The organism is Microcoleus sp. A003_D6 (assembly GCF_036702825.1).
Classification (GTDB): Bacteria; Cyanobacteriota; Cyanobacteriia; order Cyanobacteriales; family Microcoleaceae; genus Microcoleus.
In genome coordinates, this window is the sequence record NZ_JAUBWA010000061.1 from 1 (window position 1) to 43,008 (window position 43,008).

A 43,008-nucleotide genomic window follows, 5' to 3' on the forward strand; every position below is an offset into this window, starting at 1 on the left:
TTGGTCATTGGTCATTGGTCATTGGTCATTGGTCATTGGTCATTGGTCATTGGTCATTGGTCATTGGTCATTGGTCAGTAGTCAATAGTCAGTAGTCAGTAGTCAGTAGTCAGTAGTCAGTAGTCAGTAGTCAGTAGACATCTCCCATAAATAATCTCAAGCTTTATAGAGATGTATGGCTTAGGCCGAGGGGCGACAATTTATTAGGGCTAAGGCCAAAAAACCCGGTTTCTACGAAAAATCGTGCATTTCTCCCTTGAGATATTGACGCAGAAACCGGGTTTTCGATCGGATATGCGGGTTACAACCTGTGTCTTTTCGTGAAAAAACCCGCTTTCTGACCATCCTTGCGTCCAAGAATGTCAAAAAAATGTAAAATACTAACTTTGGTCGGGACTGGGGACTACAGATAGTGAAGTATGCTCAAGAGCATTAAAGACCTAGCATTACTAAGTCTGTGAGCGATCGTCTATTTTTTAACAGTTTCTACTTAAACTTATGCAGCCACCTATTGCTATTGGAACTCTCCTACAAAACCGCTACCGCTTGGTTAATATTTTAGGTCAAGGGGGATTTGGCCGGACTTATTTAGTAGAAGATTTGGGGCGGTTTCAAGAACGCTGCGCCCTGAAGGAATTGATTCCGGTGCAAAGCGGGCCTTACGTTTTGGAAAAATCGAAGGAATTGTTTCAAAGAGAGGCGGCAATACTTTACCAAATTGGGCACCCGCAAATTCCCCAGTTTCGGGCAATATTTGAAGAAAACCAGCGTTTGTTTTTGGTGCAGGATTACGTGGAAGGGATGACTTACCGCGAACTAATGCTCGATCGAACTTCAACAGGCCGCAGTTTCACCGAAGCCGAAGTCTTGGTATTTATCCGGCAAATGCTGCCGGTACTAGCTCACATCCACGCCCGCGGCATCATCCACCGCGACATCTCGCCGGAAAATATAATTCGGCGGGAAAACGACCAGTTGCCGGTGCTGATTGACTTTGGAGTGGTGAAGGAACTCGCCACCAAAGTCCAGTCTCCCGAAGGAACAGCCCACGCGACAACTGTCGGTAAAATCGGCTACGCGCCGGTGGAACAATTGCAAAGCGGGCGAGCAACTGCCAGCAGCGACCTCTACGCTTTAGCTGTAACGGCGATCGTCCTGCTGACGGGGAAAGAACCGCAGGAATTGCTCGATCGAACAACGCTTCAGTGGAATTGGCAGCAGCAAGTGCAGGTGAGCCCGGGTTTAGCTTTGGTGATCAATCGGATGTTGAGCCGGTCTCCGGGCGATCGCTATCAATCTGTCAGCGAAGTCGCCCAAGCACTCGACGGTCAAACTAATCCTTACTCTAACCCGCCAACTGTACCGCCCGCGCCAGAAGTAGTGCCGTCAAACGCTTCGCTAATCGCAACCGTGGCCGTGGGTAGAGGGCCCGAGCGAGCCGCCCAGAGTTCCCACCCGCAAAACCAGCCAGACCCGCTAATTGAGCCGGCTGGTGGCTCTATTTGGGACAATCCCGTCGCTGCGATCGGACTGCTGGCGGGCTTAGTAATCTTGACAGGCTTCGGTTCCTGGGCTTTAGTCGGCTCATTTCTCAACAACAATCAGCAGCCCAAACCCACTCCGACACCGCCAGAACTCACAAGTCCGACGCCCAGACTAACTCCGGTACCAAACCCGCAACCTTTGCCAACCCCGACTCCACAACCTTTGCCAACCCCAACCCCAGAACCTTTGCCGGAACCAACCCCAGAACCTTTGCCGGAACCAACCCCAGAACCTTTACCGGAACCAACCCCAGAACCTGTGCCGGAACCAACCCCAGAACCTGTGCCGGAACCGACCCCAGAACCGACCACAGAACCGACCCCAGCGCCAACTCCGACACCAAAACCGACTCCCGCACCGACCCCAGCGCCAACTCCGACGCCAAAACCGACTCCCGCACCGACTCCCGCGCCCAAACCGACGCCCAAACCGACTCCCGCACCGACTCCCGCGCCAACTCCCGCGCCAACTCCCGCGCCAACTCCCGCACCAACTCCCGCGCCGTCGCCGGAACCCGCACCGTCGCCGGAACCAGTGCCAACTCCCGCACCGTCGCCGGAACCCGCGCCAACTCCTGCGCCGTCGCCGGAACCAGCGCCAACTCCCGCGCCGTCGCCGGAACCCTAGACTTCTGGCAAAATTCCCCTAGACTGATGTTGAGGCCAATTATTTGTTAGCTATTTGTCAATGAACTCCTTGCTAATTGCTGGAACTGATACCGACGCGGGCAAAACTGTTTTGACCAGCGCTCTGGCTGCTTATTGGCAAAGGTATTTTCCCGATCGCAGTTTGGGAATTATGAAGCTGTTGCAAACGGGAACGGGCGATCGCGAACTCTACACCCGTTTGTTTGCCCTCGACCAATCCCCCGAAGAACTCAATCCGCTGCACTTCGGCGCGCCTCTAGCACCGCCGATTGCCGCCGAACGGGAGGGGAGACATATCGAGCTGGAAAAGGTCTGGACGGCGTGGCAAAGCCTCTCTGAGCGCAAGGATTTTGTGTTGGTGGAAGCTTTGGGAGGGCTGGGTTCGCCTGTAACCCGGGAACTGACGGTGGCCGATATTGCCAGGGATTGGCGGCTGAGGGGAGTGTTGGTGGTACCTGTGAGGTTGGGGGCGATCGGGCAAGCTGTGGCGAATGTTGCTCTCGCCAGACACACTGGTTTTAAGCTGAGAGGAATTGTGCTTAATTGCGTTCAAGCTTATTCCGAACCAGAAATTACCGATCTCGCACCGATTGATTTGATCCAATCCCTAACTCAAATGCCTGTGTTGGGTATTTTGCCGCATTTAGATGACCCGACTGACCTTGCCAAATTAGCTAAAGCAGCTTCAGAATTAGATTTAGAGCGGTTACTTCCGGGGGCTAATTTAATTCCTCAGACTGCTAAATAACCTTACTCTAAACAGCTCTTTTCCTCTGCGTACTCTGCGGCCTCTGCGGTTAAAAACTAAGATTTTATTTTAACCGCAGAGAGCGCAGAGAGCGCAGAGAAAGAAAAGAGAGAGTTTTACAAATTGCTATAAGGAGAATAAAACATGGTTTCTACTTTACCGAATTTAACTTCTGTCAATTTATCTCAATTGCGGCTTGAGATTAGAAATTTGCAGCCTCAGCTAGTCGAATGGCGCCGCCTTTTGCACCAGAAGCCGGAGTTGAGTTTTGAGGAAAATTTAACGGCGGGGTTTGTCTCGCAAAAGTTGCAGGAATGGGGAATTGAGCATCAAACTAATATTGCTAAAACTGGGATTGTCGCAACGATAGACAGCGGCAAACCGGGGCGGGTTTTGGCAATTCGGGCTGATATGGATGCTTTGCCGATTCAAGAGGAAAATGAGGTGGATTATCGATCGCAGCATAAGGGAATTATGCACGCTTGCGGCCACGACGGCCATACTGCGATCGCCCTCGGTACTGCTTGCTATCTGGCAAAGCACAAACACAGCTTTTCGGGTAAAGTAAAAATGATCTTTCAGCCCGCCGAAGAAGGGCCTGGCGGCGCAAAACCGATGATTGAAGCGGGAGTTTTGAAAAATCCTGATGTTGATGCGATCGTCGGCTTGCATTTGTGGAACAATCTACCTTTAGGCACTGTAGGCGTTCGCAGCGGCGCGCTGATGGCGGCTGTAGAAACTTTTGATTGCACGATTTTTGGCAAAGGCGGGCACGGTGCAATGCCGCATCAGACTGTGGATGCGATCGTAGTTACAGCCCAAATTGTCAGCGCTTTACAGGCAATTGTCGCCCGGAACATTGACCCGATCGACTCAGCGGTAGTAACTGTCGGTAAATTCCACGCAGGCCACACCCACAACGTCATCGCCGACACCGCTCAAATCGGCGGCACAGTGCGCTATTTCAATCCAAAATATCAAAGTTATTTTGACAAGCGCATCGAGCAAGTAATTGCCGGAATTTGTCAGAGTCACGGGGCCAATTACAAATTCGATTATTGTGCGCTTTACCCGCCAGTGATTAATGATTCCAGAATAGCTGAATTGGTGCGCAGCGTTGCCGAATCGGTTGTAGAAACTCCTGCGGGAATAGTGCCGGAATGTCAAACAATGGGCGGGGAAGATATGTCGTTCTTTTTGCAAGAAATCCCCGGTTGCTATTTCTTTTTAGGTTCGGCAAATCCCGAGAAAAACTTGGCTTACCCGCACCATCACCCGCGTTTTGATTTTGATGAAACTGCGCTGGGGATGGGTGTAGAAATGTTTGTACGGTGTGTGGAAAAGTTCTGTGCAAATCAATGATATCAATTCCGGTAACACTCCTTATGACATAGAGAACACGGCAGTGCCGTGTCCGGGCTTTGAGTAATATTAATAATTCCGATGCTACCGGAATTGATATGAAAGCAATTTCTAGGTTTGTAGGGAGGACTTCAGTCCTCTCTTTTTCTGGTAGTTGTTGTGGTACTATTAAGGCGCGATCGCCCCCCAATTCACCTGAGAAACACCGTACAAAATAAAATTATCCAAAAGTCCGTAAGCCTCCCCGCAATTGTAACTTTTAGCCTCTACACATTTGCGATCGGCATTTTGATTCACAGCCACAAAAATATCGACTCCATCCGGCAAATTACCCGAATACATCATCAACTTCCCAAAATCATCAACGATGCGACCTTTATCATCCAGCGGCGGCAATTTCCACTCTTTCGGATTGCGATTTCCCCCTAACTGAATAGCCCAAGCATGAGTGCCGTCAAGCGCTCCATTGTGCGCGGTATATCGATTCCAAACCTGATTTCGCTTCTCCCCGATGCGCGGGTTATTTTCATAACCGCCTACCCAATATTCAGACATAAATTTGAGGAAAACTCCAGCTTCCGCAGCAAGCGAACCAGTACCGGGTACCAAATCTGTGTTTCTGCTGCTAAAAGGAACTCGCCCTAAATTCCAAGACCAATTTATCGTCCCCGGCTGCGGATTTAGCCAACTATAAAAATCGCACAAGCTGCCCTTCCAGATGCAGTGCGGCCGCTTCACATCCCATCCCTGCCAATAATAAGTCTGCCCGTTCCAGTCGCGTTTATCTGGTTCGCGATCGACAATATTTTCTAATCCTTGGCTCATGAAAATTCCCCTCGCAGCCGTAGTAGAAATTCCTAACTCCGCTTTAAAAAAAACTTCTAAAGCCGAACCTTGATGAGTTTCTAATTTACCCATTTTAGCCGCATATCTGCCGGAAGCTACCAACTGCTCCAAAATAATTGTTGGAAATGCGGGACTGGTATTGGAATAGTGATATTGACCGAGCGGATACTGAAGGCATCGCCCTGCCAAAATCTGCATAGTTTCTTCTAAAGTAGGACTCGGCAAAAAATAGCCGGTGCTAGGAGAAATGCCGAGTTGATTTTTAGCTGAACTGATAGATTTGCTGCCCCATTCGCTGACAAGTAACTGTTCTTGCGATTGAAAATCTGCCGGGGTTTTCAGATTGCGAAGCACGGGCAAATTTGCAGTGATATCTTCACCGTATCTGGGCGCGCTCCGCTGAAGTCCCGATCGGTGCGATAATAAGTGTCCGAGGGTGACGTTTTGCCACTGTTTGTCTGCAAATCCCGTGTTGAGATTGGCACAGTTTTTGTCTTTCACGGGTACGGAAAATTTCACTTTTCCCGAAAATACGGCGTGCAAGTTTTGAGGAATAATCGCTACTGGATATTGTTTGTTCAAACCGGGAATTAGCGGCGGATAATGCTCTGGATCGAACAATTTCATCCCTTCAATTTGGTCGTCAGTCAGTTCTAAATTTGCGCGATCGCGCGCTGTCTGTTTCAGCGCCCAGCGCACCATTGCAAAGGTAACAGGCTTGCTGATGCTGCCCATACGCATGGGGGTATCTGCCGCTACTGGAGGAGCCAGAGGAGCCTGCATATCGTCGCCGCAAGCCGGATTTACATTATTAGTCGATCGGCCTTTCATGCGGCCCAGACCCCAAACACCCACGGGTTTACCTTTAACAGAAACACCGAGGACGGCGGCACCGACGCACCGATGCTGCATGAATTGTGTTAGGGATTGTAAAATAGGCTGGAGTTGCGCGTCGCCGCTACCGCTAACGGGGATGCCTTCTGACGCTAAAGCTATGTTGTTGGACTCGTCGTAAAGCTTTCCCAAGCCTCCTAAGAGGATAGCTGAAATTAAGGTCAAACTTGTGTATAAAAATCTGCTTGATTTTTGCCGATCGCCCGAATTATTCATCATAAAAAACTCCGGTTAAAATAATGTAGGGCGGTGCTCCGATGCCCGCCCTTTGACAGCGATCGTTGACACTATACGGGGATGGGAGGCGCCGAGAAGAATACTTGATTTGGGTTAACATTAGTTAAGTTTGTATCTTGTACAACGCCAATCAAATTATCCTTGTAGAAGATACCAGTATCTTGAGCCTTGTTGCCGTTCCAATCGCCAGCTTTGAGGGAATAGCCGTCCGCTAAATTGCCTTTTATTTGGATTTTATCTAGACCTAAAGTAAAATCAGTAATTGTCGCGTGGCCAGTTCCGAGGTAGTAAACGTTATTAATGTTACCGAGTACAAATGTGTCCGTTCCCGCGCCACCGGCGAGAGAATCGGATTCACTGCCGCCGCCTATACCGTTACCAGCACCCGAAAAATTAGCACCGTCAAGGTAATCGTTACCGTCGCCGCCGATCAGATAATCTTTGCCGCTTCCTCCGAATAGATAATCGTTGTGAAGCCCTCCCGATAGCGTATCTTTACCTGCGCCTCCGTATAATCTATCCTCGCCTGCATCGCCTGTTAAATAATCGTTGCCGTCATCGCCGTTCAATTTATCGTTGCCGAAGCCACCCTGTAATTTATCGTTGCCGGCACCGCCATTTAATTCGTCCTCTCCGAAGCTACCGTCAAGCAAGTCATCTCCAGCGCGACCGAACAATTTATCGTTGCCTTCATAGCCGTAGATTGTATCATTTGCAATCAGAATTTGACCTTGACCGTCGATCGTAAAATCGTCTCCAACTAAGGATTTGTGGAATTGACCGTCGCCGTTGACTGTGTTGTTGTCGTCGAATTGAGTACCGTTAATAACTGATGACATTTCTGTTGCTCCTGTTTGTTTTCAAATGGGTGCAAGGGTGAGGGCAACTCAACTAACTTGCTTGATATCTCCTAGTTTCTCTTCTAACAAAGCAACCGACAATGGGAATAAAATCAGGTGTTTAAATCAGTACAAAAATGGCTGGTAGCAGTAATTGACAGTAAAAACTCAGGTTAAATCAGTTAAAATAGGGAAAAGTCAGGGTAACTTTTCCATCCAGGAACAATATATCTCCTGTAAAAGTCTGCATATCTACGTATATACGTACTCACAGGCCAAGGCCATGAACTCAGAATTAGAATTCTCTTGGAACCAAACCAAAGAAGCTGCCGATCGCATTTTTGCCCAAAATACCGGCAAACATCTCAGCGACATCGAAATGAAAGTCCTTCAAGGTTCCTGGGAAGGCAAAAGTTACGACGAAATCGCCCAAACTTACGGCTACAGTGCTGAATACCTCAACAAAGATGTCGGCAATAAATTGTGGCACAAGCTTTCAGACGCATTAGGAGAAAAAATCACTAAGAAAAATTTTAAAGAAGCTTTGAGGAGAGCTGCGTCACCAGAATCAAGTCAATCTATTAACACAAATTTCCCCTCACCCACTCTACCTATAGTAGCAAACTTGCAGTTTCCCGAAGGGTCGGTAGCATTAGATTCTCCTTTTTATGTAGAGCGTTCCAGCGTCGAATCTCTCTGCTGCGAAACTGTTGTGAAACCCGGTTCGCTGATTCGGATCAAAGCACCGGAAATGATGGGCAAAACTTCATTGATGAACCGAATTTTAGCTCGCGCCCAGGGGGAGAAATATCACGCAGTTTACCTGGATTTGAGCGCCGCAGACCGAGGGATATTAACAAATTTGGATAAATTTCTGCGCTGGCTGTGTTTGATGGTAAGCCGGCAGTTAAAGTTAGAAAACAAGTTAAACGAATATTGGGATACGGATATTTTGGGCAGCAACGATAACTGTACGGTTTACTTTGAAGAGTATTTGCTAGCAGAAACAGCAGCGCCTCTGGTTTTGGGGTTGGATGAAGTCGATCGCCTATTTCCCTACACAGAAGTAGTTGAAGACTTTCTGGGGATGCTGCGAAGCTGGCACGAAAAAGCCAAGATTTCGGATGTCTGGAAAAAACTGCGGTTGGTAATGGCGCATTCTACGGAAGTTTATATTCCCTTGGACATGAATCAATCTCCGTTTAATGCCGGGGTTCCCATTGAATTGCAGGAGTTTGAAAGCCAGCAAATTTACGATTTAGCTCGTTTGCACGGCTTGGATTGGGATGAGGGGCAATTGCGAGAGTTAATAAGTGCGATCGGCGGACATCCTTACTTAGTCAGATTGGCAATGTATGAGATTAGCTGTGGAAACATTGCCTTAAATCAGCTATTAGAAAATGCTGCCTCAGAATCGGGAATCTACAGCAATCATTTGCGCAAGCATTTGGAAATACTTCAACACAATCCCGAATTAGCTGTAGCTTTGAAAAAAGTTGTTAATTCGGCCCAACCAGTGGAATTAGATTCGATGCAAATTTACAAATTGCACAGCATGGGAATTGTGCGGCGGCAAAACAACTATGTTATGCCGCGTTGCAATTTGTACCGCGAGTATTTCTGCCGTGTTTTAGATTAAAAAATAGTTAAAAAGTCGGGTGCGCAATGCGGTTGACTTCGTAGGGCGTGCACTGCGCACCGGTTGACTTCGTAGGGTGCGCACTGCGCACCTTACAGATAGAATTAGACGAATGACAGGGTTAAATCCGCAGCCATGTTATCTGAAACCACGGCAATCATGTCACCTTGATAAAATATTCTAGTGTCTTTCAAAGAGTCATTGCCGTAATCGTAGTAGCCCGATACAAATTCGTAATCTTGCTTTTTACCCAGCATCAAGATTGCATCCCCATCTGCTTTCTTAAAGTCCCAAATAATCGCATAGGCGTGCTCGCCCAGACCATCTAAGTAAGGAAGTTTAGGGTCTGGCCCCCCGTTCATAACTAGCGAGAATTGATCTGCTCCCGAACCTCCAATTAAGGTATCGACTTCATAAGAATCGTATTTTCCTTCATCGTTGGTGTGACCGATGAGAATGTCATTGCCGCTATTACCTTCCAACCAGTCGGAACCACCACCGCCATATAAACTATCTTTACCACTACCGCCAAACAGGAAGTCGTCACCGTTAAGACCTTTGAGTTTATCTGCACCACCACCACCAAAGATTGCATCATTAACCTGATTGTCATCATTCCCGATTAGGTAGTCATCTCCTGGCGTTCCCGTTATGTTGTCATTGGGTAAGCCACCGATTTTATCGATACTGCCGAACAAGCGGTTAGTAGAGTTACTGTCAGAACCGATTACTTCGCGTGTTTTTACCATTGGATCGCCATCGGGGTCTGTCCGAGGAACATCGGTAAAGTCTTCAATAAAACGGGGTTCATTGGGATTGGGATCGCCATCGGGGTCTTCTGTCCGAGGAACATCGGTCAAGTCTTCAATTAAACCGAATGTAGAAATGTTAGCATCGGCGATAGTTCTAAGTTTTGTCATGGGAGTAGTTCCTATTTGTAACTATTTTTTGAGTTTGCGGAAGCGATCGGTGTTTATATTTGTTTGCTGCACCTTTCGCTTTCTGTTATCAGTTTCTTGCTAAAACTCCTGAACCGCAATGGTGATAAAATCAGGTATTATAGAAACTGATAAATAGCTTCAGGTTTTGAATTTATAGGAAAAAATCAGGTGCATCCCGATCGAAATCCGAAAAAGTCAGGTTTTTTGCTAAATCTCTACAGAGTCAGATTTGCGATCGTACAATCAAATCTAAATATGGGTGCAAGCAATGATGAAAGAATCTCCAGTTAGCGATGAATATCAGATTGGCGGAAGTCTCGCAGGAGATGCGTCGAGTTACGTGACGCGCCAAGCAGACTTGGACTTTTACGAATGTTTGAAAGCCGGTGAGTTTTGTTATGTTTTAAATTCGCGCCAAATGGGCAAATCTAGTTTGCGGGTGCGGGCGATGCGCAAGCTGCAAGCTGAAGGTACTGTTTGTGCTTTTATCGATCTAACTGGTATTGGCAAAGAAGATGTAACTCCCGAAAAGTGGTATGCGGGAATTATCAATTCTTTAGTCAGTAGCTGTCAGCTAAGTAATAAAATTAATTGGCGGAATTGGTGGCGCGATCGCCGGGATTTGCTATCGCCTCTCCAGCGGTTTAGTTTGTTTATTGAAGAAGTGGTTTTAGTTGAAATCCCACAAAATACAGTTATTTTCATTGACGAGATCGATCGAGTGTTGAGCATGAATTTTTCTGCGGATGAGTTTTTTGCTCTGATCCGCTGGTTTTACAATCAAAGAGTTGACAATCCTCTCTACCGCAGGCTGACTTTTGCGCTGTTGGGAGTGGCAACTCCTTCGGATTTGATTGCGGATAAAACTCAAACTCCTTTTAATATTGGTAGGGCGATTAATTTAGGCGGTTTTGTGATTGGTGAAGTGCAGCCTTTGATGGATGGTTGGCAGGGGCTGGTTGACAATCCAGAAAGTGTCATGGCCCAGATATTGGATTGGACGGGGGGACAACCTTTTTTGACGCAAAAGCTGTGCAAGTTGGTGTTGGAAAATGAGTTGCAGAGAGTTAACCGCAGCGGCACGGAGGGCGCCCAGAAAGACAGGCGGGATGTCTGTTCCACAAAGGAAGAGGAGGAGGGAATTGAGGGGTTGGTGAAGTTGCGGATTGTTGAGAATTGGGAGTCTCAAGACGAGCCGGAACATTTGAAAACTATTCGCGATCGACTTTTGAGAAATCAGCAAAAAGCCGGACAGCTATTGGGGCTTTACCAGCAAATCTTGGAATCCATGAACCCCCCCCAACCCCCCCTTAGCAAGGGGGGGCTAAGTGCTGCTCTATTTCCCTTGAGCAAAGGTGAGCTAAATTCTGTTCTTGCTCCCCCCCTTAGCAAGGGGGGGCTGGGGGGGGTTCTTGCTGATGGCAGTCCCGAACAAACCGAACTGCGGCTGTCAGGTTTAGTGGTGCAACAGCAGGGAAGATTAAAAGTTTACAACCGAATTTATGCCGAAGTTTTCAATCTGGAATGGGTGGAAAAACAGCTAGGAAAGCTGCGGCCTTATTCAGAAACTTTTAATGCTTGGGCTGCTGCTAATTTTGAGGATAATTCGCGTCTGCTGCGGGGAAAAGCGCTGCAAGACGCTCTGGAATGGTCGATAGATAAAAATTTAAGCCATCTGGATTACCGCTTTTTAGGAGCATCTCAAGATTGGGAAAAGCGAGAAGTTCAACAGGCTTTAGCTGTTAAAGAAGAAGAAGGTCAGATATTAGCAAAAGCCAATGATACTTTAGTCTCGGCTCAACAACAAGCAAAATTAAAATTAACTCAAGCCAAGCGCAGGGCTACCCGCATCATTGCGATCGGTTCTGTAGTTTTGGGGATTTCTATAATCACAGCAATCTCGATTCAATTACAAGTAAAAAAAGCCCAACAGGAACTAGCCGAACAACAAGTAGTCCTGCAAACTTCATTTTCTAAAGCAGCTTTGGTTTCAGATCCTTTTGCAGCGCTGCTGAAAGCATTACAAGCAGCACAAAAGATGAAAAAGTTAGAACAATCAGCCACCAACGAGACACAGATGCAGGTAATGAGGGGACTGCAACAAGCAATATATCATGTTAGAGAAAGCGATCGCGCGATCGGTCATCGCGGCGCTATCAAAAGTGTGACTTTCAGTCCCGATGGCAAAATTTTTGCTTCTGCTAGCGAGGATGGTACGGTAAAACTGTGGAATGCTAGACCAGCGACATTGATATCAACTCTGACAGGACATACTGGTAGAGTTACGAGTGTGAGTTTTCATCCTAATGGCAAAATTTTGGCTTCGGGAAGTGAAGATGGTACCGTCAAGTTGTGGGATGTAACGCACAGCACTTTAATTAAAACTATTAAGGCTCATCGTAGCTGGGTGAGAGGTGTCAGTTTTAGTCCTGACGGTCAAATTCTCGCTTCCTGTAGTTCCGCTGGTTTTATCAATTTGTGGAAAACAGCAGATGCTACGTTATTAAAAACTCTGAAAGGGCATACCCATAGCATTAACCATATTAGTTTTAGTCCCGATGGTAAAACTCTCGCTTCTGCAAGTTTTGATACAACCGTGAAGCTGTGGAATATTCACGATGGAACCCTCGTAAATACTCTCGAAGGTCATAAAAGTCATACCAGAAGTGTCAGTTTTAGTCCCGATGGTAAAACCTTAGCTTCTACCGATGAAGAAGGCATAGTGAAACTGTGGAATGTAGCAGATGGAACTTTGTTGCAAAACCTCCCAACCCATCGCAGGGCTGTCTGGAGTGCAATTTTTAGTCCCGATGGCAAAACTCTAGCCACTATCAGTTCCGATAGTACCGTAAAGTTGTGGAATTTAGAGGATATAAACGACAACAGAACCGAACCGCAACTTCTCAAAGGACATCGCGGGAGAATTATGAGTATCGGTTTTAGTCCAGATGGCAAAACTCTTGTTTCTGGAAGTTTTGATAGTGCAATCAAGCTCTGGAATTTAGAGGTTAGGGAACCGCAAACCATTAAAGGAAATAGCGCTAATGTTCAAGCTGTAAGTTTTAGTCCCGACGGTAATATGTTAGCTTCCGGTAGCGACGACTTTAAAATAAAGCTGTGGAATAGCAAGAATGGTACTTTACTCCAAACTCTTAACGGTCATCAAGAGGGGGTGCTAAGTGTTAGTTTTAGTCCCGATGGTAAGATGTTAGCTTCCGCCAGTGTTGACAAAACAGTGAAGTTGTGGAATGTGCAAGATGGTAGATTGCTAAAAACTCTCAACGGTCATCGTGCTTGGGTTAGGATAATTCGCTTTAGTCCAGATGGGAATACCTTAGCTTCTGGCAGTTCTGATAGTACGGTAAAACTTTGGAATGTAGCAGATGGTAGTTTGCTGCAAACCTTTAAAGAACCTCGCAGTATTGTTACCGATTTAAGTTTTAGTTTAGATGGCAAATCTCTAGCTGTGGCTTGTTCTGACGGTGATATAATGGTATTAAATTTAAAAACTGCTACTTTGACGCAGGCTTTTCCCGCCCATAGCGGTTGGGTAAATACCATTAGTTTTAGTCCAAATGGTAAAATCTTAGCTTCTGCTGGTTCGGACAGTATTGTCAAACTGTGGAATGCAGAAAATAGCAGTTTGTTGTTCACCCTAGAAGGACATTTATCTGATGTAAGTAATATCAGTTTCAGTCTAGATGGCAAGATTTTAGCTTCCTCTAGTGATGACGGTACTGTGAGAGTGTGGAATGCAGAAAATGGTCGAGAAATTTCAACGCTAGAAGGGCATCTCGGTAGAGTTACTAGCGTTATGTTTAGTCCAGATGGTAAAACACTAGCTTCTGCTGGGATTGATAATACTATCAAGTTGTGGAATTTAGAAGTCGATCTAGATATTTTAATCGGGCGGGGTTGTTTGTGGCTAAAAGATTACCTTGTCACTCATCCTGAAACAGAAATCAGGGAAATTTGCCGAAATAGTTATCCCCTCGATCATTCGGCGGTTGAAACCGCTCCTTGTCAAACAAAGTCTGCCTCCGCAGACTAAGAAATAAAGGGGGCGTTTAACTCGGATTTGGTATTATTACTTAGTTTGAAAAATATTTTGCACCATTTTTTTATCTGCACTCGCCGCCGCTTTATCCAATTCTTCAATCTCGCCGCCATCTAATTTCCACCCCAAAGCACCAATATTATCCCTCGCCTGTGCCGCAGATTTTGCCCCTGGAATGGGAATAGTTTCTTTGCAGATGCACCAATTAATAGCTACCTGCGAAACAGTCTTGTTTCTGGATGTCGCTATTTCTCGCAAACAGTCTAAAAGCGATCGCATTCCCGGAAGTAGCTGCTTGCACGCTAAACCTCGAATACCTTTAGGAAACGCGCCGTTTTCCGAATATTTACCCGTCAGCAATCCCAAGGCTAGAGGACTGTAAGCAATCAATTTTATCCCCAATTCATCGCAAACATCTTTCAACCCGAGTTCAGTCACCGGATAGGTAGAAAGTAGCGAATATTGCACTTGTAAAGTAACAATTGGAATTTGGCGATCGCTAAATTTCTGATGCACCCATTTCAGCCGTTTCGGCCCGTAATTAGACAAGCCCACACCCTTGACCAATCCTTGCTCGTAAAGGTCAGCCAAACCGTCCAAAAGAGCGCTTTCTTGCCAAGGAGCGTAATTGGCTGTAGACCAGTGCATTTGCACCAAATCTACATTTTTTCCGAGGCGCGAAGCAGAGGCTTTACCCGCCGATATCATTGATTGTCGCGTCAGTCTCCAAGGATAGGCAGCCAGTTTTGTCGCAATACAAATACTGTCTTTATTTGCACCTGAATATTGTTGAGAAAACTGACCCAAAAGCTGTTCGCTGCGTCCGTTTAATTTGCCAGTTCCGTAAGAGTCACCGGTATCGAATAAAGTCACACCGTTGCTGACACAAAGATTGAAAGCGGCCTGCAATTCGCCGTCCATACTTTCATCATAGCCCCACAGCAATCTGTTGCCCCATGCCCAAGTCCCACAGCCCATTTTTGGCAGTAAAAGTTTTTGGTTAGTTTGCATTTTTATTAATGATTAATGATTGAGATCGCGGTAAGGTGCGCAATGCGCACCCTACTTTTTAAATTTTTTACGAATTTTTTTACGTGGTTGGCGAGGGGGAAGGTGCGCTGTTTTTGGTAGGTCGATCCGGCTTAGCTTTCGGGTCTGGTTTGGGTGGCGCAGGCGGAGGGAAAGTAGCCGCGCGTCTCGGTATTTGTAGCGCTGTTCGGAATGCAGAAGACGGGAAGAAAGCACTAAATTGAGAAAGCCGATCGGCAATTGGTTCTGGCGCATATTCCCACAAGCTTTCGTAGTAGAAGAAAGCGACGCCTAAGCCGTATTCTTGGACTGCTTGCACCTGAGATTTAATTTGCTGAATCGGTACTGGGCTATTTCTCAAACCTGTCATAATCCCAACTGCGGTGGGAATCTTTTGCTGTGCTTCTTGCATTTCTGGACGGTTAATCTTGCCGACAAACGATTCTAGATTGGGACGGTACACTTGCACGATTAGCTCGTCGGCAATATCCAAACGCACCCAAGTCAGCCAATCTTGGAGGTGATGTTTGTAAGCAAATTCGTAGTAATTGGGAGAAATAGAGAAAATTGCATTCGGTTTTACTGCTTTGACGGCTTGATTTAGCTGCGACATAAAAGCGGTAATTTTATTGGCTCGCCACTGCACCCATGCTGGATTTTGAAAATCTTTGGGCGGCGCTTTTTTGGTTTCTTTGGTATACAAAGCAACTGTGTAGTCATCGTAGCCAAATTCCGACGGCAAACTCATGTGATCGTCAAATTGAATGCCGTCTGCGTTGTATTGAGTGGTGATTTCGAGTACGAGTTCGGTAATGAATTGCTGCACTTCGGGATGAAAGGGATTGAGCCAAACTACTTCCCCACCTGCGCCGTTTGATGTTTGGCTGCCGTCTTGTTTTTGTGTCAGCCACTCTGGATTATTTAAGGCTAATTCTGATGTGGGAGGAGCCATGAAGCCAAACTCAAACCAAGGAATTACTAGCAGGCCTTGGCGGTGAGCTTTATCGATTAAATCTGCGAGCATATCTTGTCCGTCTAACCCTCTGTAAACAAAGGGTTGAATGTCTCTTTGCTGCGCTACATAGCTGGGATACATTGCATAGCCAGAATTCCAGGCTACAGGATAAATAGTGTTGAAATTTAACCGCTTTAGTTGGCTGACAGCATCTCCTAGTTTGCGACGATCTCTGAGGATGTCTTTGTCGTTTGTAGTCATCCAAACGCCGCGAATTTCCTGGCGGGGTTGCTCGGCGATCGCCGGAATCAAGTTGTTCGCCAGCAATACTATAATGAATGAGAGGGCAAACAGAAGCGGTAAAAGAGTTTTAATCGATCGCTGCCAACTGCGCGGAATGATGCGTAATGTCATAGTTTTGAATGGTGAGTTAGCTATCCAAACACACCCCGGCATAATTTGGTGGTAAAATTTGCTCGCTAACCAGTCTACAGCTATTTGTGCAGATTTTGCGACGATCGCAACTGAGCCTATAATATTTGATACCGATGGTAAGTGACAGCATTCTATCTAACTGCTGGGAAATCATTCATTACGCACTGCAAGCTCTCCTTACCGGACAGTGTGGCCCAAGGAGTGCGAGTGCTGTACAATATCGGGGAAAAGAACATTTCGATCGAACATCTGTAATTTTGTGAAAGATTTAGTCTTAATTGGCGGCGGTCACAGTCATGCTATTGTCTTAAAAATGTTTGGCATCAAACCGCTGCCCGGTGTGCGTTTGACTCTGATTAGCGATGTCCTGCACGCGCCTTATTCGGGGATGCTGCCGGGGCACGTTGCCGGGTTTTACGATTATGATGAATGTCACATCGATTTGCGATCGCTCGCTGAATTTGCCGGGTGTCAAATATTGGTCGATCGGGCGATCGCGATCGACTTTAGCAAAAATTTAGTTATTTGTCAAACTCGCCCTCCAGTTAATTTTGATTTGCTTTCTGTGGATATCGGCAGCACTCCCGCGACTTTATCTGTGCCGGGTGCCGCAGAATATGCAATTCCAGCTAAACCCGTACCGGAGTTTTTAGCTAGCTGGAATCAGTTAATTTCCGAAAGGCAAAACCATCCCCAAAAACCGCTGCGAATTGTCATTGTGGGCGGCGGTGCAGGCGGCGTAGAATTAGCATTAAATATGCAATCTCGATTGGGGAAGGAAGAGGGAAGAAGGAAGAAGGAAGAAGGAAGAGGGAAGAAGGAAGAAGGAAGAAGGAAGAGGGAAGAAGGAAGAGGGAAGAAGGAAGAGGGAAGAAGGAAGAGGGAGGAAAAATTAGAAAACTTATCATCAGAAATTCATTTGTTTCACAGCGGTGCTGAATTGATGCAGGGACACAATCAGCGGGTGCGCCGCCGCCTTAAAGAAATTCTGATTAATCGTGGCGTTAAAGTGCATTTGCAGGAAAAAGTCTGTGCAGTAAAAAAGATTGAGAGAGAAACCAACCCTCAATTCCCTACCAATTACCAAATTTCCTGTAAATCAGGTTTAGAATTAGAGTGCGATCGCATTTTTTGGGTGACACAAGCATCGGCAGCCCATTGGATAAGAGAATCCGGTTTAGCAGCCGACTCAAACGGCTTTATGCAAGTCAACGATTGCCTGCAATCAGTCTCTCACCCCAACGTATTTGGGTCTGGAGATATCGCCGCGATGGTTAATTATCCCCGTCCCAAAGCAGGCGTGTTTGCCGTGCGTCAGGGCAAACCGCTGTTTGAAAATTTGCAGCAGTTTTTATTGGAAAAACCGCTGAAACCCTTTGTACCGCAGGAACAATACTTAGGGTTAATTGGTACTGGGAATAAAAGGGCGATCGCATCTCGCGGCAATTTCATGTGGGAATCATGGTTGTTGTGGTATTGGAAAGATTGGATCGATCGCCAATTTATGCAAAAATTTACCAATCTGCCAAAAACAGGCGATACCAAATAGCAATACCTTCCGCTCTCATCTTCTCTTCCTCTGCGTCCTCTCCGGTTAACAAAAAAAGTATCTTTCAAAAACCCTTTAAGATTGTTATAGTAATATCAGAAGTAAAGACAACTAACTATGTCCAGAAAAATTGGATTTTGGCTGCTGTGGATTGCATTTACCACCTACGCCTTTGTATTTGCACCACCCGACAGCCCAGAAACTATCGCACTAATTACAAATCTTTCCACAGGCAAAATAGCAGACATCAACCCTTTAATTGTAGCGTTGTTCAACATCATGGGAGTCTGGCCGCTCATCTACAGTTGCGTGCTGTTTGCTGACGGCAGGGGCCAGAAAATACCTGCATGGTTGTTTGCCACTTTATCGTTTGGTGTGGGCGCATTTGCCTTGCTGCCTTATTTAGCCCTGCGCGAACCGAATCCAGAATTTTCTGGCACTAAAAACGTCTTTTTAAAGATATTAGACTCCCGTTTTACTGCCATTATCCTAACATTAGGCGCTGCTGCTTTAGTTTCCTTTGGCTTGACAAAAGGCGATTGGTCTGATTTTATTGGGCAGTGGCAAAGCAGCCGCTTTATCCACGTAATGAGTTTAGATTTTTGTATGCTTTGCCTACTATTTCCTGCTTTATTAGGAGACGACATGGCGCGCCGAGGAATGCAGAATTCTACAGCATTTTGGGCAGTAACATTAGTGCCGTTGTTCGGGCCGCTGGCTTATCTGTGCACGCGCAAACCGCTGCCGGAAACTAATGCTGAAACTGTTACAAATTAGACAGCATTGCAGGGAATGCTCAGTTTAATCTAGGAATCAATCACAAGTAATCAGACAAGAAACAGGCAAGATGCCTGTTTCACAATAAGTAAGTTTTATGGTGGGCTGTTGCTGCTAGCCCGCCCATGAAACACTGATTACAAATAGTGCCAAATCTGAGTATTAATCTAAATAATTATCTCCCAGTGTAAGGATTCAGGTCAAAAAACTTGCAGCTCCAGCGCTTATGTGGCAAGGGTTTCAGGGTAAAGTAAGAGCTTTTGTCTCGATCTGTTGACTGTCAATAAGTGACCAGAAATCACAGTTTTTCCCGCTCTATTGACAATAGAGATTTATTTAGCATCAAGCTACATATCTAAAGTCTTTACCCAGCAAGGAGTTCAGTGACCTGAATCCTTACATTAAATTTAAGCCAACAATAGTTTTATGGGCTTTCCCTGACCAAAAATAACTGATTAATTCCGCATTTTTAGGGTCGCTGTAAATCTTTTCTATGACTGTATCGTCTACACTTAATATCCCCCCTACCAGGTTGATAATTTTCACGCATTATGCTAAATCAATCTTTTGGTTCATATCTCTCTCTCAATAAAAAGCGATTGATACCCTGAATGTGAAACATCTCCCAATATCTCGGCTAACCTACTGCACCCTCCATATTTTGGCTCTGACAGCAAAAATAAGGTGTAGATGTCTAGATTGCATTGTGCTGTCGAGGGTTTAGTAATTTCTCTCATTCTCCCATACCCATTACTAGACGACCCTTATTTATCAATTCACTATTTTGTTATTCTGTCAATGCGTAAGTCCTAGTATTTTTTAATTGCGTTTTGGAAAAGCATCTGGTAGCGTCTCCCATCTCCCCATCTCCCCATCTCCCCATCTCCCCATCTCCCCCTCTGGGCCATTTCCCCATCTCCCCCTCTCCCCTCTCCCTCTCTGAAATTTGCCCGATTTTGTTTAACATGATGCAAACTCTGAAGCTAGTTTACGGGTACTCTCATACAGTGCAGTGCAGACTTACACGAAATAAATATGAAGAAATGTAGGCAACGGCTCTCACAAATGTTAAGATTCTTAACATAACGTAGTATTGTGCACGCCCCAACCAAAACCTAACCTGAGACGGTGCTGACTGGGAGTAGCAGCTAGTTACCATAAAACGAAGCCTCTTTAAGTGAAAGGAAAGCGCAAGTCCCCGCCCGCTTTCCTTTCACTTAAAGCTAGGGGTTTGCGAAGCCGCAAACCTTTAGAGGCACAGATCCTCAGCGGGAAAAGCTCATGAAAACTCTTAAGTCCTCAGATACAGATTCTGTTCGCGCTTACTTGCGGGAAATCGGTCGCGTTCCGCTGTTGACCCATGAGCAAGAAATACTCTACGGGAAACAGGTACAGCGCTCAGCCGCACTGCATCAGGAGAAAAATATTTTAGCCGAAGAGTTAGGCCGCGACCCGACGGCGGCTGAATGGGCACAGGCAGTCGGGCTGTCTGAGGCACAGTTGCAGCGGACGATCGAACACGGGGAAAGGGCAAAGCGCCAAATGGTGGAAGCCAATCTCCGCCTGGTAGTGTCTGTTGCCAAAAAATACATCAAGCGCAACGTAGATTTGCTCGATCTAATTCAGGAAGGCACGATCGGGATGCAGCGGGGAGTAGAAAAATTTGACCCGACTAAGGGCTACAGATTTTCAACTTATGCTTATTGGTGGATTCGTCAGGCAATTACTCGGGCGATCGCCGAAAAAGGCCGCACCATCCGCTTACCGATCCACATTACCGAAAAGCTCAACAAAATTAAAAAGGCTCAGCGCTTGCTAGCTCAACAACTCGGTCGCGCGGCTACTGCTGCTGAGTTGGCGTCCGAGTTAGATTTGACTCCCAAACAGATTCGCGAATATCTCGATCGCGCGCGCCTGCCACTTTCCCTGGACTTGCGCGTGGGAGACAATCAAGATACAGAGTTGGGCGATTTGTTGGAAGATACCGGTACTACCCCGGAAGATTTTGCCCTGCAAGCTTCCCTGCGGACTGACTTAGACCACCTGATGGCGGAACTGACTCAGCAACAGCGAGAAGTCCTCGCCTTGCGGTTCGGTTTAGAAGACGGGCAAACCTTAACCTTGGCAAAAATAGGCGATCGTCTCAACATCAGTCGGGAACGAGTGCGACAAATTGAACGGGAAGCTTTGACCAAACTCCGCAAGCGCAAGCAAGATATCAACGATTATCTAGCCAGCTAGATAGATTGGGGATGGCGATCGGGCGAAATGCCCGATCGCCAATCCCCAATCTAAAATCGTAAAAACCGCCGCCTTTAATTCGGTTGTGCCCACTCGGTTGCTGCGACTGTCCTGCTACATTAGTAATTACTTAGTAATTAAAGATCGGCAGCGATCGGATAAGGGTTATTTAATTTAACCGCCCGCGTCTAACATAACAAGCTGTATCTGAAACGGAGGTACTCGTGAGCAACTCATCTAATAAATCCCCAGAATTCTTTGAAGAAGACGGAGAAAATGCCAACTTATTATGGCAATACGTGCAGTCAATGGCTCCCGACACAGTTTCTCAGTTGTCTAAGCCGACTTCTCACGAAGTGTTTCAAGTAATGGAGCGAAATATTGTTGGACTTTTGGGTAATTTGCCTTCGGAACACTTCGGAGTGACAGTCACTACCAGTCGCGAACATTTGGGTAGATTGCTCGCCTCAGCTATGATTAGCGGTTATTTCCTGAAAAATGCCGAACAGCGAATGACATTTGAAAAGTCAATACAAGCCAGTGAGAGACACGGCTCGGAAGATTAGTTGATTCTTAACATTTAAGTTCTACAAGTGTCAAGCCCCCCCTCGCAAGATGGGGGCTTAATATTTTAGATTTTAGATTTTAGATTTTAGATTTTAGATTTTAGAGGGTTGATTTTAGATTAAATAATTGAATAATTATTGATATTATTCTTACATTCCCAATTCCCAATTCCCAATTCCCAATTCCCAATTCATAATTAATATGTCTCTTTCTCCTGTTGCCCACAAAGTGATCGGCGTTGCTGCAATCTGGAACGATCGCCAACAAATTTTGATTGACAAGCGCCGACAGCACGGACTGCACGGGGGTTTCTGGGAGTTTCCGGGGGGTAAAATAGAGCCTGGGGAAACGATCGAAGCTTGCATAGAACGGGAAATTATGGAGGAGTTGGGGATTGTCGTAGAAGTTGGCGATCGCCTGATTACAATTGACCACGACTACACTAAATTTACAGTTAGACTATACGTGCACCACTGCCGCTACGTCAGCGGGGAACCGCAAACGATCGAATGCGATGAAATTCGCTGGGTGACACTCGACGAAATTGACCAGTTTACTTTTCCCGAAGCAAACAAACAGATTATTGCTGCACTGCGGAAAAGTTGAGCTGTAATGTCAAATTCCGTTGCAACTATCAACCGTCAACCGTCAACCGTCAACCGTCAACCGTCAACCGTCAACTATCAACTGTCAACTGTCAACTATCAACTGTCAACTATCAACTGTCAACTGTCAACTGACAACTGACAACTGACAACTGACTTTTATTTCTGAACGGGCAGAGTAAAATGAAAACAACTGCCTCTATCGGGTACAGAATCTACCCAAATTTGACCGTAGTGGGCGCGGATGATGCCTTGACACAGAGACAGTCCAATGCCGTAACCGTCTGTTGATTTATCTCGCTGCAAGCGAAAGCTGTCTTCAAAAATGCTCGCGCAATCTTCTTCAGGAATTCCCGGGCCGCTGTTGCAAATGCTGACTTGAATTTTGTAAGCGGTGCGGTGGAGAATTGAAAGATTAACAGTTCCTCGGTCTGGCGTGTACTTGCTGGCGTTGTCAAGCAGGTTGACTATGACTTGTTTGATGCGATCGGGATCGGCATAAATCAAGGGCAAATCTGCGGGAATGTCTGTTTCTAAGTTCAGACTTTTCGCCTGAAATTTATCTTCAAATTGCAGGATTGCATCTTGACAAATCGCCCCCAGTTCGATTTTTTTTGCTTCAATGTGGAGTTGAGCGTTTGTACCCCGGGCTGCTTCCAGGATATCTGTAATCATGCGATCGACAATTCGGATTTGGCGGCGGGCTTGTTTCATCAAATGAGCCGCCAGAGTCGGTGTCAAACGCGGTTTTTCCCCCTGTTTCACTTTCTGATTTGACTCCAAAGTCTCCAAAGCCAAAGATGCAGCCGTCAAGGGATTTCGCAAGTCGTGAGCTAGCATCGCAATAATTCGGTCTTTCAACTGCAATTGCTCTTGGAGGTGTTCTTTTTCCTGTTTGAGGCGAAAAACTTCGTCAGAAAGCTGCACGAGTTCGGTGGCGCAAGCAACGGAATAGATTGGTTTTTGGTCTGCCAGATTTGCAGCCAGAGCAGAGACCGACTGCTGCCGGGGTGCGTATTCTTCTACAGAACGCTTCCAGCGGGGCCACCAGTGTTCGAGTTGGGCGATCAAATTGCTGCCGGCGAGAGTTTGTCGCGGCTCGGGATGAATTTTGAGCAGGGAGGGAGTCGCTACAAGTTTAAAGTGTTCGGCTAAATCCGGCTGTTCTCCTACGTCGATGACTTGAAGCTCAAAGTCGCACTCTGCCTTCAAATCCTTGAGGTACTTGCGGATGTGTTTGGTCTGTTCCCGGGAAGAGGAACGCTTGTCTACGAACAGCAAAAGCTGTAAAAGCGGTTCGGAATTGGTCGGCTGTTCGGGAGAACAGTCGGTTTCGCTGGTGTCGAGTGTTGGATGGACGCTGTTGAGCTTTTCGATCGGGTGAAAATAATTGACCATTGCCGAGCCGAGTTATTTCACTTCTACTTTAATTTAATACTTACTTTAGATTTGTGCTATTGTCCGATAATTTCGTTACGGCGGGCCCATGACATTTTTGAGATGGAAGAAAAATGAGTCGCTGCGGGTGGTGGTTAAAGTGGCGGCCGCCTTTTTTGTGCTGTGCTTGTTGCTGACGCTGCACCGCTACTACAGCTTTTACGCTACTTACGACCAAGGGATTTTCAATCAACTTTTTTGGAACGGCACTCGGGGTCACTTGTTTGAGAGTTCCCTGTCTTCGGCTTTGTCCACTAATGTCGTTCACCAAAACCAGATCCCGGAAGTATCTTACTACCGGTTGGGGCAGCATTTCACCCCGGCGCTGATGCTGTGGCTGCCAATTTACTCGCTGTTTCCCTCGCCGGTCACTTTGACGGTGTTGCAGGTGACTCTGATTGCGGCGGCTGGAGGAGTGCTCTACGCTCTCGCCAGACACTATCTGGAACCGCGGTTGTCGGCGACAATTGTTGTGAGCTACTACTGTGCTAACGCGGTCATAGGCCCGACTTTGGGCAATTTTCACGATGTTTGTCAAATTCCGCTTTATGTCTTCGGCTTGCTGCTGGCGATGGAGAAGCGCTGGTGGTGGCTGTTTGGCATTCTCGCAACTTTAATTTTGGCCGTGCGAGAAGATTCGGGAATTGTTTTGTTTGGCGTCGGAGTTTACATGATTTTGAGCCGGCGCTACCCTCGGACTGGTTTGGCTGTCTGCATTCTCAGTTTTGGTTACACGATCGTCCTGACCAATCTGATTATGCCTTTGTTTTCTGATGACATATCCCAGCGGTTTATGATGGAGCGCTTCGGTCAATATGCTTCGGGGGATGAAGCTTCGACTCTAGAAATTCTTTGGGGAATGGTTAGCAATCCGGGGCGGTTGGTGGCTGAACTATTTACGCCGTTTTTTGGTAAAATCAAATACTTGCTCGGCCAGTGGTTGCCATTAGCTTTAGTTCCTGCCGTAGCGCCTGCGTCTTGGACGATCGCTGGATTTCCGCTCCTGAAGCTATTTTTAGCGAAAGGAGAGTCGGTGCTGGCGATTAATATTCGCTATGCGATGACTGTGGTTCCAGGGCTTTTTTACGGGGCAATCCTGTGGTGGGCCGATCGCCAAAAGGAAGAAGATAAAATTAGAAGCGGAGAAAAAACAAGCTTGCGTTTTCCTTCTGCGGCTTTGCCTTGGGCTTCGTCTTCCAAGTTTCGTCGCTTTTGGGCGTTTTGCATCTGCTTGTCGCTATTTTTTACCTTCACGTCTAACCCAAATCGGACTTTTTCTTTCATTTTGCCTGATGCGATCGATCCTTGGGTGCAGGTTCCTCTCGTCAGACAGTGGCAGCACGTATCTCAAGTGCGGCCGCTGTTGGCTCAAATTCCTGCTGATGCTAGCGTGGCTGCGACGAATACTATTGTACCGATTTTGTCAAGCCGCCGGGAAATTCTCAGGTTCCCGATGTTGGAACTGCGGAATGATGCGGGGGAGGCAGTGAAGATGGAGTATGTAATTGCCGATATGTGGCAGTTGCAGCAGTATCAGACTGCGTTTCGCCGGGAACGGGGACAGTTGCAGGCGATCGTCCCGCAGATCGATCGCCTTTCCAATTCTGGAGAGTACGGAATTGTGGGCTTTGAAGACGGCGCGATTTTGATGCGCAAGGGTGCTGTTTCTAACTCTGCATCCGTTGCTGCTTGGACTCGTTTTCGCCGCGACTTGGAGCCGATTTTGAAGAAAGGGTAAGCGGGTACGGCCGATCGCCATTGCTTCCTTCTGTAGCACAAATCTTGAGGAAACCTGTTTTTTTGGCAGCAATGGCGATCGAGCAATTTCTTGCAAAGACCCGGTTTCTGCATGATTTTCCGTCCTTGTTGCTGCCAAAAGTCAGGCATTGGCCATAAACTTGCGATCGACCCACATTTTAGGCTGCGTATTATACAATAAATCTGTTAATCATAAACATTAAGATATATAAATTCTTTGGAGGCGAGAAAGATGAAAATTTTGGCACTGGCATGGGAGTTTCCTCCCAGAATCGTCGGCGGTATCGCCCGCCACGTATCCGAACTGTATCCAGAATTGGTGAAGCTGGGCCACGAGATTCACTTAATTACAGTAGAGTTCGGCCATGCGCCGATGTACGAAGTGGTGGAAGGAATACAGGTGCATCGGGTGGTGGTGGGACACGCCAGGGACTTTTTTCACTGGGTGGCGAACCTCAACCAAAGCATGGGCCACCAAGGCGGCAAACTAATGCTGGAGGAAGGCCCCTTTGATATCATCCACGCTCATGATTGGTTGGTGGGAGATGCGGCGATCGCCCTCAAGCATACCTTTAAAGTACCCCTCATTGCCACCATCCACGCCACCGAATACGGGCGCTTCAACGGCATCCACAATGACGGACAGCGCTACATCCACGCTAAGGAAAATATCCTCGCTTACAACGCTTGGCGGCTGATTGTTTGCAGCGATTATATGCGACGGGAAGCAGAACGGGTACTATCGACTCCTTGGAACAAAATAGAGGTAATTTATAACGGAATTAGGTCGGAAAAAAAGCCACGCTTGAACGAAAGCGACGCGAGGGATTTTCGTCGCAAATTTGCAGCAGACGACGAGAAAATTGTCTATTACGTGGGCAGAATTAGCTATGAAAAAGGCATTGCTGTATTTCTGAATGCGGCACCTAAAGTAATTTGGGAAATGGGGGGGAAAGCCAAAATAGTAATTGTTGGCGGTGGCAATACAGACCATCTTAAACTTTTAGCTTGGGATTTAGGAATTTGGCATAAATGTTATTTTACAGGCTTCATGTTTGAGGAACATCTCGACAAATTCCAGACGGTGGCTGACTGCGCGGTTTTCCCCAGTCTTTACGAACCTTTTGGGATTGTAGCTTTAGAAAGCTTTGCTGCAAGGGTACCGGTGGTGGTTTCGGATGCGGGCGGACTTCCAGAGGTGGTGCTGCACACTAAAACTGGTGTTGTTACTGAGGCAAATAATCGGGATTCTTTGGCCTGGGGGATTTTGGAAGTGCTGAAAAATCCGGGTTACGGGCGGTGGTTGGTTGATAATGCTTATGAGGATTTGGAACGCCGGTTTAGTTGGCCGAAGTTGGCGATGGAAACGGAGTGGGTTTATCAACGGGTGGTGGAGGAAAGGGCCGAGGTTGATTGGTAAAACTGACAGTTGGCAGTTGGTAGTTGACAGTTGGCAGTTGGCAGTTGGCAGTTGACAGTTGGCAGTTGGCAGTTGGCAGTTGGCAGTTGGCAGTTGGCAGTTGGCAGTTGACAGAAACAGATATGGCAATTCTCAAGTTAGTGAATGGGTAATTGGTAATAGGAATTGGTGATGGGGAATTGGTAATCGGTAATCGGTAATTGGTAATCAGAAGATTTAAAGGGAATTTGCATTTTGAATATTTTTAGGGACATCGATCCCCAACGCAAACGCAGCTTGCTGACTTTATTCACCGCAGGCCTGCTATTCTGGTCGAGTTTGGCTTCGCTGCTGCCAACTTTGCCGCTGTACGTCCAAGATGTTGGCGGCACAAAACAGCAAATTGGCTTTGTGATGGGTGCATTTGCGATCGGGCTTTTGCTGGCGAGGCCGCAGTTGGGCAAAATAGCCGACAGCAGGGGGCGAAAACAAGTTTTGCTGCTAGGCGCGGCAGTCGCTGCGATCGCCCCCATGGGCTACCTGTTAGCTCAATCTATCCCCTTGCTGTTACTTCTCCGCGCTTTTCACGGCATTAGCATCGCCGCTTTTACCACAGCTTACAGCGCTTTGGTAACAGATTTTTCGCCGCCTCAAAAGCGGGGCGAATTAATCGGTTACATGAGTTTGGTGAATCCTATTGGTCTAGCAGTTGGGCCGGCTATTGGCGGATTTGTGCAAGCTTGGGTTGGTTATACTCCTTTGTTTGCGATGTCGGCGGCTTTCGCTGCAACGGCTGTATTTTTTACCAGCAAAATTGCGGAACCAAATTTTGCAGAGTTAACAAAATCTGACTCGCTATCTGAGGACAAAAATAGCCAAAAATACTGGCAAATGCTGTGGAATCCTAGAGTGCGGATTCCGGCTTTAGTATTATTGGTGGTTGGTTTAGTATTTGGAACTTTGAGCACTTTTATGCCTTTGTTTATCCAAGAAACTAAGGTTAATTTGAATCCGGGATTATTTTATTCTACGGCGGCTGTCGCCAGTTTCGGTATACGGTTGCTCACAGGACGGGCTTCGGACAAATACGGCCGCGGCTTGTTTATTTCTGGCGGCTTAATCTGTTATGCCGTATCTATGTTATTGTTGTATTTTGCTAACAACAGCAGTGCTTTTTTAATGGCAGCTTTGGTTGAAGGTTGCGCGGGCGGTACGGTTTTGCCGATGATGGTAACGCTGATGTCGGACAGGTGCGAACCTCATGAAAGGGGCCGCTTGTTTTCGCTTTGTATTGGCGGATTTGATTTGGGAATTGCGATTGCTGGGCCGACTTTAGGTTTTGTTGCTGAACAAGTTGGCTACAGAAATATGTTTGGTTTTGCGGCTGGCCTCGCTGGCTTGGCTTTGCTGGTTTTTATTACTCTGTCTAGCAAGGGCTTGTCTAATTCGATGAAATTTGCGATCGGGCGAGGCAAAGATGTTTATGCTTTGAATCAGTGACATAGTACGGGCAAGATGCCCATCCCACAAAAAGTTTTTTTCTTGTGGAATGGGCATCTTGCCCGTTCCAAAATTTGATTAAAAGGACTTTTGCAAGAGGTCTATTGAGTATGAAGGTAATAATTAAAAAAGTTATGAGTTTTAAGTCGTGAGCTGAATTAATTTCTTAATTCAAAACTCAAAACTCAAAATTCATAACTTTTAGTAGTGGGCTTGGAGGGATTCGAACCCCCGACCTCATGGTTCGTAGCCATGCACTCTATCCAACTAAGCTACAAGCCCCTGTTGAGTTCAGATTTAATCTAAAATTGATTAAGTTCTTTTCTCACAGAATCTAACATTAACACCATTACCAAAATAATGCAAGACATTTCGCCAACTTTTTCTAAATTGCCCGATCGCGCACAGCTAACTCACCTCGACAGCAGCGGGGAAGCCCAAATGGTGGACGTTTCGGCGAAAGTCGCAACTGTGCGGCAAGCTGTGGCTGCGGGCCGGGTGCGGATGCTGCCGGAGACGTTTGCGGCGATCGAAGCGGGGAATGCGCCGAAAGGCGATGTGTTGGGGACTGCAAGGCTGGCTGGAATTATGGCGGCGAAACAGACTGCAAATTTGATTCCTCTGTGTCACCCTCTGCCGCTGAGTAGCGTGGAAGTGCAGGTGATAGCGGATGCTGGGTTGCCGGGGTATCAAATTCGGGCGACGGTGAAAATTAAGGCGGAAACAGGGGTGGAAATGGAGGCGCTGACGGCGGTTTCGGTGGCGGCGCTGACTTTGTACGATATGGCGAAGGCTTTGGAAAAGTCGATCGCCATTGAATCAATTCGCCTGGTAAGCAAAAGCGGCGGCAAGTCAGGAGACTATGAAAATTTAGAGGCATAAGTTTCATGCCCAAAGAGGGATGCAGCATTCAAAAAGCTGCACTTAAGATTAAAATAGGCACAGAACTACTAATATCAACTGAAAAACTATGCCTCCTCGTTGGCCCCGCAAACCCGATCGCAACGATCCAGAGTACCGCCGCTTAGATGACCGGATGAATTTTGCTATCCACGTCGGTCTTTTTTCTGCTACCAATTCTGGTTTGTGGTTTGTTCACAATTTGCAGAAGGCTGATTGGCCTTGGGCAATTTCGGTAACGGGTGGATGGGCTCTAGTAGTTTTGGCCCACGCGATTTACATTTTCGCGATCGCCGATTATTCGCCCCTCACCAAAGATTCTGGCTGAAGGCAGTTGTCGGCGATTTGTTAAGTCTTTTGATTGATAACAAATAACTTTGTGCTTTTTTAGATATGGCTAATACTACACAGGCGATCGAATCCTTAGCAGCAGAAATCGGCGAAAATGTCTACATGGACATTGCCAAATGGCATTTGTATCTGAGAGATGCTCACCTGCATACAGTTGTTGCCAAACAACTTTATTCGATGCTGGAAGATGGCAATTTAGATGCTGACAGAGTTGGACAAGTTTTGCAAGGAATTCCAGTTAAGTTGGGCGGCGGCAAGCGGGAAGTGCCACTGGCAGATTTGATTCCGATGCAGTGTCAAGTTCAGTTGATGGATGTGCTTGAGGAATTTCAGCGGAAGATGTAAAGTAAAGGGCGGGTTTTGTACGCAGATTTTGGGCGTTGTGTCTGGTATTTCGCCCTTAACCCGCCCCGACAATTTTATTTGCGAAAACGGCCCCGAATGCGATCGACAAACATATCAACTTCCGGCAACTTCATCTGACTGACAAACACCGCAAAAACTGCTAACCCTACAAAACTTGCCACACTCAACTGCACTAATTGAATTACCAAACCTTCAGTACCCAAAAGTCTTTGACAGGCTTGCAGAGTAGCCAAAGTAACGAAAGCAGTTAGACAACTGCCAGAAGTTAACCCCAGAAAAGGCAAACTCCACTCCCGCCAAGGTAGGCCGCCCAGCTTTTTATCTAATAAGTACAAAAGCATAACCATCGAAACAAGATTCACTCCCACCGTCGCCAAAACTAATCCGGGCGCACCAAAAGCTCCTACTAACAAATAATCCAGCAGTCCGTTCAAAAAGATATTGATAATACTGATCCGAAAAGGCGTTTCTCCGTCTCCCAAAGCGTAAAATACCCGTACCAAAACGTCGCGTCCCAAATACACAAACATTCCAATACTGTAAGCCATCAAGATCGGCGTGACAAACTCCGATGCTGACCGATCGAAAGCATAGCGTTCGTAAACAACGCGGACGATCGGCCCGGCAAGTGTTACCATTAAAGCGCTCAGGGGCAGCATCGTAATCCCGGTCAAAACTAAAGATTGACGAATTTTATTTTTTAATTCCGGCCAATCTTTGGGTTCTGTGAGGCGAGAAAATATCGGTAAAAATGGCACTAAAATTACATTAGAAATGATGCCTAAAGGCGTCATAACTAACAAGCCGCTGTAACCCATCGCAGAGGCAGCTTGAGGGATGTAGGATGCGAAAAATAGGTCAGTATAGACATTAATTTGCAGCATTCCCGAGGATAAGGTAGCAGGAACCATCACCTTAATTACTTCTTGCACTCCAGGGCGTTTAAAATTAAACCGCAAGCGCAATGTTCCCAAGCCAGCGCGCCACTGCGCCGCCAGTTGCACCAACCACTGCAAAACTGCTCCTGCTAAGGTTCCCCAAGCTAACACTAAGCCGCCAATTAGTGCGTATTGTGGCTGAATAATTTTTTCTCCCAGTTGCAGTGCGAGAATCCCCAAACCGCCGACAAGTGCAACGCTGGAAAATAAAGGGCTAATCGAAGGCAACCAGTACATATCGGCAGCGTTGAGAGTGCCGAAACCAATGCCGATCAAGCCTGAAAGTAATGCCATCGGTGCCATAATCCGAAATTGCTGGACGGCAATTGCTTTGATTTCTAAACCTTCTGCTGTTCTATTTAATCCCGGTGCTACCAAATCTATTAGCGGATCGGCAAAAATAATTAAAGCCACTGTCACCAACAGCAACAAGCCGCCAACTAAAGTAGTGATAGTCTCGACTAAGGGCGCTGCTTCTTTTTTGTCGCGGCGGGCTAAAACGCTGACTATGGCGCTGTGAAATGGCCCGTTAATGCCTCCGAGCAAAATAAATAAGAAACCGGGGATGACGTAGGCGTAGTTGTAGGCATCGACGGCGACACCGACTCCAAAGGCTGCGGCGATCGCAATTTGGCGCACCAATCCAAAGACTTTGCTAATTAGAGTGGCGACTGCGACAATGCCGGCAATGCCTGCTAGGGAACGAGAGGGCTTCTGTAATTCTGACACAAATAGTTACAAATGCTAGTGCTAAAAGGCTTCACTAAGTTTAATAGCAAATCGGGAAAATGATAACATGAATTCAGAAAATTTCTAGGGGGAATTGCGCTTATACCAATTTTATCGATATTACTGACTTGCGGAAATTCAATAATCGATCGGGACTCTTCGTCCTAACTAAAAACCGCCGTTTCGTGCTATGATGCGTCAATCTACAATCTACAAACTACAATCTACTATTTAAAAATGATGAAACAAATGAGTTAATAAAAGCAGCTAAATAACATATAGTTGATAACTGATGACTGATTGTGTTAGCTCCCCGACTTATTTCAAAAGTTCGGAGTCCGGTATTCGGTTTGAGGTAAAATCTAAAATCTAAAATTTAAAATCTCAAATCGAATGACTGACTTAATTTACAAATATCCCCCTCTTTTACCCGGCATCTTAATCAAGCGGTACAAGCGATTTTTTGCCGAAATTGAACTAGATTCTGGAGAAATCATCACCGCGCACTGTCCGAATACTGGCCCGATGACTGGTGTTTGCATTCCCGGCAATCCAGTGCTAGTATCTGGCAGCGACAATCCTAAACGCAAGTTAGCTTATACTTGGGAATTAATTAAAGTTTGCGACACTGTGCCAACTTGGGTGGGAGTTAATACTGGGCTGCCAAATCGAGTAGTTAAATTAGCTTTGGAATTAGGCTTGTTTCCTGAGTTGGGCAATTACAGTTTAATTCAACCGGAGGTTGTTTACGGAACTGATAAAAAAAGTAGAGTTGATTTTTTGCTGACTGGTGAGGAAAAACTGATTTTTCTGGAAGTTAAAAATACAACTTGGGTAAAAGAAACCTTGGCTTTATTTCCCGATACAGTCACAGAAAGAGGACAGAAACATTTGAGGGAATTGATCGAAGTGGTGCGGCAGGGTTCGAGGGCTGTAATGCTGTATTTTATTAATCGCGGGGATTGTACTGATTTTGCTCCCGGGGATAGTGCCGATCGCCTTTACGGAGAATTGTTCAGACAGGCTAGGAGTGAAGGTGTAGAGGTTTTGCCTTGTCGGTTTGGCGTGACGCCGGAAGGTGTTCGGTATTTGGGGTTAGCAAAACTGGATTTAAGTCAACCCACCTCATACTCAGATTCCAGACTTACTTAAGAATTCGGGAATCTAACAGCGATCGCATTTAATGTTTCGCTTACAATTACACTATGTAGCATCTAATCAAAAAAGAGCGATCGCACTATGGGAATGACCCTGACCGAAAAAATATTAGCCAAAGCATCAGGCCGCACTAAAGTCGAGCCCGGAGAAAACATCTGGGTAGACACAGACGTATTGATGACCCACGATGTCTGCGGCCCCGGCACGATCGGCGTTTTCAAACGCGAATTCGGCGAGAATGCTAAAGTCTGGAATCCCGACAAAATCGTCTTAATTCCCGATCACTACATTTTCACCAACGACGAACGCGCTAACCGCAACGTCGATATTCTCCGCGATTTTGCCAAAGAACAAGGGATCAAATACTTTTACGACATCACGGATCGATCGGACTTCAAAGCAAATCCCGACTACAAAGGAGTTTGCCACATCGCGCTAGCACAAGAAGGCCACACCAGACCGGGCGAAGTGCTCTTCGGCACAGATTCCCACACCTGCAATGCCGGCGCTTTCGGACAATTTGCCACCGGTATCGGCAATACAGACGCTGCTTTTATCATGGGAACCGGCAAACTGTTAATCAAAGTTCCGGCAACCATGCGCTTTGTACTCAACGGCGAACTGCCGGATTATTTGTTAGCAAAAGACCTAATTTTGCAGATTATTGGTGATATCAGCGTTGCCGGTGCTAACTACCGGACAATGGAATTTGCCGGCGATACAGTCGAACGTTTGACGATGGAAGAACGGATGACGCTGTGCAATATGGTAATCGAAGCTGGCGGTAAAAACGGCACGGTGGCTGCGGACAAAACTACCTTTGATTACGTTAATCCTCGTACTAATGTGCCCTTTGAGGCATTTTACACTGATGTTGATGCTACATTTTATAGCGATCGCACCTACGATGTCACCAAATTAGAACCAGTCGTCGCCAAACCCCACTCCCCCGACAACCGCGAGTTAGCCCGCAACTGCCGCGATGTCAAGATCGATCGAGTTTACATCGGTTCCTGCACCGGTGGCAAAACCTCCGACTTCCTGAATGCCGCCCGAATTATCAAAGGAAATCAAGTCAAAGTTCCGACTTATTTAGTACCGGCAACTCAGAAAGTTTACGAAGATTTGTTTGTCACAAAATTCGACGGTCAAACGCTTTCGGAAATATTCTTAGCTGCCGGCTGCATCGAACCAGCAGCGCCTTCTTGCGCCGCTTGTTTGGGTGGCCCGAAAGATACTTTTGGGCGGATGAACGAACCCGAAATTTGCGTGTCTACAACTAACCGCAATTTCCCCGGCCGGATGGGGAATAAAGAAGCGCAAGTTTATCTAGCTTCGCCTTACACGGCGGCGGCGTCTGCGCTGACTGGGTATGTCACAGATCCGCGAGAATTCCTGTCTTAGAAAGTAGCTGATAGAAGGTGCGCAATGCGCACCCTACGAGATGAATAGACCTCTTGCAAAAATAACTAGGACGGGCAAGATGCCCGTCCCACAAAAAACATTTTTCCTTGTGGAACGGGCATCTTGCCCGTTCCAAAATTTGATTAAAAGGACTTTTGCAAGAGGTCTAATGTAGTAAGGTGCGCAATGCGCACCCTACGAGATGAATGTAAGGTGCGCACTGCGCACCCGCAGAGATGAGTGTAAGATGTCCTATAAAAAAGTAAGAGGACAATATTCATGCCAAACTATCGCCGATTTTACCTTCCTGGTGAAACTTTCTTCCTAACGCTTGTTACCTACAATCGCACACCGCTATTTTACGTTTGCAAGATTGCTCCAAATTTAAAGCATTAAGAGCAATTCGTCGCAGCAATGCTAAGTATCGTAATAATACACCCCGCCATATTTAATAACTCTAATAACGCAGGAATTGCCGTAATTTCATTAGATTTATCTGCTACCTTTACTTGTCCTAAAACAAGACGATATTGACTCGACCAAGCGCTCACTAGATGTAAAGCTGATTTCCACGGCGCACTCTATCGTATGAGCCTTTGATAGTCTTACCATCAATAGGAATGACCTGCGCCCCTACCACCTCAACTATCGATTCTATCCAACGTCGAAAGCATTGCTCAAATACTTTGGGATTAATGCGTTCAAAGACTCGTCGAAATGTATCTGCACTTGGGATACCTCCTGGTAAAGCTAAAAACTGCTCCAATCATTCACATTTACTTAATCCATAATTTTCCATGTCTTCCCATCCATTACCTCCTGCAATTACTGACAATATTCCAACGCTCAAAATATCTGTTAATATATAAACACGCGTTCTTTCTACACGAGAGTCTTTGATATCACCAAATACTAATGCCATTTTTTCTTTCAGTGCAGTCGCCTGAGCTATACTCAATCTTTTTGAGCTTTTAATCCTGTGTTTTCGAGATTTGAAACCTGATGCCAGAAGACTGACCTGTTAAGTAAGATAGAGACTTTCTTCTTACAAGCATACTACATAACATCTTTGATACTCAAATTGTCTCTCTCAATATACAAGTGGGCCAAATAATCTATATTTTTAAATACAAAATTAGATGCGCTTACCCTGCTTTCGGTTAGTGCATCCCGACTGGCGAGTGTTTTTATTAGAAATAGTTGGCTATTGGCGGCCGGAGTATTTGCAAAAGAAATTTGCACAAGTACAGAAGTCTGAATGCGATAACTTGATTTTAGCTATTTCCGAACGGCTGAATTTAGAAAAAGCAGGGGTGAATGTAAAAGACGTGCCAGCAAAAGTAGCCTGGTTTAAAGATAAATTGTTGCCCAAATCAGTCCTGGAAGTCCTCGAATAGTAACCAATCCGCCCATCAGTTGCAAACTTCTTTCTTTCTCTCTCTCTGCGCCCTCTGCGCCCTCTGCGGTTCAAAAAAATCCTCCTCAAAAAACCTCGCACATTGCACGCTATACTAAAATGGGAATTTACCCAAATCCTTGCCACCGCCTACTCTCACCCCAAAATTAATTGAACAATGGCAGACACAAGTATTGTCGAAAAAATCAAAAAGCTGTTAGCCCTCGCCACCTCATCAAATGAAAACGAATCGACTGCTGCGGCCGAAAAAGCTTCCCTTTTACTGGCACAGTACAATCTGGGCCTCGCCGATTTAGGGCCAAATCAACAAGAAGAGATTGACGAAAACTCAGTTGAAACAACATCCAAATTTGTCACTTGGAAAATGATGCTGCTTTCGGGGATTGCCGACGCTAACGGTTGCACGGCCATGCGAAATACTTATAATGGCAGTATGTTTTTGGTGGGAACTTCTACAAACCTGATTGTTTGCAAACATCTGTACGAGTATTTGAGTTCGGCGATTGAAAAAAGGGCTAAATACCGCAAAGGAAACGGCAGGGGATTGGCGTATCTGAATGCTTTTCGGGTTGGATGCGCGACAAGGTTGAGACAAAGATTGTTGGAACAAAAACAGGAGATGGAAGAGTCGGGGATTCCGGGTTCGGGGGATGCGGCGGCGACTCCAGGGATTGTAGTGCGATCGATGTTTGAGAAAAATCAACAGGCGATCGCGGATTATTTAGAGGGCCGAGGGGCTAAAGTTAAAACAAGAAGTGGTAGTCAAGTCAGCAGCGCGGCGGGTTTTAATTCGGGGTATGAAGTGGGCGACAAAATTAGTTTGCACAAGCAAGTGCAGCCGCAAGGGGATATGAAACAACTTAATGAAAGTCTTTGAGTTTAACTATAGTTAGCATTAAAAAGGAATTTCTTCATCAATCTCAGGAGATTTTGCAGCCAGTTTATCCCAAGCTTCATTTGCCGCTTGTTTTATCCTATAATCACTATCTCGCAAAGCATCAATTAGGGAGTCTACTGCTCTTAAATCGCCGATTTCACCTAACGCCCAAACTGCCATCTGTCGAAGAACTTCATCCTCGTTATCTTGCAAAGCTTCAATGAGAGGGTAAGTTGCTTGTTCATCTTTGAGCTGACCGAGAGCCTTTGCTGCACTGACTTTAGTTTGGCAATCCCAATTATTATGACAATCGTCTTTAAGAGCGGTAATTAGAACAGGCACAGCTCTAGTATCGCCTAACTCTCCCAAAATTCTGGCTACCTCTTCTTTGGGATCGTAATAGAGAAATGGATCGTTATTCTGCTGGTTCAATCGCTCTACATTCTGATGATTGAGTAATTGCAACCCTTGAATTAGAGGCTCCACAGTTCTTGGGTCTTTAAATTCGATTAGGTCGTTGGAGAAATATGTAAAAAACCGACCACACAAAGAGCCTTGCTGAATAGCTTGTAGAGCAAATTCTATAATCTGGGAGTTATATTTACGCCAAATCTGATATTCTTTTTCAGGGTTGCGAGAAATATAATCTCCTATGAAGTAAGCTCCAGTTTCATAGCATTCTGCAATAGTTAGCATCATACTGGTTAAACTTGTATACTTTTCAAGTAAAGTTAACTCTCCTTCTTCAAGTCGATGAAAAATTATCGGACAAAAATTTAGTATGTTATTAATTAAAACGCACCCATTATCTTCCCATAAAATGTGATAAAAAATATTTAAATACTTAAAATTTCCCCAATAAGGCTTAATTATACCTACATCGGCTATGTTATTTGTTTGGATAGTTTGATGTGTGAAGATATCCTGGCGCAGCTCTGCAACGATTTCTTGTAGAGGTCTAAAAGCCCAACTATGAAATATCCAAGCTGTTTCCTTCCACTCATCTCCTTCTACTGCACCATTTCTCCACTGATAGAGTTCATAGAGTTCAGGATAAAATTGGATTGGTAAATCTCTTACTAAGTCATCTATCTCATCCTTTGATAAGCCAGGGTATAGATACTCAATCCACGAGGGTTCGTGTCGCTCTATCCAGCTTAAGATTCGGTTTAAGGCGTCGGTTAATTCTGAAGTCATAACTTTCTTTAAAATGGAACCCACCGCCGCAAGTTAGAATTTTTCCGCTGTCACGCACCCTACGACTGATCTCTTGCACAGACTGTAATGAATCAATCAATCAACTCCGGTTCTGCAAAAATCCGTCGAGTCGTCAACTCCAAACCCGCCAGCAACTCACCGACAATCAGCATATTATCGGGACTTAGACATTTTATACTCACTAAAGCGGCTGAAAACCTCTCTGGACAACGAAAACAGGTTGATGACCTAAAAACGCCTGAAACCTTTGTGACTGCTAGATTTATGCCTATTCGAGCTAAAAGTCTTTCTATGTCGGGGTTTGAAGCCATTTTCGCTTCGGTTTTTGTTTGAATCCCATAAAACAGATCGACCCCTTCAACACCCGCGCTCTTGTTAAAATAAATGAACGTAGCAAACCACAAGCGGTCAATCTTGGCAGTCTTCAACCTTGGGCAAAGCAATATATATGAAAAATTCTTGGAAACACGCATGGCTGGGGCATCTAGCTGCAATCAGAGACAAGTCGAGCCAGAATCCTAAAAAATCAATTCCAGGACGCAATCTTTGGCGCATCCTGGGCAGTTTGGTGATTTCTCAAGGAATATTGCTCTCGACCCCGGTGTTTGCCGACAGCGCGCCAAACACCATGAGTTACAGCCAACTGATCGACAAAATAGAAAAAGGGCAAGTCAGTAAAGTCGAAATAGACGAAATTCAAAGAACTGCCAAAGTTAAGCTAAAAGATCAAAAAAGCGATCGAGAACAAATTGTTACTCTGTTCGACTACAACAACCGAGAACTGTACTCGCAAATCCGCGCCAAAAAGATCGACTTTGAAGTCAAACAAACAGCAGACAACACCGCAGCAGTCAGTTTAGTAGTAAACTTGCTGGTAATTTTCGCAGTGCTGGCAGTGCTGATGGCAATCCTGCGCCGATCGACCCAATCTCAAGGAAATGCCATGAACTTCGGCAAATCCAGAGCTCGTTTCCAAATGGAAGCAAAAACCGGCGTGATGTTCGACGACGTAGCAGGCATCGAAGAAGCTAAAGAAGAACTGCAAGAAGTCGTAACCTTCCTCAAAAAACCCGAACGCTTCAACGCCATCGGCGCCAAAATTCCCAGAGGAGTCCTGTTAATCGGGCCTCCGGGAACAGGCAAAACCATGCTGGCAAAAGCGATCGCAGGCGAAGCAGGCGTCCCCTTCTTCAGCATCTCCGGTTCCGAATTTGTCGAAATGTTCGTCGGAGTTGGCGCCTCCCGCGTCCGCGACTTGTTCAAGAAAGCTAAAGAAAATTCGCCCTGCATCGTCTTCATCGACGAAATAGACGCCGTAGGAAGGCAGCGCGGCGCTGGTATCGGTGGCGGAAATGACGAACGCGAACAAACTCTCAACCAGTTGCTGACAGAAATGGACGGCTTTGAGGGTAACAGTGGCGTGATTGTGATTGCAGCTACCAACCGCCCCGACGTACTCGATACCGCCCTGCTGCGGCCCGGCAGGTTCGATCGCCAAGTAACGGTAGATTTGCCCAGTTACAAAGGGCGTTTGGGGATTTTGCAAGTTCACGCGCGCAACAAAAAACTCGACCCAGAAGTTGCCCTAGACACGATCGCCCGCCGCACTCCCGGCTTTTCCGGCGCCGACTTGGCAAACTTGCTCAACGAAGCAGCTATTCTCACAGCGAGGCGTCGCAAAGACACGATTACTAACTTAGAAGTTCACGACGCGATCGACCGGATCACGATCGGACTCACCCTCAACCCGCTGCTGGACAGCAAGAAAAAGTGGATGACAGCATACCACGAAGTCGGACACGCCCTAGTCGCGACCATGCTCAAAAATGCTGACCCGGTGGAAAAAGTAACGATTATTCCCCGTTCCGGCGGCATTGAAGGCTTTACTAGCTTTGTGCTCGACGACGAAATGCTCGACAGCGAAGGTTTGAGGAGTCGGGCTTTGCTGTTAAACCGAATTAAAGTAGCTTTGGGGGGACGGGCGGCGGAGGCAGAAATTTATGGCGATGCTGAAATCGACACCGGTGCTGGTAGCGATCTCAGAAAAGTTAGCAGTCTCGCGAGGGAGATGGTAACGCTTTACGGAATGTCGGATTTGGGGCCTGTGGCTTTGGAAAGTCCGAACAATGAGGTGTTTTTAGGTCAGAACTGGAATTCGCGAAGTGAGTATTCCGAAGAAATGGCAATTAAGATCGATCGGCAAGTCCGGGAAATTGCCTTTAACTGCTACGAAGAAGCTCGCCGGATTATCCGCGAAAACCGCGCTTTGGTAGATAAACTTGTCGAAGCGCTGTTGGATGAAGAAACGATCGACGGTGACGAATTCCGCCAAATTGTCGCTCGGTACACCGAGTTGACAAAAAAACAATTGGCACCGACATAAAGAGTCATTAGTCATTCGGAATAGTTCGGACTTAGGGTTTGCCCATTGGTGTCAACTTAACGTCAAAGGCAATCACAGATTACTGTTTAACCGTTAGATTTCGATCCCCCTAGCCCCCCTTAAGAAGGGGGCGACTGGAAGCGCTCTTAAAGTCCCCCTTCTTAAGGGGGATTTAGGGGGATCTAGACTGGGGAAAAAGCGAGATTTATCAGCGATTCCAGGCTTAAGTTGACACTTATAGGCAGTGCCGTGTCCTGACTTTGGGTAATATTAATTCCGATGCTAGCGGATTTGATGTGATTTGGTTTCCGGCATAGCGAACCAGAATACCGCCAAAGCAACCGCAGCGATCGCAGCCAAAGTCAAAAATCCAGCATTATATCCAGCTTTTTGAACGATAAACCCAGTCATTAAATTGCTACTGCTAGCCCCTATTCCCACAGCCGTGCCGATCGCCGCTTGCGTGAGGTTAAAGCGTCCCGTCCCCTGCGTTAAATCAGCAACCACAAGCACCGAAAGCACGCCAAAAATCCCCGCCCCAATGCCGTCAAGCGCCTGCACTGAAACCAAAAAATAGGGATTGTCGCTCAAAGTATAAAGTACGCCGCGAATTGGCAGCACAGCAAAGGCAATCAAAAAAATTCTTTTGCGTCCGCTGTGAGCAAAACGCCCCGCCCAGCTAGACACCGGAATCATCACTAGCTGAGCTACAATAATGCAGGCAGACATATAGAGAGATGCGCCCGTTGCTTTGCCAGCAGAGAGTTCTTGACCGACGAGAGGCAACATCGCGGCATTAGCAAAGTGAAAAAGTACGGCACAAAGAGCAAAAATGGCAAGGCGGCGATCGCTAAATAGCTGCGCGAACCCAGAAACGTGAGTATGATTTCCACCATCTGCCTCTTCCTCCTCCAGTTGGGCCCCCCGCGCCCACTCGTGATTTATATCCTCTTCGCGCACCCGGATCACCGCGATCGCGCTGGCGATCGCCATTCCCCCCACCAGTAAAAAGATCCCCTCCCGCGCAATAAAGTGGCCCACTAAACCCGCCAGTGTCGCCGCAGCCACATTACCTGCATGATTGAACGATTCATTGCGGCCGATCCGCTTGTCTAACTTGCTGTGCCCAACTATGCCCAGCGTAATCGCTGCTACCGCCGGCGGGAAAATTGCAGCCGCAACGCCGTTCAAAGCTTGAGCCGAGATCACCACCGCAAAAGTTGGCAGCAAAATAATCGAGCCGCAGCCGATCGCCACCAGCCCCGCCGCGATCGCGATTAACAGCCGTTTAGCCCGCAGCCGATCTACCAAAGCCCCCGCAGGAGTTTGAGCAATTACTGTAGCTATGCCCATCGCAGACATAGCAATCCCGATATCAGCCGGGTTCCAGTTGCGGGAAGCTTGCAGGTAGATAGCCAGATAGGGCCCCACACCGTCGCGCACGTCGGCCAGAAAAAAATTCAAATAGTCCAGGGCTCGCAAACTCTGGCGGTGCAGCCTTTTAGAGGTTTCTTGCATCAGTTTTTAGAGGATCAGTAGCCTTGTCCTTGGTTTTGGGACTGGGACGAGGTAGAGAAGTTAGGGCTTTGCTGAGCGTACATTTCCCGCAGCACTAGGGCCGGGTCTACCCAGCGGCCGCCGTACTTCAATCCCCAGTGCAAGTGAGGCCCACTCGTGCGGCCGGTCATCCCAACTCTGGCAATTCTCGCACCCGCAGGCACTGTTTGACCCTGCCAAATTTGCAAGCCTTCGCGATCGGTATAATAACGCCCGCCGTTAGCGGTTTCCACTCTACCTCTGAGATGGCAGTAGATGTGTTCCCAATCTCCCGATCGCACCACAATACCAGTGCCGCACCTACCATCTTCCCAAACTTCGGCAATTTGCCCGCCCCACCAATTGCGGATGTAGCTACCTTCGGGGGACGCCATATCCAAACCGTAATGAAAATCCCCGCCGCGGGGGCCGAAGGCGGAAGTGTATGTTTCAAAGTTTTCGACTGGAAAAGAAGCTTCTTGCCACAAATTACCTGTCGCTACTCTGGTTGGTAAGCCTGACTGAGCTTTGACCACCTGCTGCTGCAAATAAGGGCTAATCAAAACAATGCCGATCGAAAGTGCCAGCAGCAGCATCTGTCTGAGACGAAAAAAGCGTTTTGCCGTCAGCGGGCCTCTAGAGTCTTGCAGGATTTTTTTCACGGCTCAAAGTTAAATGTGTGTGTGAGTGTGCGTTGTCTGTTAAGCTCACATCTTGCACCAATGTCAATAAAGCTTTCAGGGGCGGGCTTTCCGGCCCGTTCCACAAAAAAATCATTCTTTGTGGAACGAGCATCTTGCCAGTTGCTCAAAAGGGTGCAAGATGTAAGTTATGCCAATTCGCTGCAAGATTGGCTTTGAGCTCTACCCGCGATCGCGAATCAGTTTAATAACAACGTGTATCTTACTCCATCCAAAACCCGTGTCAAGGCTTCCGGGTAAATGCCCAGGGGCGATCGAAAAAAATTGGCCGAGGAATTTGTGCTGCGGTTGAATTCGATCGAGCTTTTGCTTGACACTATAGTTAAGTTCGGGGATTTTGAATAACATCCAAAATCTCAAATTCATAACACACATCAAGCAATGCTTACTGAAATTTTTCCCTTTAGTTTTGCCATAGATGCAACTGCGATCGCCGGTGCGTCCTTGTGGTCTTTGGCTTTGTACTGGGGCCTGTCGCCCGTGACAGAATGGGTAATCCTGCAACTCAACCGCTGGATGAATTTTGCCGAGAGATCCCTCTACACCTCCGAAACCGAGTTTGAAAGAACCCGGCAAGCCAGAGAAGCCCAAAATGCGTTTTACGCTTCGCTGTTGAGCATTCTGCCCTTTTTGATTGCGGGCGGATTGTGCAATTGGGGCGTAGAATTTTCTCTGGGTACTGGTTGGGCGGTATCTATGGGTACGATCGCCTGTATTGGCGGCGGCGTGTACGAACTCGGCCGCCGAGACGGCCAGTATTAAGTAATTTTAGATTTTGGATTTTGGATTTTGGATCGATCGAGATATTCGGGGATTCGCAGGGCTCTAGAATGGACGATCGTCTCAAATCCAAAGCTCAACATCTAAGATTGATAGATCGACCGCAGATGCTAGAGAGATTAACGCAGATGAACGCAGATAATTTCAAGAAGAGCGAGTTATTGTACATTGGTGACAAGTTAAGGCTGTAAGTCTTTTGTCAAGAGGTTTTCAGAGAATTGTTGAAAAAGAACTGGTCAGACC

The 43,008-nt window shown here is 46.6% G+C and carries 35 protein-coding genes, 1 tRNA gene and 3 pseudogenes; 25 read left to right on the forward strand and 14 right to left on the reverse strand.

Annotated elements, in window-relative coordinates; genetic code table 11:
- Window positions 1-498: 498 nt before the first annotated feature.
- From QUB70_RS17770 to QUB70_RS17780, 3 genes are all read left to right on the forward strand, one after another.
- Window positions 499-2,172, forward strand: a complete 1,674-nt coding sequence (locus tag QUB70_RS17770) for a protein kinase domain-containing protein (protein ID WP_332982318.1) — start codon at window positions 499-501, stop codon at window positions 2,170-2,172.
- A gap of 60 nt (window positions 2,173-2,232) precedes the next feature.
- On the forward strand, window positions 2,233-2,940 hold the full coding sequence (bioD, locus tag QUB70_RS17775) for a dethiobiotin synthase (protein WP_332982320.1): 708 nt from the start codon (window positions 2,233-2,235) through the stop codon (window positions 2,938-2,940).
- Window positions 2,941-3,084: 144 nt separating this feature from the next.
- Complete coding sequence (locus QUB70_RS17780; RefSeq protein ID WP_332982322.1) at window positions 3,085-4,302, forward strand: M20 family metallopeptidase; 1,218 nt, start codon at window positions 3,085-3,087, stop codon at window positions 4,300-4,302.
- Between the two features lie 168 nt (window positions 4,303-4,470).
- On the opposite strand, the gene QUB70_RS17785 is transcribed toward QUB70_RS17780, so the two are convergent.
- A complete protein-coding gene (locus QUB70_RS17785) occupies window positions 4,471-6,261 on the reverse strand; it encodes a serine hydrolase (protein WP_332982324.1) in 1,791 nt (596 codons plus the stop codon).
- Between the two features lie 68 nt (window positions 6,262-6,329).
- Window positions 6,330-7,118: a calcium-binding protein gene (locus QUB70_RS17790; RefSeq protein ID WP_332982326.1), complete on the reverse strand. Its 789-nt coding sequence runs from the start codon at window positions 7,116-7,118 to the stop codon at window positions 6,330-6,332.
- A gap of 283 nt (window positions 7,119-7,401) precedes the next feature.
- On the opposite strand from QUB70_RS17790, the gene QUB70_RS17795 reads away from it, so the two are divergent.
- Entirely contained in the window at window positions 7,402-8,757 is a 1,356-nt protein-coding gene (locus tag QUB70_RS17795; RefSeq protein WP_332982328.1) for an AAA-like domain-containing protein, read from the forward strand.
- Between the two features lie 104 nt (window positions 8,758-8,861).
- On the opposite strand, the gene QUB70_RS17800 is transcribed toward QUB70_RS17795, so the two are convergent.
- Window positions 8,862-9,677: a calcium-binding protein gene (locus tag QUB70_RS17800; RefSeq protein WP_332982329.1), complete on the reverse strand. Its 816-nt coding sequence runs from the start codon at window positions 9,675-9,677 to the stop codon at window positions 8,862-8,864.
- A gap of 289 nt (window positions 9,678-9,966) precedes the next feature.
- Here QUB70_RS17800 and QUB70_RS17805 point away from each other — a divergent pair, with 289 nt between their 5' ends.
- On the forward strand, window positions 9,967-13,749 hold the full coding sequence (locus QUB70_RS17805) for an AAA-like domain-containing protein (RefSeq protein WP_332982330.1): 3,783 nt from the start codon (window positions 9,967-9,969) through the stop codon (window positions 13,747-13,749).
- A gap of 36 nt (window positions 13,750-13,785) precedes the next feature.
- Here QUB70_RS17805 and QUB70_RS17810 read toward each other — a convergent pair whose 3' ends face one another.
- Together QUB70_RS17810 and QUB70_RS17815 are read right to left on the reverse strand one after the other, a co-directional pair.
- Complete coding sequence (locus QUB70_RS17810; protein ID WP_332982331.1) at window positions 13,786-14,766, reverse strand: aldo/keto reductase; 981 nt, start codon at window positions 14,764-14,766, stop codon at window positions 13,786-13,788.
- Between the two features lie 79 nt (window positions 14,767-14,845).
- Window positions 14,846-16,237: a glycoside hydrolase family 10 protein gene (locus QUB70_RS17815; RefSeq protein ID WP_332982377.1), complete on the reverse strand. Its 1,392-nt coding sequence runs from the start codon at window positions 16,235-16,237 to the stop codon at window positions 14,846-14,848.
- Between the two features lie 196 nt (window positions 16,238-16,433).
- Here QUB70_RS17815 and QUB70_RS17820 point away from each other — a divergent pair, with 196 nt between their 5' ends.
- Together QUB70_RS17820 and QUB70_RS17825 are read left to right on the forward strand one after the other, a co-directional pair.
- Window positions 16,434-17,723 (forward strand): FAD-dependent oxidoreductase, encoded by a 1,290-nt coding sequence (locus tag QUB70_RS17820; protein ID WP_332982333.1) that lies wholly within the window; start codon window positions 16,434-16,436, stop codon window positions 17,721-17,723.
- A gap of 117 nt (window positions 17,724-17,840) precedes the next feature.
- Complete coding sequence (locus QUB70_RS17825) at window positions 17,841-18,500, forward strand: DUF2834 domain-containing protein (protein WP_332982336.1); 660 nt, start codon at window positions 17,841-17,843, stop codon at window positions 18,498-18,500.
- 399 nt (window positions 18,501-18,899) lie between these two features.
- On the opposite strand, the pseudogene QUB70_RS17830 reads toward QUB70_RS17825, so the two are convergent.
- Window positions 18,900-19,237: pseudogene (locus QUB70_RS17830) on the reverse strand (IS701-like element ISAcma42 family transposase); the annotation flags it as partial.
- A gap of 544 nt (window positions 19,238-19,781) precedes the next feature.
- Between QUB70_RS17830 and QUB70_RS17835 the strand changes: the two are divergent.
- The 4 genes from QUB70_RS17835 to QUB70_RS17850 all read left to right on the forward strand — a co-directional run bounded on the left by QUB70_RS17835 (window position 19,782) and on the right by QUB70_RS17850 (window position 22,055).
- Window positions 19,782-20,741 (forward strand): RNA polymerase sigma factor, RpoD/SigA family, encoded by a 960-nt coding sequence (locus tag QUB70_RS17835; RefSeq protein ID WP_332982338.1) that lies wholly within the window; start codon window positions 19,782-19,784, stop codon window positions 20,739-20,741.
- 224 nt (window positions 20,742-20,965) lie between these two features.
- Window positions 20,966-21,307 (forward strand): DUF760 domain-containing protein, encoded by a 342-nt coding sequence (locus QUB70_RS17840; protein WP_194009546.1) that lies wholly within the window; start codon window positions 20,966-20,968, stop codon window positions 21,305-21,307.
- A gap of 202 nt (window positions 21,308-21,509) precedes the next feature.
- Window positions 21,510-21,914 carry an 8-oxo-dGTP diphosphatase MutT gene (gene mutT / locus QUB70_RS17845; RefSeq protein ID WP_332982340.1) on the forward strand — a complete coding sequence of 135 codons (405 nt, stop codon included), beginning with the start codon at window positions 21,510-21,512 and terminating at the stop codon, window positions 21,912-21,914.
- Between the two features lie 6 nt (window positions 21,915-21,920).
- A complete protein-coding gene (locus QUB70_RS17850; RefSeq protein ID WP_332982343.1) occupies window positions 21,921-22,055 on the forward strand; it encodes a hypothetical protein in 135 nt (44 codons plus the stop codon).
- Between the two features lie 17 nt (window positions 22,056-22,072).
- Here the strand turns inward: QUB70_RS17850 and QUB70_RS17855 are convergent, their stop codons facing one another.
- A complete protein-coding gene (locus QUB70_RS17855) occupies window positions 22,073-23,311 on the reverse strand; it encodes a histidine kinase (protein ID WP_332982344.1) in 1,239 nt (412 codons plus the stop codon).
- A gap of 88 nt (window positions 23,312-23,399) precedes the next feature.
- On the opposite strand from QUB70_RS17855, the gene QUB70_RS17860 reads away from it, so the two are divergent.
- The 4 genes from QUB70_RS17860 to QUB70_RS17875 all read left to right on the forward strand — a co-directional run bounded on the left by QUB70_RS17860 (window position 23,400) and on the right by QUB70_RS17875 (window position 28,007).
- Complete coding sequence (locus QUB70_RS17860; RefSeq protein WP_332982346.1) at window positions 23,400-25,088, forward strand: DUF2079 domain-containing protein; 1,689 nt, start codon at window positions 23,400-23,402, stop codon at window positions 25,086-25,088.
- A 252-nt stretch (window positions 25,089-25,340) separates the two neighbouring features.
- Window positions 25,341-26,528: a glycosyltransferase family 4 protein gene (locus QUB70_RS17865; RefSeq protein WP_332982349.1), complete on the forward strand. Its 1,188-nt coding sequence runs from the start codon at window positions 25,341-25,343 to the stop codon at window positions 26,526-26,528.
- Between the two features lie 23 nt (window positions 26,529-26,551).
- Window positions 26,552-26,680, forward strand: coding sequence for a hypothetical protein (locus tag QUB70_RS17870; protein ID WP_332982351.1), 129 nt, complete (start codon window positions 26,552-26,554; stop codon window positions 26,678-26,680).
- Window positions 26,681-26,762: 82 nt separating this feature from the next.
- On the forward strand, window positions 26,763-28,007 hold the full coding sequence (locus QUB70_RS17875) for an MFS transporter (RefSeq protein WP_332982354.1): 1,245 nt from the start codon (window positions 26,763-26,765) through the stop codon (window positions 28,005-28,007).
- Window positions 28,008-28,215: 208 nt separating this feature from the next.
- On the opposite strand, the gene QUB70_RS17880 is transcribed toward QUB70_RS17875, so the two are convergent.
- Window positions 28,216-28,289 (reverse strand) — tRNA-Arg (locus QUB70_RS17880).
- A 78-nt stretch (window positions 28,290-28,367) separates the two neighbouring features.
- Between QUB70_RS17880 and moaC the strand changes: the two genes are divergently transcribed.
- From moaC to QUB70_RS17895, 3 genes are all read left to right on the forward strand, one after another.
- Window positions 28,368-28,889: a cyclic pyranopterin monophosphate synthase MoaC gene (moaC, locus tag QUB70_RS17885; protein WP_332982357.1), complete on the forward strand. Its 522-nt coding sequence runs from the start codon at window positions 28,368-28,370 to the stop codon at window positions 28,887-28,889.
- A gap of 88 nt (window positions 28,890-28,977) precedes the next feature.
- On the forward strand, window positions 28,978-29,235 hold the full coding sequence (locus tag QUB70_RS17890) for a 2TM domain-containing protein (protein ID WP_332982358.1): 258 nt from the start codon (window positions 28,978-28,980) through the stop codon (window positions 29,233-29,235).
- A 65-nt stretch (window positions 29,236-29,300) separates the two neighbouring features.
- A complete protein-coding gene (locus QUB70_RS17895) occupies window positions 29,301-29,603 on the forward strand; it encodes a DUF3181 family protein (RefSeq protein ID WP_332982359.1) in 303 nt (100 codons plus the stop codon).
- Between the two features lie 74 nt (window positions 29,604-29,677).
- Here the strand turns inward: QUB70_RS17895 and murJ are convergent, their stop codons facing one another.
- The gene (gene murJ, locus QUB70_RS17900; protein ID WP_332982360.1) at window positions 29,678-31,291 is read right to left on the reverse strand and encodes a murein biosynthesis integral membrane protein MurJ; all 1,614 of its coding nucleotides are present in this window, start codon (window positions 31,289-31,291) and stop codon (window positions 29,678-29,680) included.
- A gap of 393 nt (window positions 31,292-31,684) precedes the next feature.
- Here murJ and sfsA point away from each other — a divergent pair, with 393 nt between their 5' ends.
- Together sfsA and QUB70_RS17910 are read left to right on the forward strand one after the other, a co-directional pair.
- Window positions 31,685-32,443, forward strand: a complete 759-nt coding sequence (gene sfsA, locus QUB70_RS17905; protein WP_332982361.1) for a DNA/RNA nuclease SfsA — start codon at window positions 31,685-31,687, stop codon at window positions 32,441-32,443.
- An 87-nt stretch (window positions 32,444-32,530) separates the two neighbouring features.
- Window positions 32,531-33,853 carry a 3-isopropylmalate dehydratase large subunit gene (locus QUB70_RS17910; protein ID WP_332982362.1) on the forward strand — a complete coding sequence of 441 codons (1,323 nt, stop codon included), beginning with the start codon at window positions 32,531-32,533 and terminating at the stop codon, window positions 33,851-33,853.
- A 422-nt stretch (window positions 33,854-34,275) separates the two neighbouring features.
- Here the strand turns inward: QUB70_RS17910 and QUB70_RS17915 are convergent.
- Window positions 34,276-34,775: pseudogene (locus QUB70_RS17915) on the reverse strand (ISAs1 family transposase); the annotation flags it as partial.
- A 223-nt stretch (window positions 34,776-34,998) separates the two neighbouring features.
- Between QUB70_RS17915 and QUB70_RS17920 the strand changes: the two are divergent.
- Together QUB70_RS17920 and QUB70_RS17925 are read left to right on the forward strand one after the other, a co-directional pair.
- A pseudogene (locus QUB70_RS17920) lies at window positions 34,999-35,250 on the forward strand (DUF790 family protein); the annotation flags it as partial.
- Window positions 35,251-35,427: 177 nt separating this feature from the next.
- Window positions 35,428-36,147, forward strand: coding sequence for a DUF2786 domain-containing protein (locus QUB70_RS17925; protein WP_332982363.1), 720 nt, complete (start codon window positions 35,428-35,430; stop codon window positions 36,145-36,147).
- Window positions 36,148-36,165: 18 nt separating this feature from the next.
- Here the strand turns inward: QUB70_RS17925 and QUB70_RS17930 are convergent, their stop codons facing one another.
- A complete protein-coding gene (locus QUB70_RS17930) occupies window positions 36,166-37,344 on the reverse strand; it encodes a HEAT repeat domain-containing protein (protein ID WP_332982365.1) in 1,179 nt (392 codons plus the stop codon).
- An 87-nt stretch (window positions 37,345-37,431) separates the two neighbouring features.
- Here QUB70_RS17930 and QUB70_RS17935 point away from each other — a divergent pair, with 87 nt between their 5' ends.
- Together QUB70_RS17935 and ftsH are read left to right on the forward strand one after the other, a co-directional pair.
- Window positions 37,432-37,698, forward strand: coding sequence for a hypothetical protein (locus tag QUB70_RS17935; RefSeq protein ID WP_332982367.1), 267 nt, complete (start codon window positions 37,432-37,434; stop codon window positions 37,696-37,698).
- A gap of 115 nt (window positions 37,699-37,813) precedes the next feature.
- Window positions 37,814-39,748, forward strand: a complete 1,935-nt coding sequence (gene ftsH / locus QUB70_RS17940) for an ATP-dependent zinc metalloprotease FtsH (protein ID WP_332982369.1) — start codon at window positions 37,814-37,816, stop codon at window positions 39,746-39,748.
- Window positions 39,749-40,030: 282 nt separating this feature from the next.
- On the opposite strand, the gene QUB70_RS17945 is transcribed toward ftsH, so the two are convergent.
- The 3 genes from QUB70_RS17945 to QUB70_RS17955 form a co-directional block, all read right to left on the reverse strand.
- Window positions 40,031-41,266, reverse strand: coding sequence for an MFS transporter (locus QUB70_RS17945; protein WP_332982372.1), 1,236 nt, complete (start codon window positions 41,264-41,266; stop codon window positions 40,031-40,033).
- A 14-nt stretch (window positions 41,267-41,280) separates the two neighbouring features.
- Window positions 41,281-41,880 (reverse strand): M23 family metallopeptidase, encoded by a 600-nt coding sequence (locus tag QUB70_RS17950; protein ID WP_332982378.1) that lies wholly within the window; start codon window positions 41,878-41,880, stop codon window positions 41,281-41,283.
- A gap of 267 nt (window positions 41,881-42,147) precedes the next feature.
- A complete protein-coding gene (locus QUB70_RS17955) occupies window positions 42,148-42,333 on the reverse strand; it encodes a hypothetical protein (protein WP_332982374.1) in 186 nt (61 codons plus the stop codon).
- 33 nt (window positions 42,334-42,366) lie between these two features.
- Here QUB70_RS17955 and QUB70_RS17960 point away from each other — a divergent pair, with 33 nt between their 5' ends.
- Complete coding sequence (locus tag QUB70_RS17960; RefSeq protein WP_332982375.1) at window positions 42,367-42,747, forward strand: hypothetical protein; 381 nt, start codon at window positions 42,367-42,369, stop codon at window positions 42,745-42,747.
- The last annotated feature ends 261 nt before the right edge of the window (window positions 42,748-43,008 follow it).

Bases quoted from the DNA above. Each gene is read 5' to 3' on its own strand.
- QUB70_RS17950 (WP_332982378.1), bottom strand. From the start codon at position 41,880: ATGCTGCTGCTGGCACTTTCGATCGGCATTGTTTTGATTAGCCCTTAT.
- QUB70_RS17945 (WP_332982372.1), bottom strand. From the start codon at position 41,266: ATGCAAGAAACCTCTAAAAGGCTGCACCGCCAGAGTTTGCGAGCCCTG.
- QUB70_RS17910 (WP_332982362.1), top strand. From the start codon at position 32,531: ATGGGAATGACCCTGACCGAAAAAATATTAGCCAAAGCATCAGGCCGC.
- QUB70_RS17805 (WP_332982330.1), top strand. From the start codon at position 9,967: ATGATGAAAGAATCTCCAGTTAGCGATGAATATCAGATTGGCGGAAGT.
- QUB70_RS17860 (WP_332982346.1), top strand. From the start codon at position 23,400: ATGACATTTTTGAGATGGAAGAAAAATGAGTCGCTGCGGGTGGTGGTT.
- QUB70_RS17925 (WP_332982363.1), top strand. From the start codon at position 35,428: ATGGCAGACACAAGTATTGTCGAAAAAATCAAAAAGCTGTTAGCCCTC.
- moaC (WP_332982357.1), top strand. From the start codon at position 28,368: ATGCAAGACATTTCGCCAACTTTTTCTAAATTGCCCGATCGCGCACAG.
- QUB70_RS17785 (WP_332982324.1), bottom strand. From the start codon at position 6,261: ATGATGAATAATTCGGGCGATCGGCAAAAATCAAGCAGATTTTTATAC.
- bioD (WP_332982320.1), top strand. From the start codon at position 2,233: ATGAACTCCTTGCTAATTGCTGGAACTGATACCGACGCGGGCAAAACT.
- QUB70_RS17850 (WP_332982343.1), top strand. From the start codon at position 21,921: ATGTCAAATTCCGTTGCAACTATCAACCGTCAACCGTCAACCGTCAAC.
- QUB70_RS17960 (WP_332982375.1), top strand. From the start codon at position 42,367: ATGCTTACTGAAATTTTTCCCTTTAGTTTTGCCATAGATGCAACTGCG.
- QUB70_RS17855 (WP_332982344.1), bottom strand. From the start codon at position 23,311: ATGGTCAATTATTTTCACCCGATCGAAAAGCTCAACAGCGTCCATCCA.
- QUB70_RS17800 (WP_332982329.1), bottom strand. From the start codon at position 9,677: ATGACAAAACTTAGAACTATCGCCGATGCTAACATTTCTACATTCGGT.
- QUB70_RS17825 (WP_332982336.1), top strand. From the start codon at position 17,841: ATGTCCAGAAAAATTGGATTTTGGCTGCTGTGGATTGCATTTACCACC.
- QUB70_RS17770 (WP_332982318.1), top strand. From the start codon at position 499: ATGCAGCCACCTATTGCTATTGGAACTCTCCTACAAAACCGCTACCGC.
- QUB70_RS17810 (WP_332982331.1), bottom strand. From the start codon at position 14,766: ATGCAAACTAACCAAAAACTTTTACTGCCAAAAATGGGCTGTGGGACT.
- ftsH (WP_332982369.1), top strand. From the start codon at position 37,814: ATGAAAAATTCTTGGAAACACGCATGGCTGGGGCATCTAGCTGCAATC.
- QUB70_RS17835 (WP_332982338.1), top strand. From the start codon at position 19,782: ATGAAAACTCTTAAGTCCTCAGATACAGATTCTGTTCGCGCTTACTTG.
- QUB70_RS17890 (WP_332982358.1), top strand. From the start codon at position 28,978: ATGCCTCCTCGTTGGCCCCGCAAACCCGATCGCAACGATCCAGAGTAC.
- QUB70_RS17955 (WP_332982374.1), bottom strand. From the start codon at position 42,333: ATGTTATTCAAAATCCCCGAACTTAACTATAGTGTCAAGCAAAAGCTC.
- QUB70_RS17790 (WP_332982326.1), bottom strand. From the start codon at position 7,118: ATGTCATCAGTTATTAACGGTACTCAATTCGACGACAACAACACAGTC.
- QUB70_RS17865 (WP_332982349.1), top strand. From the start codon at position 25,341: ATGAAAATTTTGGCACTGGCATGGGAGTTTCCTCCCAGAATCGTCGGC.
- QUB70_RS17935 (WP_332982367.1), top strand. From the start codon at position 37,432: ATGAATCAATCAATCAACTCCGGTTCTGCAAAAATCCGTCGAGTCGTC.
- QUB70_RS17780 (WP_332982322.1), top strand. From the start codon at position 3,085: ATGGTTTCTACTTTACCGAATTTAACTTCTGTCAATTTATCTCAATTG.
- mutT (WP_332982340.1), top strand. From the start codon at position 21,510: ATGTCTCTTTCTCCTGTTGCCCACAAAGTGATCGGCGTTGCTGCAATC.
- QUB70_RS17895 (WP_332982359.1), top strand. From the start codon at position 29,301: ATGGCTAATACTACACAGGCGATCGAATCCTTAGCAGCAGAAATCGGC.
- QUB70_RS17930 (WP_332982365.1), bottom strand. From the start codon at position 37,344: ATGACTTCAGAATTAACCGACGCCTTAAACCGAATCTTAAGCTGGATA.
- QUB70_RS17795 (WP_332982328.1), top strand. From the start codon at position 7,402: ATGAACTCAGAATTAGAATTCTCTTGGAACCAAACCAAAGAAGCTGCC.
- sfsA (WP_332982361.1), top strand. From the start codon at position 31,685: ATGACTGACTTAATTTACAAATATCCCCCTCTTTTACCCGGCATCTTA.